The organism is Zafaria sp. Z1313, from assembly GCF_050563205.1.
Taxonomy (GTDB): Bacteria; Actinomycetota; Actinomycetes; order Actinomycetales; family Micrococcaceae; genus JAZDCJ01.
On the sequence record NZ_JBNWUK010000008.1, the window covers coordinates 55835 to 111152 of the forward strand.

The 55318-nt window shown below is 72.0% G+C and carries 51 protein-coding genes and 3 riboswitches (2 of these 54 cut by a window edge); of the genes, 34 read left to right on the plus strand and 17 right to left on the minus strand.

Features of this window, described 5'->3' with window-relative positions:
- From ACQ3I4_RS09730 to uidA, 7 genes are all read left to right on the plus strand, one after another.
- On the plus strand, window positions 1-153 hold the 3' portion of the coding sequence (locus ACQ3I4_RS09730; protein ID WP_329862327.1) for an ABC transporter permease. It extends 789 nt beyond the left edge of the window; 153 of the gene's 942 nt are visible here — the last part of the coding sequence; the start codon falls outside the window, past its left edge; it ends in the stop codon at window positions 151-153.
- Window positions 150-2078: a dipeptide/oligopeptide/nickel ABC transporter permease/ATP-binding protein gene (locus tag ACQ3I4_RS09735; RefSeq protein ID WP_329862325.1), complete on the plus strand. Its 1929-nt coding sequence runs from the start codon at window positions 150-152 to the stop codon at window positions 2076-2078. The genes ACQ3I4_RS09730 and ACQ3I4_RS09735 overlap by 4 nt, the downstream gene beginning before the upstream one ends.
- Window positions 2078-2938, plus strand: coding sequence for an ATP-binding cassette domain-containing protein (locus tag ACQ3I4_RS09740; protein ID WP_329862323.1), 861 nt, complete (start codon window positions 2078-2080; stop codon window positions 2936-2938). The genes ACQ3I4_RS09735 and ACQ3I4_RS09740 overlap by 1 nt, the downstream gene beginning before the upstream one ends.
- An 86-nt stretch (window positions 2939-3024) precedes the next feature.
- A complete protein-coding gene (locus tag ACQ3I4_RS09745) occupies window positions 3025-3912 on the plus strand; it encodes a sugar phosphate isomerase/epimerase family protein (protein WP_430633446.1) in 888 nt (295 codons plus the stop codon).
- Window positions 3913-3942: 30 nt separating this feature from the next.
- Window positions 3943-5139, plus strand: a complete 1197-nt coding sequence (locus ACQ3I4_RS09750; RefSeq protein ID WP_329862319.1) for a Gfo/Idh/MocA family protein — start codon at window positions 3943-3945, stop codon at window positions 5137-5139.
- Window positions 5140-5230: 91 nt separating this feature from the next.
- The gene (locus tag ACQ3I4_RS09755; RefSeq protein ID WP_329862317.1) at window positions 5231-6262 is read left to right on the plus strand and encodes a LacI family DNA-binding transcriptional regulator; all 1032 of its coding nucleotides are present in this window, start codon (window positions 5231-5233) and stop codon (window positions 6260-6262) included.
- A 109-nt stretch (window positions 6263-6371) separates the two neighbouring features.
- Window positions 6372-8153: a beta-glucuronidase gene (gene uidA, locus ACQ3I4_RS09760; protein WP_329862314.1), complete on the plus strand. Its 1782-nt coding sequence runs from the start codon at window positions 6372-6374 to the stop codon at window positions 8151-8153.
- Window positions 8154-8181: 28 nt separating this feature from the next.
- Here uidA and ACQ3I4_RS09765 read toward each other — a convergent pair whose 3' ends face one another.
- Complete coding sequence (locus tag ACQ3I4_RS09765; RefSeq protein ID WP_430633447.1) at window positions 8182-8934, minus strand: tyrosine-protein phosphatase; 753 nt, start codon at window positions 8932-8934, stop codon at window positions 8182-8184.
- A 38-nt stretch (window positions 8935-8972) separates the two neighbouring features.
- Window positions 8973-10013, minus strand: coding sequence for a magnesium and cobalt transport protein CorA (locus tag ACQ3I4_RS09770; RefSeq protein WP_329862310.1), 1041 nt, complete (start codon window positions 10011-10013; stop codon window positions 8973-8975).
- A 186-nt stretch (window positions 10014-10199) separates the two neighbouring features.
- Here ACQ3I4_RS09770 and ACQ3I4_RS09775 point away from each other — a divergent pair, with 186 nt between their 5' ends.
- Window positions 10200-10871 carry a TrmH family RNA methyltransferase gene (locus tag ACQ3I4_RS09775; RefSeq protein ID WP_329862329.1) on the plus strand — a complete coding sequence of 224 codons (672 nt, stop codon included), beginning with the start codon at window positions 10200-10202 and terminating at the stop codon, window positions 10869-10871.
- 121 nt (window positions 10872-10992) lie between these two features.
- Here ACQ3I4_RS09775 and ACQ3I4_RS09780 read toward each other — a convergent pair whose 3' ends face one another.
- On the minus strand, window positions 10993-12180 hold the full coding sequence (locus ACQ3I4_RS09780; RefSeq protein WP_329862308.1) for a TerC family protein: 1188 nt from the start codon (window positions 12178-12180) through the stop codon (window positions 10993-10995).
- A gap of 641 nt (window positions 12181-12821) precedes the next feature.
- Between ACQ3I4_RS09780 and ACQ3I4_RS09785 the strand changes: the two genes are divergently transcribed.
- The 9 genes from ACQ3I4_RS09785 to ACQ3I4_RS09825 all read left to right on the plus strand — a co-directional run bounded on the left by ACQ3I4_RS09785 (window position 12822) and on the right by ACQ3I4_RS09825 (window position 20687).
- The gene (locus ACQ3I4_RS09785; protein WP_430633448.1) at window positions 12822-14114 is read left to right on the plus strand and encodes a lipase family protein; all 1293 of its coding nucleotides are present in this window, start codon (window positions 12822-12824) and stop codon (window positions 14112-14114) included.
- A gap of 272 nt (window positions 14115-14386) precedes the next feature.
- Window positions 14387-15409: a class II fructose-bisphosphate aldolase gene (fbaA, locus tag ACQ3I4_RS09790; protein WP_329862301.1), complete on the plus strand. Its 1023-nt coding sequence runs from the start codon at window positions 14387-14389 to the stop codon at window positions 15407-15409.
- A gap of 5 nt (window positions 15410-15414) precedes the next feature.
- Window positions 15415-15840 carry a DUF3151 domain-containing protein gene (locus ACQ3I4_RS09795; protein ID WP_329862299.1) on the plus strand — a complete coding sequence of 142 codons (426 nt, stop codon included), beginning with the start codon at window positions 15415-15417 and terminating at the stop codon, window positions 15838-15840.
- A gap of 114 nt (window positions 15841-15954) precedes the next feature.
- The gene (locus ACQ3I4_RS09800; protein ID WP_329862297.1) at window positions 15955-16308 is read left to right on the plus strand and encodes a DUF6507 family protein; all 354 of its coding nucleotides are present in this window, start codon (window positions 15955-15957) and stop codon (window positions 16306-16308) included.
- The gene (locus tag ACQ3I4_RS09805) at window positions 16308-17693 is read left to right on the plus strand and encodes a hypothetical protein (RefSeq protein WP_329862295.1); all 1386 of its coding nucleotides are present in this window, start codon (window positions 16308-16310) and stop codon (window positions 17691-17693) included. The genes ACQ3I4_RS09800 and ACQ3I4_RS09805 overlap by 1 nt, the downstream gene beginning before the upstream one ends.
- Window positions 17694-17713: 20 nt before the next feature.
- Window positions 17714-18133, plus strand: coding sequence for a hypothetical protein (locus ACQ3I4_RS09810; protein WP_329862293.1), 420 nt, complete (start codon window positions 17714-17716; stop codon window positions 18131-18133).
- The gene (locus ACQ3I4_RS09815; RefSeq protein WP_329862291.1) at window positions 18130-19533 is read left to right on the plus strand and encodes a hypothetical protein; all 1404 of its coding nucleotides are present in this window, start codon (window positions 18130-18132) and stop codon (window positions 19531-19533) included. Before ACQ3I4_RS09810 ends, ACQ3I4_RS09815 begins: the two co-directional genes overlap by 4 nt.
- Before the next feature lie 61 nt (window positions 19534-19594).
- Window positions 19595-20221 (plus strand): thymidine kinase, encoded by a 627-nt coding sequence (locus ACQ3I4_RS09820; RefSeq protein WP_329862289.1) that lies wholly within the window; start codon window positions 19595-19597, stop codon window positions 20219-20221.
- Between the two features lie 37 nt (window positions 20222-20258).
- Window positions 20259-20687: an SRPBCC family protein gene (locus ACQ3I4_RS09825; protein ID WP_329862287.1), complete on the plus strand. Its 429-nt coding sequence runs from the start codon at window positions 20259-20261 to the stop codon at window positions 20685-20687.
- 105 nt (window positions 20688-20792) lie between these two features.
- Here ACQ3I4_RS09825 and ACQ3I4_RS09830 read toward each other — a convergent pair whose 3' ends face one another.
- Entirely contained in the window at window positions 20793-21386 is a 594-nt protein-coding gene (locus ACQ3I4_RS09830) for a TetR family transcriptional regulator (RefSeq protein ID WP_430633449.1), read from the minus strand.
- A 61-nt stretch (window positions 21387-21447) separates the two neighbouring features.
- Complete coding sequence (locus ACQ3I4_RS09835; RefSeq protein ID WP_430633450.1) at window positions 21448-22167, minus strand: SDR family NAD(P)-dependent oxidoreductase; 720 nt, start codon at window positions 22165-22167, stop codon at window positions 21448-21450.
- Between the two features lie 143 nt (window positions 22168-22310).
- On the opposite strand from ACQ3I4_RS09835, the gene bioB reads away from it, so the two are divergent.
- The 3 genes from bioB (at window position 22311) to ACQ3I4_RS09850 (ending at window position 25722) form a co-directional block, all read left to right on the plus strand.
- On the plus strand, window positions 22311-23480 hold the full coding sequence (bioB, locus tag ACQ3I4_RS09840) for a biotin synthase BioB (RefSeq protein ID WP_430633451.1): 1170 nt from the start codon (window positions 22311-22313) through the stop codon (window positions 23478-23480).
- 255 nt (window positions 23481-23735) lie between these two features.
- Window positions 23736-24296, plus strand: a complete 561-nt coding sequence (locus ACQ3I4_RS09845; protein WP_430633452.1) for a hypothetical protein — start codon at window positions 23736-23738, stop codon at window positions 24294-24296.
- Window positions 24297-24432: 136 nt separating this feature from the next.
- A complete protein-coding gene (locus ACQ3I4_RS09850; protein WP_430633453.1) occupies window positions 24433-25722 on the plus strand; it encodes an adenylosuccinate synthase in 1290 nt (429 codons plus the stop codon).
- An 11-nt stretch (window positions 25723-25733) separates the two neighbouring features.
- On the opposite strand, the gene ACQ3I4_RS09855 is transcribed toward ACQ3I4_RS09850, so the two are convergent.
- Window positions 25734-27287, minus strand: coding sequence for an FAD-dependent monooxygenase (locus tag ACQ3I4_RS09855; protein WP_329862274.1), 1554 nt, complete (start codon window positions 27285-27287; stop codon window positions 25734-25736).
- A 132-nt stretch (window positions 27288-27419) separates the two neighbouring features.
- On the opposite strand from ACQ3I4_RS09855, the gene ACQ3I4_RS09860 reads away from it, so the two are divergent.
- The 3 genes from ACQ3I4_RS09860 to ACQ3I4_RS09870 all read left to right on the plus strand — a co-directional run bounded on the left by ACQ3I4_RS09860 (window position 27420) and on the right by ACQ3I4_RS09870 (window position 30053).
- Window positions 27420-28205, plus strand: coding sequence for a carbon-nitrogen hydrolase family protein (locus tag ACQ3I4_RS09860; protein ID WP_430633454.1), 786 nt, complete (start codon window positions 27420-27422; stop codon window positions 28203-28205).
- A gap of 230 nt (window positions 28206-28435) precedes the next feature.
- Entirely contained in the window at window positions 28436-28987 is a 552-nt protein-coding gene (locus ACQ3I4_RS09865; RefSeq protein ID WP_430633455.1) for an RNA polymerase sigma factor, read from the plus strand.
- Window positions 28980-30053, plus strand: a complete 1074-nt coding sequence (locus tag ACQ3I4_RS09870) for a hypothetical protein (protein WP_430633456.1) — start codon at window positions 28980-28982, stop codon at window positions 30051-30053. The genes ACQ3I4_RS09865 and ACQ3I4_RS09870 overlap by 8 nt, the downstream gene beginning before the upstream one ends.
- 516 nt (window positions 30054-30569) lie before the next feature.
- On the opposite strand, the gene ACQ3I4_RS09875 is transcribed toward ACQ3I4_RS09870, so the two are convergent.
- Genes ACQ3I4_RS09875 through sfnG form a run of 3 tightly spaced genes read right to left on the minus strand, consistent with a single transcriptional unit; the run spans window position 30570 to window position 33730 of the window.
- Window positions 30570-31070 carry a CoA-binding protein gene (locus ACQ3I4_RS09875; RefSeq protein WP_430633457.1) on the minus strand — a complete coding sequence of 167 codons (501 nt, stop codon included), beginning with the start codon at window positions 31068-31070 and terminating at the stop codon, window positions 30570-30572.
- The gene (locus ACQ3I4_RS09880) at window positions 31067-32533 is read right to left on the minus strand and encodes an O-acetylhomoserine aminocarboxypropyltransferase/cysteine synthase family protein (protein WP_430633458.1); all 1467 of its coding nucleotides are present in this window, start codon (window positions 32531-32533) and stop codon (window positions 31067-31069) included. The genes ACQ3I4_RS09875 and ACQ3I4_RS09880 overlap by 4 nt, the downstream gene beginning before the upstream one ends.
- On the minus strand, window positions 32534-33730 hold the full coding sequence (sfnG, locus tag ACQ3I4_RS09885) for a dimethylsulfone monooxygenase SfnG (protein ID WP_329862263.1): 1197 nt from the start codon (window positions 33728-33730) through the stop codon (window positions 32534-32536).
- A gap of 108 nt (window positions 33731-33838) precedes the next feature.
- Window positions 33839-33933, minus strand: a riboswitch (SAM riboswitch).
- A 161-nt stretch (window positions 33934-34094) separates the two neighbouring features.
- On the opposite strand from sfnG, the gene ACQ3I4_RS09890 reads away from it, so the two are divergent.
- Window positions 34095-34646: a histidine phosphatase family protein gene (locus ACQ3I4_RS09890; RefSeq protein ID WP_430633459.1), complete on the plus strand. Its 552-nt coding sequence runs from the start codon at window positions 34095-34097 to the stop codon at window positions 34644-34646.
- Between the two features lie 31 nt (window positions 34647-34677).
- Here the strand turns inward: ACQ3I4_RS09890 and ACQ3I4_RS09895 are convergent, their stop codons facing one another.
- Window positions 34678-35667, minus strand: a complete 990-nt coding sequence (locus ACQ3I4_RS09895) for an ArsR/SmtB family transcription factor (protein ID WP_430633460.1) — start codon at window positions 35665-35667, stop codon at window positions 34678-34680.
- Window positions 35668-35759: 92 nt separating this feature from the next.
- On the opposite strand from ACQ3I4_RS09895, the gene ACQ3I4_RS09900 reads away from it, so the two are divergent.
- Window positions 35760-36050: a hypothetical protein gene (locus tag ACQ3I4_RS09900; protein WP_430633461.1), complete on the plus strand. Its 291-nt coding sequence runs from the start codon at window positions 35760-35762 to the stop codon at window positions 36048-36050.
- Window positions 36051-36066: 16 nt separating this feature from the next.
- Here the strand turns inward: ACQ3I4_RS09900 and ACQ3I4_RS09905 are convergent, their stop codons facing one another.
- The 5 genes from ACQ3I4_RS09905 to ACQ3I4_RS09925 all read right to left on the minus strand — a co-directional run bounded on the left by ACQ3I4_RS09905 (window position 36067) and on the right by ACQ3I4_RS09925 (window position 41792).
- Window positions 36067-36549: a lipopolysaccharide assembly protein LapA domain-containing protein gene (locus tag ACQ3I4_RS09905; protein WP_430633462.1), complete on the minus strand. Its 483-nt coding sequence runs from the start codon at window positions 36547-36549 to the stop codon at window positions 36067-36069.
- Window positions 36550-36614: 65 nt separating this feature from the next.
- Window positions 36615-38708: an acetate--CoA ligase gene (locus ACQ3I4_RS09910; protein WP_430633463.1), complete on the minus strand. Its 2094-nt coding sequence runs from the start codon at window positions 38706-38708 to the stop codon at window positions 36615-36617.
- A 156-nt stretch (window positions 38709-38864) separates the two neighbouring features.
- Window positions 38865-39731, minus strand: a complete 867-nt coding sequence (locus tag ACQ3I4_RS09915) for an ABC transporter permease (protein WP_430633464.1) — start codon at window positions 39729-39731, stop codon at window positions 38865-38867.
- Window positions 39731-40795: an aliphatic sulfonate ABC transporter substrate-binding protein gene (locus ACQ3I4_RS09920; protein ID WP_430633465.1), complete on the minus strand. Its 1065-nt coding sequence runs from the start codon at window positions 40793-40795 to the stop codon at window positions 39731-39733. The genes ACQ3I4_RS09915 and ACQ3I4_RS09920 overlap by 1 nt, the downstream gene beginning before the upstream one ends.
- Before the next feature lie 121 nt (window positions 40796-40916).
- Window positions 40917-41792, minus strand: coding sequence for an ABC transporter ATP-binding protein (locus tag ACQ3I4_RS09925; protein WP_329862256.1), 876 nt, complete (start codon window positions 41790-41792; stop codon window positions 40917-40919).
- A gap of 5 nt (window positions 41793-41797) precedes the next feature.
- A riboswitch (SAM riboswitch) is annotated at window positions 41798-41888 on the minus strand.
- Window positions 41889-42118: 230 nt separating this feature from the next.
- A riboswitch (SAM riboswitch) is annotated at window positions 42119-42215 on the plus strand.
- Between the two features lie 5 nt (window positions 42216-42220).
- Between ACQ3I4_RS09925 and ACQ3I4_RS09930 the strand changes: the two genes are divergently transcribed.
- The 8 genes from ACQ3I4_RS09930 (at window position 42221) to ACQ3I4_RS09965 (ending at window position 52117) form a co-directional block, all read left to right on the plus strand.
- Window positions 42221-43537, plus strand: a complete 1317-nt coding sequence (locus ACQ3I4_RS09930) for an acyl-CoA dehydrogenase family protein (RefSeq protein WP_329862255.1) — start codon at window positions 42221-42223, stop codon at window positions 43535-43537.
- Window positions 43538-43655: 118 nt separating this feature from the next.
- Window positions 43656-45077, plus strand: a complete 1422-nt coding sequence (locus ACQ3I4_RS09935; protein ID WP_329862254.1) for an LLM class flavin-dependent oxidoreductase — start codon at window positions 43656-43658, stop codon at window positions 45075-45077.
- Entirely contained in the window at window positions 45074-45898 is an 825-nt protein-coding gene (locus tag ACQ3I4_RS09940) for a methionine ABC transporter ATP-binding protein (RefSeq protein WP_430633466.1), read from the plus strand. Before ACQ3I4_RS09935 ends, ACQ3I4_RS09940 begins: the two co-directional genes overlap by 4 nt.
- Window positions 45891-46604, plus strand: coding sequence for a methionine ABC transporter permease (locus tag ACQ3I4_RS09945; protein ID WP_329862252.1), 714 nt, complete (start codon window positions 45891-45893; stop codon window positions 46602-46604). Before ACQ3I4_RS09940 ends, ACQ3I4_RS09945 begins: the two co-directional genes overlap by 8 nt.
- A gap of 58 nt (window positions 46605-46662) precedes the next feature.
- Window positions 46663-48078 (plus strand): NtaA/DmoA family FMN-dependent monooxygenase, encoded by a 1416-nt coding sequence (locus ACQ3I4_RS09950; protein ID WP_329862251.1) that lies wholly within the window; start codon window positions 46663-46665, stop codon window positions 48076-48078.
- 11 nt (window positions 48079-48089) lie between these two features.
- Window positions 48090-49496 carry an acyl-CoA dehydrogenase family protein gene (locus tag ACQ3I4_RS09955; protein WP_430633467.1) on the plus strand — a complete coding sequence of 469 codons (1407 nt, stop codon included), beginning with the start codon at window positions 48090-48092 and terminating at the stop codon, window positions 49494-49496.
- 79 nt (window positions 49497-49575) lie between these two features.
- Entirely contained in the window at window positions 49576-50442 is an 867-nt protein-coding gene (locus ACQ3I4_RS09960) for a MetQ/NlpA family ABC transporter substrate-binding protein (protein WP_329862249.1), read from the plus strand.
- A gap of 178 nt (window positions 50443-50620) precedes the next feature.
- A complete protein-coding gene (locus ACQ3I4_RS09965) occupies window positions 50621-52117 on the plus strand; it encodes a mannitol dehydrogenase family protein (protein ID WP_430633468.1) in 1497 nt (498 codons plus the stop codon).
- A 188-nt stretch (window positions 52118-52305) separates the two neighbouring features.
- Here the strand turns inward: ACQ3I4_RS09965 and xylB are convergent, their stop codons facing one another.
- Together xylB and ACQ3I4_RS09975 are read right to left on the minus strand one after the other, a co-directional pair.
- Complete coding sequence (xylB, locus tag ACQ3I4_RS09970) at window positions 52306-53730, minus strand: xylulokinase (protein ID WP_430633469.1); 1425 nt, start codon at window positions 53728-53730, stop codon at window positions 52306-52308.
- Window positions 53727-54779, minus strand: coding sequence for a sugar-binding transcriptional regulator (locus ACQ3I4_RS09975; protein ID WP_430633470.1), 1053 nt, complete (start codon window positions 54777-54779; stop codon window positions 53727-53729). The genes xylB and ACQ3I4_RS09975 overlap by 4 nt, the downstream gene beginning before the upstream one ends.
- A 154-nt stretch (window positions 54780-54933) precedes the next feature.
- On the opposite strand from ACQ3I4_RS09975, the gene ACQ3I4_RS09980 reads away from it, so the two are divergent.
- Window positions 54934-55318, plus strand: partial view of an ABC transporter substrate-binding protein gene (locus ACQ3I4_RS09980; RefSeq protein WP_329862245.1) — the beginning only. 980 nt of this gene lie beyond the right edge of the window; the window shows 385 of its 1365 coding nt (coding positions 1-385); it begins with the start codon at window positions 54934-54936; its stop codon lies off the right edge, out of view.

Genomic DNA, 55318 nt, shown 5'->3' on the forward strand with positions numbered 1-55318 from the left:
GGCGTCGGGCCGCTCGCGATCCTCTCCACCACCCAGGGCGACATCCCCGTGGTCATGGGCATCGTGGTCTACACGGTCATCATGGTCATCCTCGTCAACCTGGCCGTCGACCTCCTCAACGGCTGGCTCAACCCCAAGGTGCGTGTCTCATGACGCAGGTCCCCTCCATCCAGGCCGGCACCACGGCCGCCGCCGTCAAGCGGGCGGGAACGCTCAAGCGTCTCCTCACCAACCCGATGGCGATCGTGGCGCTGTTCCTCCTCGTCGTCGTCGGCGGGGCCTGCGCGCTGGCTCCGCTGCTCGCGACCCATGATCCCAACACCGGCAACCTCGCCGTCGTCCTCCAGGGACCGGGCGGCGAGCACCTGCTCGGCACGGACAGCGCCGGCCGCGACGTCTTCAGCCGCCTGCTCTTCGCGGGCCAGACGACGCTCGCCGCGGGCCTGCTCGCCGCGGCCGTCGCCATCGCGATCGGCACCCCCGCCGGCATCGCCGCGGGCTACTACGGCGGCCGCCTCGACTCCGCGGCCTCCTGGATCGCCAACATGCTGATGTCCCTGCCGGGCATCATCATCCTCCTCGCCGTCCGCGCGGCGACCGGCCCGAGCGTCTGGCTGTCCATGGTCGTGTTCGGCGTGCTGCTGGCACCGTCCTTCTTCCGCCTGACCCGCACCGCCGTGCAATCGGTGCGCAACGAGCTCTACGTCGACGCCGCCCGGGTCTCCGGCCTGAGCGACTGGCGCATCATGTCCCGCCACGTCTTCTCAGTGGTCCGGGCGCCGATCATCATCCAGACCGCCATGGTCGCCGGCATCGCGATCGCCATCCAGTCCGTCCTCGAGTTCCTCGGCCTCGGCGACCCGCTCGTGCCGACCTGGGGTGTCATGATGTCCGACGCCTTCCGCAACGTCTACCTGCAGCCGCTCCTGCTCGTCTGGCCCGGTCTCGCGATCGCCGCGATCACCGTGGGCCTGGCCCTGCTGGGCAACGCGCTCCGCGACGCACTCGAGGACGGCCAGAAGTCGCCGAAGGCCCCGAAGCGGCCGAAGGCGCCGCGCGCCGCGGCCTCGCCGCACCCACGGCAGGACGCCGCCGCCGTGGCGGCCGCCGCCGATCCGGGCGGGAAGGGCAGTGTGTTGTCCGTCAAGGGCCTGCGCGTCGGCTACCCGCAGGAGGGCGGCACGCTCAAGACCGTCGTCGAGGACGTCTCGCTGCACGTCGACAAGGGCGAGGTCCTCGGGATCGTCGGCGAGTCGGGGTCCGGCAAGTCGCAGACGGCCTTCTCGATCCTCGGCCTGCTGCCGGAGACGGCGCGGGTCACGGACGGGACCATCCTCTTCGAGGGCGAGCCCCTCCTGATCGCGGGCGACGACGCGCGCAACCGGGCGCGGATCGCCAAGCTGCGCGGCCGCGGGATCGGCTACATCCCCCAGGAGCCCATGAGCAACCTGGACCCGGCGTTCACCGTCGGCTACCAGCTCGTGCGGCCCATGGTGAAGGTCCTCGGCCTGTCCAAGGCGGAGGCGAGGAAGCGCGCCCTCGGCCTGCTCGCCACGGTCGGGATCGTCAATCCGCAGCGCACGTTCGACGCCTACCCGCACGAGATCTCCGGCGGCATGGCCCAGCGCGTGCTGATCGCCGGGGCCGTGTCCTGCGAGCCGCGGCTGCTCATCGCCGACGAGCCGACGACGGCGCTCGACGTCACAGTGCAGGCCGAGGTCCTGGACCTGCTGCGCGAGCTGCGCGAGCGCCTTGGTATGGGCCTGCTCATGGTCACGCACAACTTCGGCGTGGTCTCCGACCTCTGCGACCGCGTCGTGGTCATGCGCCAGGGCACCCTCGTCGAGGAGGGCGACGTCCGCTCGCTGCTGCGCAATCCCCAGCACGAGTACACGCAGCAGCTGCTGGCCTCCACCTTGGAGGGCAAGGAGCCGATGACCATGCTCACGGGCTCCTCGAGCCCCGTCCCGGCCTCGGAGCCGGAGGACGACGCCGGACCCGGCCCGGGTGCCGACGCCGACGGTCCGTTCGGGGGAACCCCGGGCGACGCCGACCGCGAGTTGAAGGGAACCCCGTGATGCAGACCCCCACCACCGATCCGGCCGTCGAGCCGCTCCTGGACGTGCGCGACCTCGTGGTCACGTACCCGATGAAGGGCTGGCGCGCCAAGGGATTCACCGTCCTCCACGGCGTCTCCGCCCAGCTTGGCCAGGGCCGCACCCTGGGCCTCGTCGGCGAGTCGGGTTCCGGCAAGTCGACCCTCGGCCGCGCGATCCTGGGCCTGGCTCCCGTCAGCGGGGGGTCGATCACCTTCGACGGCCGGGACATCTCCCACGCCACGCGCGCGGACCGGCGCAAGCTGAGCCGCGACCTGCAGGTCGTCTTCCAGGACCCGTACACCTCGCTGAACCCGGCGATGACGGTCGGCGACATCCTCGCGGAGCCGCTCTCCGTCCAGGGGCGCACGGCCAGCGCCGCGAAGGTCCGCATCGCCGAACTCCTGGACCACGTGGGCCTTCCCGGGGACTCCGTGGACCGGTTGCCGCGCGAGTTCTCCGGCGGACAGCGGCAGCGCGTCGCGATCGCCCGGGCGCTCGCCCTGGACCCGAAGCTCATCGTCTGCGACGAGCCCGTGTCCGCCCTGGACCTCTCCACGCAGGCCCGCGTCCTGGACCTGCTGCTGCGGATCCAGCAGGAGACCGGCGTGTCCTACCTCTTCGTCTCCCACGACCTCGACGTGGTGCGCCACATCAGCCACGAGGTCTCCGTCATGACGGGCGGGGAGATCGTGGAGCACGGGCCGGCGCGCCAGGTCACGGAGGACCCGCAGCACCCGTACACGCGCAAGCTGCTCATGGCCTCGCCCGTCACGGATCCCGACCAGCAGGCCGGGCGCCGCGAGGAGCGCCGCCGGCTCGCGCTCGAGGGGGCGGCCTGACCCGCCGGCACGGCCCCCGCACCCAGACCAGACCTCTACCGGCCGCCCACGACGGGCGCCAGGCCACCGACCGGAAGGACCACACCATGGCACGCATCGGCGTCCAGGCAATGATGCTCAAGAACAGCTTCACCGAGATCGGGGCGTATGAGACGCTCGCGAAGGTGGCCGAGATCGGCTACCGCGCCGTCGAGGTCTCCCAGATCCCGATGGACGCGAAGAACACGGCCGAGCTCGAACGGGCGCGCGACGTCCTCGGGGTCGAGGTCGCGGCGCTCTCCGTCAACGTGACGGCGACGGGCGGCGCTCCCGTGGACGCGCTCGACACCGACTTCGCGAAGATCGTCGACGACGCCCACCGGCTCGGGACCCGACACTTGCGGATCGGCATGCTGCCGCTGCCGGCGATGGCGTCGCTCGAGAAGACCCTGGAGTTCGCCCGCACCGCGGAGGGCTACGCCCAGCGCCTGCAGGCGGAGGGCCTGGGGCTGTACTACCACAACCACCACGTCGAGTTCGCGAAGGTCGAGGGGCGGCACCTCCTGGACCACATCCGGGAGGCCTCGCCCACGATGGGCCTGGAGATCGACGTCCACTGGGTCCAGCGCGGCGGGCTCGATCCCGTCCGCACGCTGCGCCGCTACGCCGGCCAGGCGCCCATGGTCCACCTCAAGGACTACCGGATCGGCGCCCTGCCCGAGAGCGCGTTCGGCCACCTCCAGAGCGGCGACTTCCCGGCCTTTATGCAGGACTTCCGCAACGTGGTCCAGTTCGCCGAGGTCGGCGAGGGCAACCTGGACTTCGCCGAGATCATCCCCGAGGCCGTCCTCGCGGGCGCCGAGTACCTCCTGGTCGAGCAGGACGAGCTCTACGGGCGCACCGTGTGGGAGGCGCTGCAGACCTCCTACGACAACCTGAACACCCTGGGCTTCGGAGACCTCTTCGCCGCCCCCGCCCAGACCGTCGGCAAGTAGCCGGCCCTCCCCGCCCAGAGAAGGAGCATCATGAGCAACAACACCACCAGCGGCACGGTCCGCCTCGGCATCATCGGCCTCGGCCAGCAGGGAGGCATGTACGCCAAGTTCATCACCGAGGGCAGCGTCCCCAACATGGTCATCGGCGCGATCTGCGACACGGATCCGGCGAAGAAGGAGCTCGCCGCCGAGCTGTACCCGGACGTCCCGTTCCACGACGACTACCTCGCGCTGCTGGACAGCGGCGACGTCGACGCCGTCGTCACGTGCGTCCCGCACTTCCTGCACCCCGAGATCGGCATCGAGGCCCTGCGCCGCGACGTGCACGCGCTCGTCGAGAAGCCGGCCGGCGTGTACTCGGCGCAGGTCCAGGAGCTCAACGACTTCGCGGCGTCGAAGCCGGAGCTGTCCTTCGGGATCATGTTCAACCAGCGCAACAACCCGCTGTACAAGAAGCTCAAGGAGATCGTCGACGGCGGCGAGATCGGGGCGATCCGGCGCAGCAACTGGATCATCACCAACTGGTGGCGCCCGCAGGGCTACTACGATTCGAGCGCGTGGCGCGCGACGTGGGGCGGCGAGGGCGGCGGCGTCCTGGTCAACCAGGCGCCGCACCAGCTGGACTTGTGGCAGTGGATCTGCGGCGTGCCGAAGTCCGTGTACTCCAAGGTCTCCTACGGATTCCGGCGCGACATCGCGGTGGAGGACGAGGTCACGGCGGTCGTCGACTACGGCGACGGCGTCACGGGCACGTTCGTCACCGCGACGCACGACATCGTGGGCACGGACCGCTTCGAGATCCTCGGCGATGCGGGCAAGATCGTCGTGGAGAACAGCAAGACGGCCACCGTCACCCGGCTCAAGAAGCCCGAGCGCGAGCTCAGCGACGGCATGGACATGGAGGACGTGGCCAGGCTCTTCCGCGGCCAGGTGGACCCGAGGGAGTTCTACGAGACCGAGGTCATCGAGTTCGAGTCCGTCTGGGGCGGGCAGCACGCGGGCGTGCTGGAGAACTTCGCCGCGAACATCCTGGACGGCACCCCGCTGCTGGCCCCGGGCTCGGACGGCATCAACGGCGTGCGCCTCGCCAACGCGATCCACCTCTCGAGCTGGCTGGGCCGCGAGGTCGAGCTCGACTCGGATCCGCAGGAGTTCCTCGCGGAACTGAACAAGCGCATCGCCGCAGAGGGCGCGTTCCCCGTCCGGGAGACCCCGGTCCGCGCCTAGCGTGGACGGAGGGTACGACGCCGGTGCCGCGCCCCCCGCGGGCGGGGCACCGGCGTCGTACCCTCCCAGGCCAGATCAGGAAGGAGGCGCCATGACGGAACAGCAGCGCAAGGCGCGGCGCAAGGGGTCGGCGGCGACGATCTACGACATCGCCGAGGCCGCCGGCGTGAACGCCTCCACGGTCTCGCGCGCCCTGGCCAAGCCGGGCCGGGTCAAGGCCGAGACCGCCGAACGCGTCCGCGAGGCCGCCCGGCGGCTGGACTACCGGCCCAACCCGATGGCCCGCGCCCTGCCCACGGGCCGGATGAACGCCGTCGGGCTGATCGTCTCCGACCTCGCCAACCCCGTCTTCTTTGACATCGTCGGGGGCGCCCAGGGAGCCGCGGCGCTCGCGGGGTCCACGCTCCTGCTCGCCTCTTCGCAGGAGGACCCGGAACAGGAGCTCGTGGCGGCGCAGCGGCTGGCGGCGAGCGCCGACGGGCTGGTCCTGGCCACGAGCCGCATGGACGACGACGACATCCACCGGCTCGCGGAGTCCACGCCCGTCGTCGTCGTCAACCGCGACGTCCCGGGGATCGCCTCGATCGTGGCGGACCCGCGGCCCGGCCTCGCCGCCTCGCTCGGGCACCTGCACGGGCTCGGCCACCGCCGCGTGGCCTATGTCGAGGGCCCGGGGCGTTCGTGGATCAACCACCGGCGCCGTGCCGTGCTCGAGGAGGCGGCCGCGGGGCTCGGGATCGCGCTCGTCGCGACGTGCTCGCGGGAGCCCACGCTCGCGGCCGGCCGCGCCGCCCTGCCCGACGTCCTCGCGACGGGGGCCACCGCCGTCGTCGCGTACAACGACCTGCTGGCGCTCGGCCTGCTGCAGCGCTGCCAGGAGGAGCGGGTGGCCGTTCCGGGCCGGCTCTCGATCGTCGGCGTGGACGACATCTTCGGTTCCGAGCTCAGCAGCCCGCGCCTGACCACGGTCCGCTCGCCCCTGCGCGCCGCGGGGGACGCCGCCGCCCGCTGGCTCCTGGACCGCATCGGGGGGGACGACGCCGGGGCCCCCCTCGCGCCGCCCGCGCACCTCGCCACGGAGCTCGTCGTGCGCGGCAGCACGGGGGCCGCGCCGCCGCCGTGAGGACGGAGCCGCCCGCGGCCTCCCCGGACCACGCGGCACCGCGCCAGCGTCGTCCGCCCGAGCTGTCACCACCACCATCGCAACCGACCCCGACCCCTCGGAGGATCCCATGCTCAAGCCCCAGGACGGCCCCACCCGCGACGTCCGCCTCCTCGACGGCCTCTACCGCTTCCGCGTGGACCACGAGGGAACCGGCTTCGACGAGCGCTGGTTCGACGCCGCGCTCGCCACCGACCTCGAGATGGCGGTCCCGGGAAGCTACAACGACGTCTTCCCGGACCCGGCCATCCGCAACCACGTCGGCTGGGTCTGGTACCAGCGCGAGGTCTCCGTCCCCGCGGGTTGGGACGGTTCGCGCGTGCTGATCCGGCTCGACGCCGCCACGCACGAGGGGCGCGTGTTCGTCGACGGGACCGAGGTCGCCGCGCACGCCGGCGGCTACACCCCCTTCGGAGCGGACATCACCGACCACGTGCGGCCGGGGGAGCGCTTCCGGCTGACCATCGCCGTGAACAACGAGCTCACCCAGGCCAGCATCCCGCCCGGCCGCGTGGAGACGGGCGCGGACGGCCGCCGCATCCAGCGCTACCTGCACGACTTCTACAACTACTCGGGCCTGCACCGCAGTGTGCGGCTCGTCTCCGTCCCCGCCACGCACGTGGCGGACCTGACGGTCGTCACGGGGCTCGACGGGGCCCGGGGCGAGATCGGCTACACGGTCCGGCTCGACGGCGCCGCGGGCGGCGAACAGGTGGGCGTGCGCGTCCTGGACGCCGACGGGACGCAGGTCGGCGCGGCCGAGGGCGCCGCGGGCACTGTGGTGGTGGACGACGTCGTCCCGTGGCGCCCCGGGGCCGGCTACCTCTACCGGCTGCTCGCCGAGGTCCGGAGGGACGGCGTGCTCGTGGACAGCTACGAGTTGCCCGTCGGCGTGCGCACGGTCGAGGTCCGGGGGACGGAGTTCCTCATCAACGGGGAGCCGTTCCACTTCACCGGGTTCGGGATGCACGAGGACCACGGGACGATCGGCAAGGGCCACAACGACGCGCTCATGGTGGCGGACTTCCGGCTCCTGGACTGGACGGGCGCCAACTCGTTCCGGACCGCCCACTACCCGTACTCGGAGGAGGTCATGGACTACGCCGACCGGCACGGGATCGTGGTCATCGACGAGACGGCGGCGGTGGGGCTGAACATGATGTTCGGCGGCGTCTTCGAGGGTGCCGCCCGGCCCACCTACGTCCCGGGCGAGGTCGACGCCGCGACGGCGGCCTCCCATCGGAACGCCATCCGCGAGCTCATCGCCCGGGACAAGAACCGCCCCTCGGTGGTCCTGTGGTCCATCGCGAACGAGCCCAACGCACAGGAGGAGGGCGCGCGCGGGTACTTCGAGCCGCTCGCCGCCCTGGCCCGCGAACTGGACCCCACCCGGCCGATCGGCTACGTCAACGTGATGTTCGACGGCCCTGACAAGACCCGGATCGAGGACCTGTTCGACGTCTGCATGCTCAACCGCTACTACGGCTGGTACACGCACACGGGCGACCTCCCCGGTGCCGAGGCCGCGCTCGAGGCCGAGCTGCGCACGTGGGCCGAGACGTTCGGGAAGCCGATCCTGCTCACCGAGTACGGGGCGGACACCATGCCGGGGCAGCACTCGCTCCACGCCGCGCCGTGGAGCGAGGAGTACCAGGCCGAGTTCCTGGACATGTACCACCGCGTTTTCGACCGGATCGACGCCGTCGTGGGGGAGCACGTGTGGAACTTCGCCGACTTCCAGACCTCGGTGGGCATCATGCGCGTCGATGGCAACAAGAAGGGCGTCTTCACGCGGGACCGCCGCCCGAAGGCCGCGGCCCACGCGTTGCGGCGCCGCTGGCGGCGCGCGTAGGCCCCGTCCGCCCCGCCCACCGCGTGGCTCAGCGGCGGAGCTCGTGCTGGAGGCGGGCCAGCGCGGGGCGGTCGAGGCCCGCGGAGAGCAGGTAGTCCTCCACGGTTCCGTGCCGGTCCAGGAAGCGCTCGAGGAACACCTCCATCGCCTCGGCCGGCGCCGTGAGGATCACGGGAGGCGCGTCGGCCGCGAACGCGGGCAGCTCCTCGCCGGGGTGCGTGCGCACGTAGAGCCCGTGCAGGGCGGAGAGGATCTGCGGCAGGGCGGCGGAGGTTCGGGCGTAGTCGCCGACGATGTCCTCCGGCTCATGGCCGGCGGCGAGGTGGACCACGGCGGAGACGACGCCGGTGCGGTCCTTCCCGGCCGCGCAGTGCAGGAGCGTGGTCCGTCCCGCCGCGATCGGCGCGAGCGAGCGGGCCACCATGTCCGGGCGCTCCTCGGCCCACCACAGGTAGAGCTCGCCGAGGTCGCGGGCCGTGTCGATGCTGCGGCGGCTGCTGGGCCGGCCCTCCGTGGGATCGAGCGGCGCGGAGAGCAGCTCGGGCAGCGGTTCGCCCTGGGCGCGGGCGTCGAGCAGCCACGGGACGAGCGCGCTCTCGGCGGGTGAGCGCAGGTCCACCACGGTCTCGATCCGGTGCTCGGCCAGGAAGCCGGCCACGCGGTGCGCGTCCCAGCCGAACGGGGCGCTCGAGCGGTAGACGAGCCCCTCGACGACCGGCCGCAGGTTCAGGACGCCCGGCGCGTCGGCGCCGTCCGCCGCACTCGCGGTCGCCCGTGCCACACCCTCCGGATCCCCGGCCGCTGCCCGCGCGCCGTCCGTCACAGCCACTTGTTCGCCTTGAACACCACGAACAGCCCCACGCTCAGCAACGCCATGAGGCCGAGCGCCCCGCCGTAGCCCCACGCCAGGTCGAGTTCCGGCATGTGGTGGAAGTTCATCCCGTAGATGCTGCCCACGAGCGACGGCGCGAAGAGGATGGCGGCCCAGGAGGAGATCTTCTTCATCTGCTCGTTCTGCGCGACCCCGGCCTCCGCGGCCTGCTGGGAGATGAGCGTCGAGCTGAGGGTGAGCGCGTTGGTCAGCAGCTCGCGGAAGGACTTGATGCGCTCCGTGAGCCGGATCGCGTGGTCGTGCACGTCGTTGAGCAGCCGGTCCAGCTCCACCCAGGCCGCGCGGTCGGCGCCCCGGGGCCTGGAGGGGGCCCCGGCGTCGTCCGCGATCCGGACCGCGTCGCGGCGCAGCTCGGAGAGGATCCGCTCGAGGGGCTCCGTCGCCCGCTGCAGCGCGATCACCTCGCGGGAGAGCTCGTAGATGCGCCGGGAGACGTGCGGGTCCCCGGAGAACAGCTGGTCCTCGATCTCGTCGATGTCGTTGGACAGGCCGGCGATGACGGGCTCGTACTCATCCACGACCTGGTCCACCACCGCGTACAGCACCGCCGGCGGGCCCATGGCGAGCAGCTCGGGCTCGGCCTCCATGCGCTGGCGCACGCGGGCCAGGTCCGGCGATTCCGCGTGGCGGACCGTGACCACGAAGTCGCCGCCCGTGTAGACGTGCAGCTCGCCGAACTCGACCTTCTCGACGTCGTCGCGGTAGCGGGCCGGCCGCAGCACCAGGAGCGTGTGGTCGCCGTAGTGGTCCAGCTTGGCGCGCTGGTGGCCGGTGAGCGTGTCCTCCACGGCGAGCTCGTGCAGCCCGAGATCGGCCGCGACCCGGTGCAGCTCCTCCGCGTCCGGACGGTAGAGGCCCAGCCAGGCCATGCCGCCGCGCACGCGCAACTGCTCCAGGGTGTTCTCGACGTCCGCGGGTCCGCCGGCCCGTTTGCCGTCGACGTAGATGGCGTTGTCCACCGTGGCCATGGGCCGCCTCCTTCTTCCGCCGGATCGTGAAGCCAGTCTGCCACTTCCGGAGCGTCCCCGCGGCGCGCCAGCCACTACCCTTGAACGGTGCACACCACCCCTGACCCCGGCGCCCCGCAGGATTCGACGCGGGAGCCCGGCCCCGGCGTCGTCCCCTCCCCGGAGGCCGTCCGGGAGGACCCGGCCATTGAACCGGACGACGCCGGAGCCCGCCTTCCACGGGACCCCTCCGACGGCGCGGCGCGGCCCGAGGTCGGCGTGGGGCCGTGGGAGGGCGAGTGGCCCGAGGGGGAGCACTGGGACCCCGAACTGCTGCGCGAGGGAGACCGGCGCAACGTCGCCGACCGCTACCGGTACTGGCGGCACGACGCGATCGTCGCGGAGCTGGACACGCGGCGGCACGACTTCCACATCGCGATCGAGAACTGGCAGCACGACCTGAACATCGGCACCGTGGTCCGCACGGCCAACGCGTTCCTGGCCCGCGAGGTCCACATCATCGGCCGCCGCCGCTGGAACCGGCGCGGGGCCATGGTCACCGACAAGTACCAGCACGTCCGCCACCACGCCACGGTCGGGGAGTTCGTGGAGTGGGCGCGCGGCGAGGGGCTCGCGGTGATCGGGGTCGACATCTTCCCCGACTCCGTGCCGCTCGAGACCTACGAGCTGCCGCGCCGCTGCGTCCTGGTGTTCGGGCAGGAGGGGCCGGGCCTGAGCGAGGAGGTCCACGAGGCCGCGGAGGCGACGTTGTCGATCGAGCAGTTCGGTTCCACGCGCTCGATCAACGCGGCCTCGGCGGCGGGGATCGCGATGCACGCCTGGATCCGCTGCCACGTGTTCGGCCAGCACCCGGCCTGAGCGCGCGAGACCCCGCGCGTACCCCGCGCGTACCCCACGCGGTGTCGGGGTAGGTGTCGGAAAGCGTGAGGTTTTCCAACACCTACCCCGACACCACGGGAGGGGTGTGCGCGCGGGCGGGCTAGTTGGCCGTGAGCTCCGCGTGCCGCTCGTGCGCCTCGGCGACCTTGGCCCGGATCTGCTCGATGTCCTTGACCTTGTCCCGGTGCTTCTTCTCCATGGTGTGGATGTGCCGTTCCTCCTCCACCAGCATCCGGTAGAGGCGTTCGCGCTCGTCCGCGTCGGTGGTGTAGCCGAGGTCGAGGTAGGCCTCGGCGTGGCGGCGGGCGTTGCTCACGGCGGTCTGCGCCTTGCCGGCCTTGGAGACGAGCGAGGCGACGACGGTGACCACGAGGATGCCGATGATGACGGTCAGGGACAGGGCCGTGGTGATCTCGACGACGTCGACGTGCTCGCCGCCGTTGATGAACCAGACGTTGTTCTCGTGCAGCGCGTGCAGGAACAGCTTGACGCCGATGAAGCCGAGGACCGCGGCCAGGCCGTAGGAGAGGTAGATGAGGCGGTCGAGCAGGCCGTCGAGGAGGAAGTACAGCTGGCGCAGGCCCATGAGGGAGAACGCGGTCGCGGTGAAGACGATGTAGACGTTCTGCGTCAGGCCGTAGATCGCGGGGATCGAGTCGAGGGCGAAGAGGATGTCGGTTCCGCCGATGGCCACCATGACCAGGAGCATCGGCGTCAGGGCGCGCTTGCCGTTCTGGATGGTGAAGAGCTTGTCGCCGTCGTAGTGGTCGGTGGTGTGCAGGAAGCGCTTGGCGAGGCGGATGATGAAGTTGTTCGCCTGGTCGTCCTCGTGGCCCCCGGGCTTGAGCAGGTTGCCGGCGGTCACGAGCAGGATGATGCCGAAGATGTAGAAGACCCAGCTCCAGGTGTTGATGAGCGCGGCTCCGGCGAAGATGAACAGGGTGCGCATGATGAGCGCGAACACGATGCCGAACAGCAGGACCTTCTGCTGGTCCTCGCGCGGGACCTTGAAGCTCGCGATGATCACGAGGAACACGAAGAGGTTGTCGACGGAGAGGGCCTTCTCCGTGATGTATCCGGCGAAGTATTCTCCGCCCATCGCGGCCCCGCCGAACACCAGCACCGCGATGCCGAAGAGGATCGCGAGCCCGACGTAGATGGAGGACCAGACGGCCGCTTCCTTGAGGGTGGGGATGTGGGCCTTGCGGATGTGGAAGAAGTAGTCGAAGGCCAGCAGGGCGGCGATCACGATGATCGTGATGGTCCAGATGAAGGGTGGGACGGTCACGGGGATCCTTTCGGGGACGATCGTTCCCGCGAGTCTTTCCGCCGGTAGACGTCCGGCCGCTGCATCCGGCGGGGCGATGGTGCCCTGCGTGTTGACGGGTGCAGCGCTGGGGATACTCCCTCACGTTCCCCCCCAGCATAGCGGCAGCGGTGCGGTGACGCGCAAGCCGGGGTACGACGCCGGACGCAGGGCCGGGTGCCGGACGCCGGCCCGGGTGCCGGGCCGGGTCGGCGATGGTTTGCCCGGCGAAACATCCTTTACGGATCCCGTCACGCCGCATAGTGTGTGATGCGGCTCACATGTTACCCAACGGTAGGTTTCGGTCGTGGGCCGGCGGCAACGAGGCCGCACCGTCGAACAGAGGAGCACAGATGACCCGTCCCGGAAACCACCACCTGCCCTCCCATGCAGCACCTACCCGGGCAGTCCCTCCCCGCGCTGTCCCTTCCGGCACTGTCGCTTCCGACGCCGACCTCGTCGGCTCCACTGCACGGCAGTCGGCCGACGGCTCCGTCCGTGGGGCGGGTGCCCTGCGCCGCCTGGCCGCGGGTTGCGGCGCCTCCGCGCTCGCGGCAGTCCTCGCCCTCGGGGCCGCCGCGCCGGTTCACGCGGCACCCGCTCCGCACGCGTCGATGCCCACGATGGCACACGCTGCCCTGCCCGTGTCGACGCCCGCGACGCCCGCGGCGGCCGCCTCGACTGCCGCGGAAGACGCCGCGGAAGACGCCGTGACGGACGCCGGTGCCGCGACGGACGCCGACCTGCAGCGCGAGGAGGCCCTCGGGGAGCTCGCCGAGTCCGTCGACGCCCACTTCTACCTCCCGCCGTCCACGCTGCCGGCCCAGAACGGGGCTGTGATCCGCTCCGAGCCCGCGCAGTTCTACCTGGACCCGGTCAAGCTCATCAAGCCGAAGGCCTCCGCGACGCGCATCATGTACTCCTCCACCGACGCCCACGGCGGCCGGATGGCCGTCACCGGCACGGTCCTGGTGCCCACGAAGGCGTGGACGGGCAAGGGGCAGCGTCCACTGATCGGCTACGCCGTGGGGACGCAGGGCGCGGCGGACCGCTGCGCGCCGTCGCGGCAGATGGCGATCGGCCAGGAATACGAGGGGCCGATGGTCGCCGCGCTCCTGGAGGCCGGCTACGCGCTGGCCCTCACGGACTACCAGGGCCTCGGCACGCCGGGCGCGCACAGCTACATGGTGCGGGCGGCCCAGGGCCACGCCGTCCTGGACTCGGTCCGCGCGGCGCAGCGGCTCGGCCTCGCGGGCGTGGGCGCCGCGAACCCCGTGGGCCTCGTCGGGTACTCGCAGGGCGGCGGGGCCTCGGCCGCCGCGGCGGAACTCGCGCCGTCCTACGCCCCGGAGCTTGACCTCAAGGGCGCCTTCGCCGGTGCGGTTCCCGGCGACCTGCAGCAAGTGGCCGCGAAGATCGACTCGACCCTCTACACGGGCTTCCTGCTCTTCGCGATGAACGCCCTGGACTCGCAGTACCCGGTGGACCTCGATGCCGCGCTGAACGCGAAGGGCCGGGAGCGCGTGGCGGAGGCGGCGGAGAACTGCGTCGTCGACGGACTGCTCCAGCACGGCTTCGTCAAGACGTCCACGCTCACCGCGGACGGCAGCACCTTCACGCAGCTGGCGAACAGGGAACCCTACGCCTCGGTGCTGCGCGAGCAGCGGATCGGCGACGGGCGCGCGCCCAGGGTCCCCGTGATGCTCTCCCACAGCCTGCTCGACGACGTGATCCCGTACCAGGCCGGCCGCGGCGTGGCGGAGCGCTGGTGCGCGCAGGACAGCAACGTCTCCTGGATCACCAACGCCGCGCCGACGCACCTCGGCGGGTACGTGGCCGCGGTGCCCAGTGCGATCGCGTTCCTCAAGGCGCGTTTCAACGGCAACACGCAGCTCTCCAGCTGCTGGCGCCTCTAGCGGATCCCGGACGACGGCGGTGCCGCACCGGCGCCGCCGTCGTCCGGGATCCGCCCCGCAGCCCCGACGGCCTCGCCCTCGGTTGGCTTGCAGATCGTGCAGGTTCTTGGGCCCTGGGGCTGAACGATCTGCAAGGCAGACTCGAGGGCGTTCTCCTGATGCGGGCCCTGCCCGCACGGGTGTGACGCGGGACGCACCACGTGCGCGCCGACTCGCTAGGATGAGGGATAGCCAATGAGGTCTACTCCCACCCCACCTATCCAGGAGTCAGCATGCCCCTCGCAACCCCGGACAAGTACAACGCCATGATCGACGCCGCGAAGGCCGGCGGCTACGCCTTCCCCGCGGTCAACGTGACCTCCTCGCAGACCCTCAACGCGGCCATCCGCGGCTTCGCCGAGGCCGGCTCGGACGGCATCATCCAGGTCTCCACCGGCGGCGCCGCCTACTGGTCCGGCGCGTCCGTGAAGAACATGGTCACCGGCTCCCTCGCGTTCGCGGCGTTCGCCCGCGAGGTCGCCAAGTCCTACGACGTCAACATCGCCCTGCACACCGACCACTGCCCGGCGGACAAGCTGGACGAGTTCGTGCTGCCCCTCCTGACCGCCTCCGAGGCCGAGGTCGCCGCGGGCCGCGATCCGTTCTTCAACTCCCACATGTGGGACGGCTCCGCCGAGACCCTCGAGGAAAACCTGCGCATCGCGGCCGAGCTGCTGCCGCGCACCGCGGCCGCGCGCCAGATCCTCGAGGTGGAGATCGGCACGGTCGGCGGCGAGGAGGACGGCGTCGAGAACGCCATCAACGACAAGCTCTACACGACGGTCGAGGACGCCCTGGCCACGATCGAGGCCCTCGGAGCCGGCGAGAACGGCCGCTACATCACGGCCCTGACCTTCGGCAACGTGCACGGCGTCTACAAGCCGGGCAACGTCAAGCTGCGCCCGGAGATCCTCAAGGACATCCAGGAGCAGGTCGGAGCGAAGATCGGCAAGGCCAACCCGTTCGACCTGGTGTTCCACGGCGGCTCCGGCTCCTCGGAGCAGGAGATCGCGGACGCCGTCTCCTACGGCGTCATCAAGATGAACATCGACACCGACACCCAGTACGCCTTCACCCGCCCGGTGGCCGGCCACATGCTCGCCAACTACGACGGCGTGCTGAAGGTCGACGGCGAGGTCGGCAACAAGAAGACCTACGATCCGCGCGTGTGGGGCGCCAAGGCCGAGGAGTCCATGGCCGCCCGCATCGTCGAGGCCGCCCAGCAGCTCGGCTCTGCCGGCAAGTCCATCAAGTAGGCGCCGTGAGCGACGAACTCGGACGCAACCTGCTCGGCATCCCGGAGACGCTGCTCCCCGCGGACGAGGCCGTGGACGCGCGCTTCGCGGCGGGCGACGAGGCCGTGGACGTCGCGGCCGCGCACCCGACGTCCTCGCTGGCGTGGGCCGTCCTCGCGGACGAGGCCTTCGGCGAGGGGCGCACGGTCGAGTCGTACGCCTATGCCCGCGTGGGCTATCACCGCGGACTGGACGCCCTGCGCAAGGCCGGCTGGCGCGGCCAGGGCCCCGTGCCGTGGCGGCACGAGCCCAACCGCGGCTTCCTGCGCGCGCTCTACGCGCTGGGCCGCGCGGCGGCGGCGATCGGCGAGGCGGAGGAGGTCGAGAGGATCGGCCGCTTCCTGGACGATTCGGATCCGCAGGCGCGGGCCGCGATCGAGGCCGGCTCGTAGGGATGGTGGCGCGGGGCCGCGATGGGGAGAAGTCCCCATCGCGGCCCTTGCGGCGTCTGGGCTAGGCTGTTCTGGTCGACCACTAGATGGATTTATGCCACAGGAGGAACCCGCATGCCGCTGGACGGATGGGACATCCAGGTCGCCGCCGCGCGTGGCGTCGTGACCTTGGCCAAGGCGGACGTCGACCGGCTCGAGGCCCAGGAGACCGCGCTGACGACGTCGTTCGAGGAGGCGGCCACCGCGTGCGACCACCTGGACATCGGCGACGCCCTCGACTCGGTGCTCTCCGGCTTCGCCGGTCCGCTGCTGCAGTCGGCACGCAACGCGGGCTACTCGATCTGCGGCAACACGGGCCTGGCCATCGACGCCTACGTCGCCGGAGACGACGACATGGCCGCTGATGCCGAGACCGCCATCCATTCGGTGCCTGCCGTCGAGGGCGGCGACCGGACGGAGGCCTACTGATGGCGGTGCACACCTCGGGCCTCCCGGAGACGCTGCCCTCGACCGCCGGGATCGACACGGCCGCCCGCGCCGTGCGCAAGGTCGGCACGGACGCGTCGGGGATCTACGACGACGTCAAGACGGAGTGGGACAAGCTGGGGCAGTACTTCTCCTCGCCCCACACGGACAAGGTCACGTCCGCGGTGCCGACGGTGATGCGCCCCTACGTCGACGCATCGGAGACGCTCACCGACGAGGTCGCCAAGGCCCTGGAGGCGTTTTCCGACGACATCTCCGGCCTCAAGACCCGATACGACAACGTCAAGGAGCAGGCGGCGGGCCACAACGCGATCGCCTACGACGACCGACCCGACGACTACTGGGACACCAACCGCTCCATCCAGCGCGAGATCGATGCGGTCGCAGGGCTCTACGACGCGGCCGTGGAGAAGTGCGCCAACGCCATCCGGGGACTGAATCCCGCCCTGGGGGACTACTCCGGCGTGGGGGACCTGACGGGTGCGGTCACGGACGGTGCCGACATCCTGGAGGGTGTCGGTCTGACCGCGGCGCACTTCAAGTACAAGAACGGCAAGCTGTGGTTCGAGTTCAATACCTCGGCCAATCCGTTCGCGCAGACCACCCCGGTGCGGCACCGCATCTCGGCGGGGACGTTGAACCGCCTCGGCGTGCCCAGCTCCTACATCGAGCGGCTCCAGGCGAGCCAGGGAGCCGACCCGCAACGGGTCTCGTCGAACTCCACCACGCGGATGCTGCGGGGCATCGATGCCCAGTCGCCGCTGGGGCTGCTCCTGGCCCGCTATCCGCACTTGAAGAACACCCGGTTCAACATCAGGGGCCAGGACGTGAGCCTGCGCGTCCAGTTGACGCGTGGAAACGGGACACCGCCGGGCTCAGCCGGCCAGGCCAACGGCAGGGTGCGCCTGCCGGGGTGGATCGACTCGGCCAACCGCTTCGCCAACGGCCCCGCCGGCAAGTTCCTCACCGCCGCGGACTACGGCGCCACGGCCCTCGGCGCGTATTCCGAGGGCTACAACGAGAGCCTCCTGCGCAATCCCGACCTCAGCCAGGCCGAGCATGCCCGGGTCGCGGCGACGGACGCCGCCGTGGTCACCGGGAGCAAGGCCGTCGGCGAGGTCGTCGGCACCGCGGTGGGCCGGGGCGTCGGCGCCGCGGTCGGCCAGGCCCTCATCCCGATTCCCGGCGTGGGGGCGGCGGTCGGCGGATTCCTCGGGGGACTCGCGGGCGGGTGGATCGGCGGTGAGATCGGCGAGGCCGTCGGCGGGGCCATCAACGACCTGCGCCACGGCGACGTAGGCTCGTTGGGCGAGGCCGCCGTGGACGCGGGCAAGAAGGTCCTGTCCTCGCTCAATCCGTTCGACTAGTCCCGGAGGACGCTCCCTCGATGAACGACTACCTCGTGATGTTCCTTCTGCTGGGCCTGCCTGGGCTGACCGCCCTGGCGATCGGAGTCTGGGCCTGGTCCGGCAGGTGGCGGACGTGGGCGCCCCGGCCCGTGGCCGCGTTCTTCTTCACGCGGCGCAACTACCTGCCGCTGCAGGCAGGAGCCGCCGGGATCCTCATCCTCGGGGCGGCGGTCCCGCTGACCGCCACGCTCGAGCGCTGGGACAATGCGGACCTGCTGTGGACGGCCTATGCCTTCACGGCAGCCCCGCTCGCCATCGCCTCCCGGTGGTGGTGGCCCGCGGCGGTCACGCCGCGGTGGCACAAGGAGTGGGTCCGGCGTGGCGGCACGGCCGACACGCGGTTGTGGGGTCCCCAGGAGACGGTGCCGCAGGGCGCGGCGAGGCAGGGATGGAAATGAGTGGAGCTAAGCAGGTCGTGCCGGCGCAGGGGGCGCGGGGGATCCTGGCCTTCGACGTGCCGGAGCCGTGGAGGGCGGAAGCCGTCCGCCCGGAGGTGGAGCTCTTTGCGGCGATGCCGCCCGTGGAGAACGAGTTCACCCCGAACGTCGTCGTCACCGTCAACCCGTTCGACGGTTCCCTGGCCGATTTCAGCCGGAGGGCGATGACGGGGATCGAGGCGCAGCTCCGCGAAGGCCGGATCGTGCACACGGGCCGCTGGGCCTACACGTTCGCGGATCCGGACGAGGAAGGCGGCCTTCCCCTGGACGCGCTCGGCGTTCCGGTCACGGCGCACGAGGGGCGTGTCATCGAATACACGCATCGGGCACCGAATGGACGGACGGTCTCCGGCGCCGACTACCTGGTGCTGCTGAAGGGCTGGGCCGTCCAGATCAGCACCACGTCATCGATCCAGGCCCGTTTCATCTTCGACGAGCCGTTCGAGGCGATGGCCCGTTCGGTGCGCGTCCTGCGGTCCCCGCAGGCGGACGACGCAGTCGCGAGCCAGGCCGGACCGACTGCCGCCGCGGGCCGGGTCGACGAGCAGGCGAGCGCGGATCAAGGCACGGAACTGGAGGAGCTTTTCGGACACCTCGCGGCGGGCGCCGACCTCGGGACCGGGGTGTGGATGAGCGGCGCGGCGATCGCCCGGACGGGCGAGTTGAAGGACGGCGTCGTGGGCCGGCTGGGGGGAGCCGACCCGGTGCTGGACGAGCTCCGGGACCTCGGTGTGCTGGACGGCGGCCGGCTTGGCGGCATGGGTTCCTTCATGGCCCAGGCCCTGACCGAGGCACCCGTCCGACTGCGCCTCACGGGCCGCTTCCTGGACGGGGAGACGAGCCTGCAGGCGTTCGTCCACGGCGGGAACGTCCTCCTCGCCGCGGAGCAGGGCTACGGACCGCGCGTCCTGAACCAGCCGTGGCACCCCGACGACCCGGCCCGCTTCAACGTGCAGGTCCTTCCCATCACGGAGCTGACGTCGGCCATGGCGCGGTGGGCCGGCGTGGGTCCCGCCTGGAACCTGCACGTGGCCCCTTTCGTCATCGAGGCGGCCCTCGTGGACCAGCGGCTCGGCGGCGAGGCGGCGGTGCCGCACGGGGCGGGGGCACTGCTCCGCGAGGCGTGGGGCCAGCCGTGGTTCACGTGGGTCCTGGAGGCCGAGGGGCCCTCCGGAGGAATCGACCCCGTGACCTATGTCAACGCGGGACCCCGGGGGCACTTCAGGATCGGCACGGTCGAGGATCCCTCCGGTGGGGCGGACCGTGTGGGTCTCTGGGCCACGGAGAGCTCTTTCATCTTCCGGCAGTTCGAGGACGCCCTGCAGGCTGTGGTCCATGGGCGTCCCGTCGTCCTCGGCTGACGCTTCCGGCCGGGTGGTCGGCATAGAATCGATAGCCGCCCCCGTCGAAAGGACCCCTTCCTTGGCCAAGCTCTACTTCCGCTACGGCGCCATGAACTCCGGCAAGTCGACGGGCCTGCTGCAGGCCGCGTTCAACTACGAGGAGCGCGGGCAGCGCGTACTGTTGGCGAAGCCGGCCACGGACACCAAGGGCGACGCGGAGATCGTCTCCCGGCTGGGCATGACCCGCCAGGTCGACTTCCTCATTCCGCCGGGCGCCTCGGTCCGGGAGCTCTTTGCCGCCCGGGCCGCGGGCGACGACCCGGAGGCGCTGCTCGAGCACGTCGACGCCGCGCCGGTGGCCTGCCTCCTGGTGGACGAGGCCCAGTTCCTGGAGCCGGAGCAGGTGGACGAGCTGTTCCGGATCGCCGTACTCGACGGCGTCCCGGTGCTCGCGTACGGCATCCGCGGGGACTTCCTCACGCGCGCGTTCCCCGGGTCGCGGCGCCTGCTCGAGATCGCGCACACCCTCGAAGAGCTCAAGACCATCTGCCGCTGCGGCCGCAAGGCGGTGTTCAACACGCGGCGTGTCGGGGAGGAGATCGTGTTCGACGGCGAGCAGGTCGCGATCGACGGGCAGGACGTCTGGTACGAGTCGTTGTGCGGTTCCTGCTACCTCGAGGCCTCGGGCGGCCGGCTCGGCGCCTGACCTTCACACGGGGGCCGCGTGTGGGGATGATTCAGTCATGGGAACCACGACGGCGTACAGACAGGACGTGCTGGTCCGCGTCCCGCCCGCGAGGGCCTGGGACCTGCTGACCGACTGGGCCGCGGCCCCCGCGTGGCTGCCGGGCGTCACCGAGATGCACGCCGAGGGCCCGCTGGGTCCGGGAACGCGGATCGACCTGCACACGGAGGGCCACGAGCGGACGTTCACGGTCGCCGATGTCGAACCCGGGAGCCTGCTCGTGGTCACCGGCGGGGAGGGGGACGTCCGGACGCAGTACCGCTACGGGATCGCGCGCGAGGGCGCGGACACGCGCCTCACGCTGGAGATCGACGTCGAGGTCAGCGACTCCCTCGCGGCCCTGGCCGGGGACATCCGCGCGGCGGTGGCGGGGTCCGACGGCCGGCAGCTGGCGGCGTTCAAGCGCTTCGCCGAACGGGCGCCGTAGGCCCGGCCCTGCCGGCGGCCGGCGACCCCCGCGCCGCCTGGCCGCCGTGCCACGCCGTCTGCCCCATGCGGGCCCGTTCGCGAAGGGGCCGAACCGGGGCCGCGGCTACCGCGAGGGCGCGAGCATCCCGTCGAGCGCCGCGTCGAGCCCCCAGCGGAAGGCGTCCTCGCCGAGCTCCGGCCCGCCGATCGCGTCGACGGCGTCGAGCGTGGCCCGGTCCTGGTGGGCGGCGACGGAGCCGAGGATGTGGTTCAGCAGCAGGTGCTGGGCCCAGCCCGAGTGCCGGGGCGGGACGCCGGCGGCCTCGAGGAGCTCGCGCAGCCGTGTGAGCGGCTCCAGGGCGGCGGGCTGGAGGGTCTGCGCGAGCTGGACGACCTCGGCGCTGTCCGGGACGGGCACCAGGGCGGCGCGGATCCGGAGGGCGAGGTGGACGACGGCGGCGCGCTCCGGCGTCGTACCCCCTTCCTCCCGCGGTGCGGGACGTCCGGCGGCCGGCCCCGCGCCGGAGGCGGGAATGCCGCCGAGGAGGCGGGCGGCGACGTCGACGAGGAGTTCCTGCTTGTTCTTCACGTGCCAGTAGAGGGCGCCGACCTGGACGTCGAGTTCGCGGGCGAGCCGGCGCATCGAGAGGTCGGCGAGGCCGAAGTCGCGGAGGATGGCGACGGCCGTGTCCACCACCTGTTCCCGTGTCAGCGCCATGCGCTCCAGTCTATGGGGCGGGGCGGCGGGCGTGGGCGGCCGAGCCGGTGCCGCCCCGGCCCTACAGCCCGCCGGCGACCTTGAGGACGCTCCCGGTGGCGTAGCGCGCGTCGTCGGAGAGCAGCCAGGCCACGGCGCCCGCGATCTCCTCCGGCATTCCGGCGCGCCCCATCGGGATGGCCGGGGCGACCTTCGCGGGGCGCTCCGGGTCCTGGTGGAAGTCCGTCCAGACGGTGCCGGGGGCCACGGCGTTGACCCGGACCCCGTCGGCGGCGACCTCCTTGGCCAGGCCCACCGTGAAGGCCTCGACCCCGGCCTTCGCGGCGGCGTAGTGCACGTAGGTCCCGGGCCCGCCGAGGGCGGCGGCGACGGAGGAGATGTTCACGATCGAGCCGCCTGTGGAGCGCAGGGCCGGGAGGGCGCGCCGGGTGCAGGCGATGACGCCGAACAGGTTGACGTCGAGGTCGCGGCGGATGGCCTCGATTCCGTTGTCTTCCAGGCGTCCGACGGCGGTCGCGGCGCCCGCGTTGTTCACGAGCCCGGTGAGCGGGCCGAGCGTGGCGATGCGCGCGAAGAGGGCGTCGATGGACGCCGGGTCGGCGGTGTCGGCCTGGAGGGCGGTGGCCCGGCGGCCGTCGCGGTGCGCCTGGCGGGCCACCGACTCGGCGGCGTCTCGGTCCTTGAGGTAGGTGATGACCAGGTCGTGGCCCTCGGACGCGAGCCGCAGGCTGATGGCCGCCCCGATGCCGCGGCCGCCGCCGGTGACGAGGGTGAGTGGCATGGCGCTGGCTCCTTTCGCTGGGCCCGACTCTACCTTCCGTGCGGGGCCGTCTCGCCGGGGCCGTGGCCGCCCGGGATCGGCCGCCGCTGACGGTGGTGTAGCGTGGGCCGTTAGGAATTGAACACTGTTCAGGAGGGGTGGGCATGACGGAGACACGAGAACTTCGGCACGCGGGAGATGCGGCGGGACGAGCGGGTGGAAGCGCGGACGGAAGCGCGGGTGGACGTGCAAAGTCGGGCGGAGCGCCGGAGCCGGAGTCGGCCACGGCGGATGCGCCGGCGCTGGCCCGGCGGATCCTCGACGGGCACCGTCTCACGGAGGAGGAGGCGCTCGCCGTCCTCGCCACGCCGGACTCCGCCACGTTCGCGCTGGTCGCGGCCGCCGGCACGCTGCGCCGCCGGCACTTCGGCAACACGGTGAAGGTCAACTACCTGGTCAACCTGAAGTCCGGGCTGTGTCCGGAGGACTGCACGTACTGCTCGCAGCGGCTCGGCTCGGCGGCGCAGATCCTGAAGTACACGTGGCTGAAGCCGGAGGAGGCGGCGGAGCAGGCGGAGCTCGGGATCCGCGGCGGGGCGTCGCGGGTCTGCCTCGTCGCAAGCGGGAAGGGCCCCACGGACCGGGACGTCGAGCGGGTCGCGGGCATGGTGGGCCGGCTCAAGGACGAGCATCCGGGGGTGGAGGTCTGCGCGTGCCTCGGCATCCTCAAGCCGGGCCAGGCCGGCGTCCTGCGGGAGGCCGGCGTCGACGCGTACAACCACAACCTGAACACGGCCGAGTCCAAGTACCAGGACATCTGCACCACGCACGAGTACGCGGACCGGGTGGCCACCGTGGAGCGGGCCAAGGACGCCGGGCTGTCGCCGTGCTCGGGCCTGATCGTGGGGATGGGCGAGGACGATGCGCAGCTCGTGGAGGCGGTCTTCGCGCTGCGGGAGCTGGAGAGCGATTCGATCCCGGTGAACTTCCTGATGCCGTTCGAGGGCACGCCGCTTGAGGGGACATGGGAGCTGACGCCGTTGCGGTGCCTGCGCATCCTGGCGCTCGTGCGGCTGGCCTGCCCGGACCAGGAGCTGCGGATCGCGGGCGGCCGGGAGATGCACTTGCGGTCCCTGCAGGCCGCGGCGCTGGAGGTCGCCAACTCGATCTTCCTGGGCGACTACCTGACCAGCGAGGGGCAGGACGCGGAGGCGGATCTGGCGATGATCGCGGATGCGGGCTTCGAGGTGCTGGGGTACGACGCCGGGGCCGCGCCCTCCAGCCCGGCCCTGCGCCGGCGCGGGGCGGGGACGGACCGGGCGCCGAACGCGTAGGCGTCGCGCCTAGGCTGGTTTCAGAGGTTGTGTGTCAGCCCGTGCGGATGAGACACCGGGCCCGGTCGTGCCGGAGCGGTGAGGGGCGTGGGCGTGAATGCGCTAGTACGATCACCACCGAGGCGGCACATTCGAACGAAGACTGCCCCGGTCGCCCGCAGGTCGATCGCCGCCGGTCAATCCAGCGAGGAACTGCGACCCGGATGAGGAAAGCTCCTTGCCTCCGGGACTCGGGCCCGAAAACGGAGAACCACCATGAACGAGCTTGAATGGAATCGAAGCCTCCCGGACATGCTGGAGCGAGCTGCGCAGATTGCCGCATCGGTGCCGGACAAGGTCACGGCCCGTGCTCACCTCTACCGCACTGTTGTTGTCATTGACGTCGAAGGGCCCAGACTGGGCGCGTTCGCGCTCGTGCTGGCAGAAGAAGCGCCCGAGATCGTCTATGACGACCAGTACGTCAGGTTCCAGACGGTGCCGGAGGGAGTGGATGAGCTACTCGTTTTCGCCCAGGAATCCATCGAGAAGATCGTGGAGTTCCTCCTCAGCGAGAGATCTCCTGTCGAACGCACGAGCCGCATCCTCCGAAGAACCTACGTTTCCATCCCGCTTGACGATGGGACCAGCTGGAGGCTGAAGCACCATCGCAGAAGAATGAGGCCGCCCGCCGCGTTTCCCGAAGGTGGCGCCACGACTTTCTGGCGGCGAATGGCGGGCGCCAGAATCTACTCGCCATCGGATGGCACGCGGACCGGAGCCGGGCGCCCGCCTCCAGACTGTGGACAAAAGTCGCGCCGGTGGGCGGGCCTCCGGTAAACTCGGTGCGTAAGAGCCCCTGCCAACTCTTACGCGTCCGCGAACCGGGTGCCGGGAGGTCAGGGGCGTTCTTGTGTCCGGCACCGCCGGAACCCGGCCCCGGCCGGCCGCTGACCCATGCAAGGGGGAGGATCCCATGCCAGCAATCGTGATCGTCGGAGCCCAGTGGGGCGACGAGGGCAAAGGTAAGGCCACCGACCTGCTCGGCGGCCGCGTCGACTATGTCGTGAAGCCCAACGGCGGCAACAACGCCGGCCACACCGTCGTCGTCGGCGGCGAGAAGTACGAGCTCAAGCTCCTTCCCGCCGGCATCCTCTCGCCCAACGCCATCCCGATCATCGGCAACGGCTGCGTCGTGAACCTGGAGGCGCTCTTCCAGGAGATCGACGGCCTCGAGGCCCGCGGCGCCGACACCTCCAGGCTCCGCGTCTCCGCGAACGCCCACCTCGTGGCCCCGTACCACCAGACCATGGACAAGGTCACCGAGCGCTTCCTCGGCAAGCGAGCCATCGGCACCACCGGCCGCGGCATCGGCCCCGCCTACATGGACAAGATCGGCCGCCTGGGCCTCCGCGTCCAGGACGTCTTCGACGAGTCCATCCTGCGCCAGAAGGTGGAGGGCGCGCTCCGGCAGAAGAACGAGCTGCTCGTGAAGGTCTACAACCGGCGCTCGGTGGAGACCGAGGAGATCGTCCAGTACTTCCTCTCCTTCGCCGAACGGCTCCGCCCGCTCGTCATCGACGCCACGCTCGAGCTGAACAAGGCCCTCGACGAGGGCAAGGTCGTGCTCATGGAGGGCGGCCAGGCCACGTTCCTCGACGTCGACCACGGAACCTACCCGTTCGTGACGTCCTCCAACCCGACCGCCGGCGGCGCGTCCGTCGGCTCGGGCGTCGGCCCCACCCGCATCACCCGTTCCGTGGGCATCATCAAGGCCTACACCACGCGCGTCGGCGCCGGCCCGTTCCCCACCGAGCTGTTCGACGAGATGGGCGACTACCTGCAGAAGAAGGGCGGTGAGTTCGGCGTGAACACCGGCCGCCCGCGCCGCTGCGGCTGGTACGACGCCGTGCTGGCGCGCCACGCGTCCCGCATCAACGGCTTCACGGACTACTTCGTGACCAAGCTCGACGTCCTCACCGGCATCGAGCGGATCCCCGTCTGCGTGGCCTACGACGTCGACGGCGTCCGCCACGACGAGATGCCCATGACGCAGACCGAGTTCCACCACGCCAAGCCGATCTTCGAGTACTTCGACGGCTGGACCGAGGACATCACGGGCGCCAGGACGCTCGAGGACCTGCCGGCGAACGCCCGGGACTACGTGCTGGCGCTCGAGTCGATGAGCGGCACGCGCTTCTCCGCGATCGGCGTCGGCCCGGACCGCGACCAGACGATCGTCCGCTACGACCTGATCGGCGAGTAGCACCGGCCCGCTCAGCCCCGCTTCGTGGCCGCCCTCTCGAGGGCGGCCACGAACAGGTCCGGGCGCACCACCACCGCGGTCCCGTCCGGCAGCCCGGCCCGCGGCGCGGCCGGGAACTCCCGCAGCGGGAGGCCGTGCCGCTCGGCGAGCCTCCGTCCGGGGACGACGCCGGACCCCCCGTACGCGTGCACCTGCCACTCGAGCGCGTCCAGGGACGCGTGGTTGTCCGGCTCCGCCCCGTCCAGCGGCACCCACGGCAAGCGGCGGCCGAGGACCCTCCCGCGGCGCCCGGCGCGGGCCGGCCCCCGCAGCGACTCCGCGCGGCGCCGCTCCGCCTCCGTCATCCAGTAGTGGATCCGCAGCTGGGACACGTAGCCGAACAGCCGCCCGCCGGCGGGGGAGCGCGGCACCACGCGGGCGACCACGGGCATCAGGACCGGCGCGATCCGGGTCCTGAAGAACACCGCCGCGGGGTGCGGCGACGTGACGACGCCGAAGACGCGGTCCGTCGTCGACACGAGCCGCAGCGCCACGGGCCTCCGCTCCGCCTGGTACCGGTCGAGGGAGGCCTCCGGCATCCTTCCCGCGAGTACGTCGGCGAGCTTGCAGGCCAGGTTGTGCGCGTCCTGCAGCCCCGTGTTCATGCCCTGCGCCCCGACGGGCGAGTGGATGTGCGCCGCGTCCCCGGCCAGGAACACCCGCCCGTCCCGGAAGACGTCCGCCACGCGGTGGTGCACCCGGTACGTCGAGAACCACTCGGAGCTCCCGTAGTGGATCCCGAAGCCCCGTGCCAGCGAGGAGCGCGCCCGGCCCTCGGCCACCCGGGGCGGGGCCCCGGCGTCGTCCTCCGCCACCGCGGGCAGCAGCCCGAGCAGCCGCACCCGGCGCCCTCCGGCCCCGTCCGGGCCCATCGGGAAGGCGAGCATGAACTCGTCCCGCGTCACGCGCACGGAGATCCCGTCCCGCAGCCCGGTGACGGCGTTCGCGTCGATCACGTAGAAGAGGTGGCGGTTGGTCCCGCCCGGGAAGCCGATCCCCAGCTGCCGCCGCACGGGGGAGGCCGCGCCGTCGCACGCGATGACGTACCGGGCCCCCACCCGCACCGGGCCGTCCGGTCCCGCCAGGTGGACGCGCGCCCCGCCGTCGTCCTGCTCGAGCCGCTCGAAGCCGTGCCGCCACAGCACGGGCCTCCCGCGCCGCTCCAGGCGCGCCGCGAGGATCTCCTCGTTGGCGCTCTGCTCCAGGATGTGGATGCCCGGGAACGCCGTCGCGGCGGCGCCCATCCGCCCCAGCGGCACGGCGCCCAGGGAGCGCGGTCCGACGCCGGGAAGCAGTTGGGCGGCGAGGGTGCGGCGCGCGAGCACCTCCTCGGCGAGGCCCAGCTGCCGGTACAGCTCCACGCTCCGGGCCTGCAGGCCCAGGGCCCGGGACTCGCGCGTCGGACCGGCCTTGGAATCCACGACGACGGCGTCCACCCCGAGCTTCTCCAGCACGTTGGCGGCCATCAGGCCCGTGGGCCCGGCCCCGACGACGCAGACATCGACGTCCAGCACGGTGAGGTCCATGGCCTCAGGCTAGACCCGCCGCCCGGGAGCGGCCAGAGCCCGCGGTGACCGGACCGTGACCTGCCCGGACCCCGCGCCCGGCGGTGGATGGGTACTCTGGGAACCACTCACCACGAGCGGAAGGCCACGGTTATGTTGATCAGTGTTGGACAGTTCTCGCCCGCAGGAACCCTGGAGGAGAACCTCGACGTGGTGCGCCGCCTCACGGCGCGGGCCAAGGGCGCCGGAGCGCAGCTCGTGCTCTTCCCCGAGGAGACCATGTTCACCGTGCGCAAAGTCGAGGGCGACCTCGCCGCCGCGGTGGACCGGGACTGGTCCCGGTTCGTCCAGCAGCTCTCCCTCATCGCCGCCGAGAACTCCATCGCGATCGTCGCCGGCGGCTACGAGTCCAGCGGCGAGGAACGCCCCTACAACACGCTCGTGGTCATCCAGGCGGACGGCGCGATCGCCGGAACGTACCGCAAGGTGCACCTCTACGACGCGTTCTCCTACCAGGAGTCCAAGCGCATCAAGGCCGGGGACCCGTCCGGGCTGCAGCTGTTCGAGATCGGCGGCCTCAAGTTCGGCGTCATGACCTGCTACGACATCCGCTTCCCCGAGCTGGCGCGCCGCCTCGCCGTCGAGGGCGCGGACGTGCTGCTCGTGGCCGCCGCCTGGTTCAAGGGCGACCACAAGGTGGAGCACTGGGAGACCATCCTCAAGGCGCGCGCCGTCGAGAACACCGTGTGGATCGCGGCCGCCGGAACGAGCTCGAAGAACACCATCGGCCACTCCGCGATCCTGGATCCCCTGGGCATCCCCGTGGACTTCCTCGACGACGAGACCGAGGGGCTCGTGACCGTCGACGTCACCCGCCGCCGGATCGATGAGGTCCGAGAGTTCCTGCCCGTCCTGGCCAACCGGAAGCTCGGGGTCTAGGGGCCCGTCCGGGCCCGCGGGGGTGCCGGCGCGCTGCCTCGGAAAAAAATCCGGGACCCGCGTAACCTCCGGGGATCCCGGGACGATGACAGTCATGGAGAAGCCGGGTCGAGGGTTCCCCCCCAACGAGCCTCGACCCGGCTTCCACATGTCTCGGGCCCCGTGGTGCGGATCACGGAGCGGCCGCCCTAGAATGGGGGCGTCCCGTTCCCCACGTCCCAGGGAGATCCTTGGCCGCCGTACTGACGGATGAGGTGCTCGAGAAGGCCCGGCAGGGTTCTGCCGAGGCCTTGTCCGTGCTGTACGAGGGACTGGCGGGCCAGGTGGCGGGGTATCTGAGGGCCAAGGGCGTCGAGGACGCCGAGGGCACCACCCAGGACGTGTTCCTCACCGTGCTCACGCAGCTGGACACCGTCGTCGGCGGGATCGGCGGGCTGAGGAAGTTCACGTTCTCCGTCGCGCACGCGAGGATGGTCGACGCGACCCGCGCCCGGGCCAGGAGGCCGTACGAGGACGAATACCAGGCGGAGAGCGATCCCCGCGCGGCGGCGCCCGCCTCCGAAGAACTCCTGGACCGGCTCGACTCCGGCCCGCTCGGCGACGTCGTGGACGCGCTGCCGGAGGCGCAGCGCGACTGCGTCCTGCTCCGCATCGTGGCGGGGCTCAGCATCGAGGAGACCGCCGAGGTCCTCGGCCGCACGCCGGGGGCCGTGAAGCAACTGCAGCGGCGGGGGCTGCTGGCCATGAAGAAGACGTTGGAGGAGGTGGGGCACCGTGGTTGAGCCCGGAGGACCGGATCCGCAGGACGACGCCGTCGAGGCGCTCCTGCGCGAGTCCGGCGTTCCCACCGACCCCCGCCTCGCCGCGGCCCTCGAGGACCTGGCCGTCCGTGGTCGTTCCGCGGCGCCGGAGCCGCGTGGCGCCCTGGCCCGGCTCCTCGCCCAGGGACCGGCAGCCGGCACCCCCGGCGGAGGCGGCCTGATCGACGGCGGCTCCGTACCGGACGCCGGCGGCGACGGCGTCCTGCCCTTCCGCCGCAAGGGAGGGCCGACGGCCGCTGGCGCCCTCGCGGCCCTGGTCCTCGTGGCCGGGGGCGTGGGCGTCGCCGCCGCGACCACGGCCGATCGTCCCGCTCCCGTCGCCGCCGTCGTGGTCCCCGACGGCGGGCAGCCGGCCGTCCAGCGGGCCGGCATCGATTCCGCCGCGCCCGTGCTTCCCGCCGAGCTGCCGGCGGTTCCGGGCGGAAGCGGCAGCTCCGGCCCATTGGCCGGGTCAATGGGGGCGCTCGAGCGCACCGCGGTCGTCGACGGGGCCGGAGACGACGACGGAAACGGAGCGGAACCGCGGGGAGCTGGACCGAAGGCCGCTGCGGACCGCACGTCCACCGCGTCCCGCGGCGCCGCGGAGGCCAGACCCGTCCGCGCGGCGGCCTCGTCGCAGGCGGCGCCGGTGCGGTCGAGTGCGTCGCCGAAGGCCCCGGCCCAGCAGAAGGCCCAGCCCAAGACGCTCCAGCAGCAGCGTGCCGCCCAGAAGAGCGCGGAGAAGCAACGAGCCCAGCAGCTGAAGGCCGCGCAGCAGCGGGCCGCCCAGGAGAAGGCCGCACAGAAGCGCCTGGCCCAGCAGCGGGCGGCCGAGGCGGCCCAGAAGCAGCAGGCCCAGCGCAAACAGCCGGCTGGCGGGAAGATGCAGGGGATCGTCAACCCCGTGAAGAAGGCCGGGGGCGTGCAGGGCTTCACCGTGCGGCCGTCGATCGGTCAGCACGGCCAGCCCGGGGCGCCCGGACTGAAGAAGCCGGGGCTGCCGGGCCACGGCAAGGACCAGAGCGAGAAGCGCGGCTCGGGACGCTGAGCCCGGCGCCGCATTCGTCCTTCAGGGTCCGGACCTTGGGCCCGAAACAACCCTGGCCGCTTCCGGGCAGGCCGCCGCCCGGGCTGCCCCGCCCAACGATGCGGTTCGGGGCCCCAACCCACGCACGCTGGGCGCCCACTTCACGTCGTCTCGACGAGGTAGTCAGTTTGCAACGACTTCATGGGGTAGACCCCGTGGTCTGGGCGCGCACGTACTGTCTCGCCGACTACACGTGAATTGGGCGGGGTGGGGGCGGCCGGGAGCGTCGACGGCCCACTTCACGTCGTCTCGACGAGACTGTCAGTTAGCGACGACTTCATGGGGTAGACCCCGTGGTTTGGGCGCGTATGTACTGTCTCGCCGACTTGACGTGAATTGGGCGGGGTGGGGGCGGCCGGGAGCGTGGGCCGGGGCTGTTGACCGTGCGTTGTGGGTGGCCGGGCTGGGCGAGTCAGCGCCGAACCGTGGGCGCCGACGCGTGGGGCCCCGGCGGTGTGCCTGGGCCCCACGGCGTTCTCAGGCGAGGACCTGCCGCTTCGAGCTGATGACGCCGGTGTTGAAGCCGGCGAGGTGCAGCCCGCCGTGGAAGCGCGCGTGCTCGATCTTCACGCAGCGGTCCATGACGACGTTCAGGCCGGCGGCCTCGGCGTCCGCGGCGACCTGTTCGTGCCAGGAGCCCAGCTGCAGCCACAGGGTCTTCGCGCCCGCGGCCTTCGCCTCCTCCAGGACGCCCGGCAGGTCGTCGTGCTTGCGGAACACCTCCACCAGGTCGGGTGCCTCCGGCAGATCGGCCAGGGACTTGTAGACCGGCTGCCCCAGGATCTCATCCACCACCGGGTTCACGAAGTAGACCGTGTAGCTGGTGGAGGAGAGCAGGTACGTCGCCACGAAGTAGGAGGCGCGGGAGGGCTTGTTGGACGCCCCCACGATCGCGATCGAGCGCGTGTTGTGCAGGATCTCCAGGCGTTCCGGCGCGCTCGGCCCCGACCAGGTGCGTTCCGCGGTCGATGCGCTCACCGCTCCGCCTCCTTCCCCGCGTCGGCTGCGGATCCGGGCGCGGCTCCCGCGCCGGAAGCGACCCCCGCCGGGACGGCACCCGGGCGGGCCGAGGGGATGACGCAGGCCTCGGCGTCGTACTCCGGGGCCGCGAAGGCCGAGGCGTCGAAGCCCTCCGGCTCCCCGCCGGCCTCCGGCTCCCGCTGCGAGGCGTCGAGCGCCTGGTCCAGGTCCCAGAGGATGTCCTCGACGTCCTCGAGCCCCACGGACAGGCGGATCAGGTCGCCCGGGACGCCCGCGGCCACGAGCTGCTCGGCCGCGAGCTGCTGGTGCGTGGTCGACGCCGGGTGCAGCACCAGGGTGCGCGCGTCGCCGATGTTGGCCAGGTGGCTCGCGAGCTGCAGCGCCTCGATGAAGCGCGCCCCGGCCTCGCGGCCCCCGGCCACGCCGAAGCTGAACACCGAGCCGACGCCGAGCGGCAGCAGCTCCTGCGCGCGGGCGTGCTGCGGGTGGGACTCGAGTCCGGCGAAGTTCACATAGGACACGCGCGGATCGGCCTCGAGCCACTCGGCCACGCGGCGCGCGTTCGCCAGGTGCGCGTCCATGCGCTGCGGCAGCGTCTCCACACCCTGCAGGAGCTGGAACGCGGACTGGGCCGGCAGCGACGGGCCGATGTCCCGCAGCTGCTCCGAGCGCAGCTTGGTCAGGAAGCCGTACTCACCGAAGTTGCCCCACCAGGACACGTTGCCGTAGCTCGGCACCGGTTCCGTCATGGTCGGGAACTTCCCGTTGCCCCAGTCGAAGCGGCCGGACTCGACGACGACGCCGCCGAGCGTGGTGCCGTGCCCGCCGAGGAACTTGGTGGCGGAGTGGATGACGATGTCCGCCCCGTGCTCGATGGGGCGCAGGATGTACGGCGGGGTGAGGGTCGAGTCGACGATGAGCGGGATGCCCGCTGCGCGCGCGACCTCCGCGAGGCCCGCCAGGTCCGCGATGTCGCCCGAGGGGTTCGCGACGACCTCGGTGTAGAGGGCCTTGGTGTTCTCCCGGATCGCGGCCGCGAAGTCCGCGGCGTCGTTGCTGTCCACGAACGTGGTGTCCACCCCGAAGCGGCGCAGCGTGACGTCGAGCTGGGTGATGGTGCCGCCGTAGAGCTTCGAGGAGGCCACGATGTGGTCCCCGGCCTGCGTCAGCGCGGCGAAGGTGATGAACTCCGCGGCCATCCCGGAGGACGTCGCCACGGCGCCGATGCCGCCCTCGAGGGACGCGATGCGCTCCTCGAACGCCGCCACAGTGGGGTTGCCGATGCGGGAGTAGATGTTGCCGTACTTCTGCAGGGCGAACAGGTTCGCGGCGTCGTCGGTGTCCTTGAACACGAACGACGTCGACTGGTAGATGGGCACCGCGCGGGCGCCGTGCTCGGCGTCGGGCGTGCCGCCGGCGTGCAGGGCGCGGGTGCGGAATCCGAACTGGTGGTCCGACATCTAGGCGGTGGCTCCTTCGAGGTGGGTTTCCGGCAGCAGCTCCGTGTTGAGCTCGGTGCCGTGGGCTCGGGCGAGGTCCGCCTCGAGCTCGCGGACGATCGGGAGGACCTCGCGGCCGAACGCGCCGAGCTCCTCCTGGAAGTGCAGGTAGCCGGTCAGGAGCAGGTTCACGCCGATCTTCTTGAACGCGATGATCCGCTCGGCGATCTGCTCCGGGGTGCCGATGAGCTGGGTGCGGAAGCCGTCGTTGTACTGGACCAGGTCCTCGAACGTGGAGTCCTCCCACATGCCCTTGCCGTCCTTCGTGGACTGCCCGGCCTCCTTCACGGCGGCGGCGAAGCCCTCGACGGCGGGGCGGTGCGCCTTGTCGATGATCTCGCGCAGCGTGTCCCTGGCTTCCGCCTCGGTGTCGCGGGAGATGACGAAGCCGTTGATGCCGAAGCGCGGCTTCGCGGCCGCGGTGCGCCCCCCGGACTCCGCGGCCTTGAGCACGCCGGCGATGTTGTCCTGGAAGCCCTCGAGCGAGCGGCCGTTGGAGAAGTACCAGTCGGCGGCGTGGCCCGCGGCGGCCTGCGCGGCGGTCGAGTTGCCGCCGAAGAAGATCTCCGGGTGGGCCCGGCCCGGCAGGTCCAGCGGCGCCGGGTTCAGGGTGAAGTCCTTGATGTTGTAGTACTGCCCGGAGTGGCTGAAGCCCTGCTGGGTCCACAGGCCACGCAGCACGTTGATGAACTCCTCGGTCCGCACGTAGCGCTCGTCGTGGTCCAGCCACTCGAGGCCGAAGTTCACGAACTCGTCCTTGAGCCAGCCGGAGACGACGTTCACGGCCGAGCGGCCGCCGGAGAGGTGGTCCGCGGTGATGATGAACTTGGCCAGCACGCCCGGGTGCCACATGCCCGGGTGGACGGCCGAGATTACCTTGAGCCGCTCGGTGGCGCCGAGCAGGGCCAGCGAGAAGCTCGTGGCCTCGTGCTGCTTGTCCGCGCCGTAGCTGGCGGCGTAGCGGGTCTGGGTCAGTGCGTACTCGAAGCCGGAGTCCTCCGCGATGCGTGCCAGCTTCTTGTTGTATTCGAACTCCCAGTTGGTGCGCTGCTCGATGGTCGAGACCACGAGCCCACCCGAGACGTTGGGCACCCAGTAGGCGAACTTGAGCGGTGTTTCCAGGTCAGCGACCCGGCTGACGGCGGTGTTCTCGGTCATGTGGGGGACTCCTTCGATCCTTGGTCGGATGGCGTGCGGCGTAGGCGGTTCCCGGGCAACGGCGCATCCTCCGGCGGCGGGCCGTGCGGGGGAAGAAGGCTGGCGCGTTCTCCATCGCTTCTGGCAGGAGCACCGTTCCGGCGGATTCCGGAGGGTTGCTGCGGCGTCATCGATCCAGATCTCTCGGCCGCTCGGGATGGTTGTCCTTCAGTGTGTCAGCGAGCCGCCGATCCATCAAAGAATGTTGAGCCGGATTGCGTCGTGCCGGGCGCGGGCCGAAGATCCTGCGACGGCGCGGCGGCCGGGTGCGTCACGGGACGACGGCGGGGCGCGGGCCGGGAGGTCCGCTGGCTACGCTGGGGGCATGGCACAACGCATCGTCCTGGTCCGGCACGGGCAGACCCCGTGGAACTTCGAGGGGCGCCTGCAGGGCCAGGTGGACATCCCGCTCAACGCGGCCGGCCGCGCGCAGGCGCGCCAGGCGGGGCGGCAGCTGGCGGAGGAGTACGACGCCGGATCCTGGGACGCGGTCGTCGCCTCGCCTCTGGGGCGGGCGGCGGAGACCGCCGCGATCATCGCCGCCGAGCTGGGCCTCGAGCCCGGCGAGCCCGAACCGGGCCTCGTGGAGCGCGGCTACGGCGAGGGCGAGGGCGTCGTCGTCACCGGGATGCCGCGCCCCGAGCTGGACGCGCTGCTCTCCACCGCGGAGCCGGAGGCCGAGGTGGTCGAGCGGGGCGTGCGCGCCTTGACCGGCTTGGCCGCCGCCCACCCGGGGCGCGGCCTCGTGGTGGTGGCGCACGGGACGCTCATCCGCCTCGTCGTCGGGCACTTGCAGGGCGCTCCGCACGCCCGGCTCGAGAACGGCCAGGTCGTGGAGCTCGACCCGGCGTTGCTGCCGGAGCTTGACGCGGTCTGAGGACGCGCGGGGGATCGAGGGTCCCGTCGGGCTACGCCCCGGCGAGGAGCGCCTCGCCGACACCGGCCCTGCGGTAGAACACCTCGCGGCCGGAACGCAGGGGGACGGCCAGCCCGCCCTCGGACATGACCTTGAGGTGGCCGTTGACGGTGCCCGGGGCGAGGTCCAGGGCGCATGCGAGCTGCTTCGTCGTCATCGGGACATCCAGCTGGGCCAGGATCTGCGCCCGTGTGGATCCCAGCAGCTTCGCCAGAGGATCGCCCGGGGCCGCGCCGCTGGACTCCCAGAGCCGGCCCACTCCGCGGGGCGCGTAGGTCAACGTCGGCACGAACGGCGCCGTGTTGAGCACCAGGGTCTCCGGCCAGACGAACGCGTTGGGCACCAGGATCAGGCCGGCCCCGGGTTCAGGCGGATCGATCCCGTCGCAGCCCCGGATAACCTCGAGCCCGCTGGGCGTGCGGACGACGGACGGATGCAGCGTCTTGAACACGTCGCCGATGCCGCCGCGGGCCATCTGGGCCAGCCTCCAGTCGATGTCCTCGAGCAGCAGCGAGCGCAGCCGGGGCCACCAGCGCCGGACAGCCAGCTCCCAATACCACTGGAGTGCTCCGACGGCACGATCGACTGCGGTGTCGACGTCCTCGGCGAGTTCCTCGAGGACGCCACGGGCCCCGGTGTCTTCCTGCCGCCGGAGCAGGGCCGTCAGGTCCCGTTCCCACACGGAGGCCGGGACGGCGGCGACGGCCGTGAGCCCGTCGTGGAAGGTGTCCTGGCGTTCCGGCGTCGGGGTGAGCGAATCGGCCATGAAGCCTGAACGGGGAACGAGTGCGGCGAGGACGCGCAGGTGCCCTTGTGAGGCCGGGTCGTCCGCCGCCGCGAGCGCGCGCCGCGTGCACTCGATCCAGGGGCGGTGGATGGCGGTTCCCTGCTGGAGGGCGCGCAAGCTGGTCACCGTCTCCCACAGGGGAGAGGCCTCGAACCGGATCCGCGTCAGGTCCTCGCTCGTGAGCTTGATGTGCATGGATTCAGCGTATTCCCGGCCGGAACGCCTGACGAGGATTCGGCCAGGACCGAATCGTGGAGCGGGCCGGGCGTCCGGCGGACGCTGGGTCCATGACCACCTTCAGCAGCTCCCGTTGTTCCCCTGTCCCCGTCCATCACGGTGCGGCCGTCGGTCCGGCGACGCCCAGCGGCGGGTCCTCCGCGGTCCCGCGTCCCGAGGGCGGGGCGCGCCGCCCGGCACACGCCGTGGACCGCTTCGGCGCGGTCGCCCGCCTCGTTGCGGCCGTGGTCCGGTTCTACCGGGTCAACGCCGTCCGGGCTGCCGCCATAGAATCCGAGCACCTGCGCCTGCGCGAGGACGGCCTCCGCCGGTTCACCGAGGCCTCCGGCGGGCGGCTCTGAGTCCGCGATCGGCGGATCAGCGCTGCTTGAGGGCCTTCCGGCGCTTGCGCCGCTGGGCGCGGAGCGCGATCAGGCGGGCCGCGCCGGCCATCGCCACGACGATGCCGCCGGCGACGGACGCCGCGACCACCGTCAGGCCCATGCTGACCGTGCCCTCCCAGGCGAAGAAACGCAGCGGCGCCGTCGTCTGGTTCTGCGCGACGAAGATGATGAGCAGCACCAGCAGGACGAGCGCGATGATCGTCGTGGCCCAGATCATGCCCGTGCGCGTCGTCGTCTTGGCGTCGAAGTCGTCGTCCTCGCCGGAGCCGTGCGGATCACGCTCGGCGGGCGGAATGACCTGCGTCGTCTCGGCGTCGTCCACGGGGCGGGTGGCTTCGAGGGCCCCGCTGCCGTCGGCGCCCGGAGTGCCGAGCGTGTCGAAGGGCGCGCCGTCGACCGCGTCGGGGTGCTTGTCCGGGTGGAGCGCGTCGTCGGATCCGGGGTGGGGATTGCTCACGGTGAACCTCGCTTCTGAAGTGTCGTCCGTTCCGAACCTACACCAGCGGGCACCCGCTCCTGCCGCTACCGCCCGGAGCGGCAGATCGCGTCGATCTCCGGAATGCACGGCTCGTTCTGCAGGCTCGTCGTGTCGCCGAGGTCCGTGCCCTCGAACAGCTGCGTGAGCAGCCGGCGCATGATCTTCCCCGAACGGGTCTTCGGCACGTCGGGCACGAACACGATGTCCCGCGGCTTGGCGATCGGCCCGATCTGCTCCGCCACGTGCGCCCGCAGTTCGCGGACGACGGCGGCGCGCGCCTCCTCGCGCCCGTCTCCCGCACCGCCCGGGGCGGGCCGCTCCCCGGAGCCGGGCTCCGGCGTCGTACCCCCTCCCGGGATGAGCGACTTGTCCCGCGGGACCACGAACGCCGTGGCCGCGTGCCCCGTCGTCGGATCCGCCGTCGGGCAGACGCCCGCCTCGACGACGGCCGGGTGGGAGACCAGCGCCGACTCGATCTCGATCGTCGACAGCAGGTGCCCCGAGACGTTCAGCGCGTCGTCGGTGCGGCCCAGGATCCAGGTGTCGCCATCGTCGTCGAACCGCGCGCCGTCCCCGGCCAGGAACCAGCCCTGCTCCGCGTATTGTTCCCAGTAGGAGGTGTAGTAGCGCTCGGGATTGCCCCACACGGTCCGGGCCATGGCCGGCCCGGTGCGCGTGAGCACGATGTTCCCCTGCCGGCCGGGCGCGGTGCGGGTGCCGGATTCGTCCACGATGTCCGTCGCGACGCCGGGCAGCGCGCGCGTGGCGGAACCCGGCTTGAACGCGGCGTCCGTGGGCCGGGGGGAGAGCACCGTGGCGCCGGACTCAGACTGCCACCACGTGTCCACCATGGGGATCCCCGCGTCCGGATCCCCGGCGGCCAGCGCATCGCGGCCCACCTGCGTGCGCAGCCAGCGCCACGCCTCCGGGTTCACCGCCTCGCCCACCGTCCCGGCCAGGCGGATCGAGGACAGGTCGTGGTGGGCCGGGATGCCGTCCGGGAACCAGCCCATGAGCGAGCGCACCAGGGTCGGCGCTGTGTAGTAGCTCGTCACCCCGTAGCGCTCGATGATCTCGAAGTGCCGGCCCGGGTGCGGCGCGTTCGGCACGCCCTCGTAGATCACCTGCGTGACCCCGTTGGACAGCGGACCGTAGAGCTCGTAGGTGTGCGCCGTGACCCAGGCCAGGTCCGCCGTGCACCAGTGGACGTCCTCCGCCCGGCGCTCCGGGTCCGGATGGGAGAACAGGAACTCGTGGCTCCACGACGCCTGGACGAGGTAGCCGCCCGTGGTGTGCACGAGGCCCTTCGGCTTCCCCGTGGTGCCGGAGGTGTACATGATGAACAGCGGGGTCTCGGCGTCGAAGGCCTCCGCGGCGTGGGTGCGGGGCTGGGCGTCGACGACGTCGTGCCACCACAGGTCCCGGCCCTCGGTCCAGTCGATCTCCAGGCCCGTGCGGTTCACGACCAGGACGTGCTCGATGTTGTTCTCGCCCGCGACGGCGGCGTCCGCGTTGGCCTTGACCGGCACGGCGGCGCCCCGGCGGTACTGCCCGTCCGTGGTGACGAGGAGCTTGGCGCCCGTGTCCTCGACGCGGAAGCGCAGCGCCTCGGCCGAGAAACCGCCGAAGACGAGCGAGTGGACGGCCCCGATCCGGGCGCACGCGAGCGTGATCACGACGGTCTCGACGAGCACGGGCAGGTAGATCACCACGCGGTCGCCCTTCGCGATGCCGAGCGACGTCAGGGCGTTCGCGGCCTGGGCGACGAGTTCCGCCAGCTCGCGGTACGTCACGGTGCGGCGGTCGCCGGGTTCGCCCTCGAAGTGCAGGGCGACCTTGTCCCCGCGGCCGGCCGCGACGTGCCGGTCGGCGCAGTTCACGGCCGCGTTGAGCTTGCCGCCGTCGAACCAGCGCAGCTCCGGGCCGCGGCGCTTCGCGGCGTCCGTGCCCGTGGAGGAGTGGACCGTGTGCCAGGGCTCGGCCCACTCGAGCCGGTGGGCGGCCTGTTCCCAGAAGGCGAGGCGTTGGGCCTCGGTCCACGCGTGTTCGGCCGCCTCCGCGTCCGTCCGGGCGGGCGGGATGGCGGGCAGGGCCGGGGCAGGGGCGGCGGCTGTGGCGGTGGTCGCGGACGAGGTCATGATCATCTCCATCGGTTCTGGCGGTGGCGTAGGCGCGGGTTCGGGTGCCGCGGTGGGAAAGGTTCCCGGTTCTCGCGGGCCGGCCCCGGCGTGTCGCGCCGACACGCCGGGATTTAGCCGGCCCGGGCCGCTGGACGTGGGAAGTTTCCGAGGGCGTCAGGCCCAGCGGGCGACGGCCTTGCGCTCCGCGATGCCCAGCAGCGCGTCGGTGGCCTTGCCGATCACGGCGAGCAGGATGATGGCCAGCAGGAGCCGGTCGGTGCGCCCGTTGTTCTGCGAGTCCGTGAGCAGGAAGCCCAGCCCCATGGAGGAGGCGATGAGCTCCGCCGCCACGAGGAACAGCCAGGCCTGCGCCAGGGCCAGCCGCAGGCCGGAGAAGATCGCGGGCACCACGGCCGGTAGCTGCACGGTGGTCAGCAGGCGAAGCCCCTTGAGGCCGAACGCGCGGGCGGCCTCGACGAGGTTCTTGTCCACGTGCCGCAGGGCCAGGTAGATCGTGGTGAAGATCGGGAAGAACGCGCCGATCGCGATGAGCGTGACCTTCGAGTCCTCGCCGATCTTCAGCCACAGGATCAACAGAGGCACCCAGGCCAGGGACGGCACGGCGCGGAACGCCCCGATCGTGGGTCCCAGGAGCGCGTCGGCCCGCCGCGAGAGCCCGACGAGCGAGCCGACGGCCAGGCCCAGCGCGGCGCCGATGCCGAAGCCCAGCAGGACGCGCTGCACGGAGATGCCGATGTGCGTCCACAGCTCGCCGCGCTCGGCCAGGTCCACGCCGGCCGAGAGCACGGACAACGGGGCCGGCAGGCGGTTCTCGCTCACCCAGCCGAGCGTGCTCGACGCCTGCCACAGCGCCAGCAGGAGCAGCGGGACGACGGCGCCGAGCAGCACGCGCCGCCCGCGCCGCTTCCCGCCGGCCGTGCCACGCCGCGGGCCGGAACTCCCGGTGCCGGCGGATCCCCCGGCCGTGCCGCGGGCGATCGCCTCCTCGGCGACGGCGCTCGTGTTGGGGCCGAACGCCATCACGCCTCCTTGATGGTGGAGGCGTCGGCCTTCCCGGCGAAGGACGCCTCGACGATGCTCGCGATGGCCTCGTCGACGTCGGCCTGGGTCTTGACGTCGCCCGTGTCCACGAGGGTCGGGGCGATCGCCGTGAGGACGGTGACCTGGGCCTCGCCGGGTACGGGGTCGACGTCGAGGTTGGAGCGCTCGAGGATGACCTTGTCCGCGACGGCCTGGTCCAGCCCGGCGACGCCGGCGAGGATGGAGGCCGTCTCCTCCGGGTTCTCGGCGGCCCATCCGCGGGCCTTCTCGTAGGCGTCGACGACGGCCTGCGCGAGCTCGGGGGAGGCCTCCAGGAACTCCTCGGTGGCGTTGAGGAATCCGTAGGTGTTGAAGTCGAGGTTGCGGTAGAGCAGCGTCGCGCCGGCCTCCTCGGCCCCCGCCATGATCGGGTCGAGCCCGGCCCACGCGTCCACGGAGCCGTTCTCGAGGGCGGCGCGTCCGTCGGCGTGCTGCAGGTTCTGCACCGTGACGTCGTTGATGGACAGCCCGGCCTCCTCGAGCGCCTGGACGAGGAAGAAGTAGGGGTCGGTGCCCTTGGTGGCGGCGATCTGCTTGCCCTTGAGCTCCTCCACGGAGGTGATGGGCGATCCGGAGGGGACGACGAGCGCGGCCCATTCCGGCTGCGAGTAGAGGCTGACGACCTTGATCGGCGAACCGTTGGCGCGGGCCAGGAGGGCGGCGGAGCCTGCGGTCGAGCCGACGTCGACCGCGCCGGCGCGCAGCGCCTCGTTGGCCTTGTTCGAGCCGGCGGACTGGATCCAGTTCACGGTGACGCCGCGGTCGGCGAGCGTGGCTTCCAGCCAGCCCTTCTCCTTGATGACCAGGCTCAGCGGGTTGTAGGTGGCGAAGTCGATGTTCAGGGTGGTGGCGCCGGATCCCGCGGCGTCGCCGGCGGCCGTGGCGGCCCCGGCCTGCCCGGATCCCTCGCCGGCGCAGGCGGCGAGCAGGACGGCGGCGGCGCCGGCGGTGCCGAGGCCCAGGAGGCGGCGGCGGGACAGGTGGGCGGAAGCGGTGCGGGTCATGGAACGGTCCTTTGCTGTGGTGGTGATGGCGGGCGGCGTCCAGGGAACGACGCCGGGGCCCGGCTTCCCGGGGCCGCCCGGCTCGGGCGCGGCGCGGGGCCGGAAGTCGTGCGGGTGTGGTTCAGCGGCGGTGCGGGTCGACGCCGAGCGTCTCCAGGAGGGAGGAGCGCAGCGCGGCGAGCTCGGCCGAGGCGCGGTCCCGCGGGCGCTCGCCGGGGACCTCGAGGACCTGGGCGATTCCCGCTCCCTGGCCGCTCCCGGTGGGGCCGAGCACCAGGATCCGGTCGGCCAGCTGGAGGGCCTCGTCGACGTCGTGGGTGACGAGCAGGACGGTGGCCGGGTGGGCGCGGTGGATGTCCAGGAGCAGGTCCTGCATCTTGAGCCGGGTCAGGGCGTCGAGGGCGCCGAACGGCTCGTCGAGGAGCAGGACGCCGGGGCGGCGGGCGAGCGCGCGGGCCAGCGAGGTGCGCTGCGCCATGCCCCCGGAGATCTCGCGCGGACGGTGGCCGGCGTAGGGTCCGAGCTCGACGAGCTCGAGCAGTTCGTCGACGCGCTGGGCGGCCTCCGCCTTCGACGTGCCGCGCGGCAGCCCGAGCTCGACGTTGGCGCGGACCGACTGCCACGGCAGGAGCCGGGGTTCCTGGAAGGCGACGGCGGTGCGCTCGTCGAGGCCGTTGACCGGCTCCGTGCCGATCGCCACGCGCCCGGAGGTGGGAGCGTCGAGCCCGGCGACGGCGCGCAGCAGGGTCGACTTGCCGCAGCCGGAGGGGCCGAGGATCGCCAGGACCTCGCCCGCGGCGACCTCGAAGTCGATGCCGGCCAGGACCGTGCGCGCGGAGTCGCCGGAGCCGAACGAGCGGGTGAGGGCCTCGAAGGCGACGGGCAGCGCGGCCCCGGCGGCGGTCCGAGGCGTCCCGGGGCGTCCGGTCGGGCCCGGGGACTCCGGCGCCACAAGGCGTGCGGGCCCGGCGGTCGTGGGGGCGGGTGCAGCGGTCATGATCATCTCCATCGGTCCTGGCGGTAGCACCGGTCCCGGTCGGGGTGGTTGCTGCGGCGTCGTCGAGCCAGATCTCTCGGCCGCTCTGGATGGTTGCCCTTCCAGTGAACGTCACATGACGGCGGCGCGGCAAAGAATGGCGTCTTCGTTGCGAATTGTTTCGCGGGGTCCGTCCGAGGAGGTCGGTCGGTGAAGAATCCGCGTTGTTTGGCGGTTTCCCCGCCCTGATGTTCGATCCGTTCGCCGTGCTCGGCGCCCCGGGCGGGCCGGTCCGGAGGCCGTCGCGTTCGCGTCCGGGCCGCGATCGTGTCCAGAATGGACGCAACAAACCATCCAGAGCGGCCGAGAGATCTGGCTCCGTGACGCCGCAGCAACCCCTTCCCGGGAACGGGAGGAAGGTGCTACCGCCAGGACCGATGGAGATCGCCATGACTTCTTTGCCCGGGACCACCGACGCCTTCGACACCGTCCACGTCGCCGAGGGCCTGCCCGTCGACGAATCCGCGCCGCAACCGCGCCACCTGCTCAAGCTCACGCCGGGCGTCCCCGTGGGGGAGGCCTACGAGGAGCTCGCGGCGCAGTTCCGCCCCGTGTTCGCGGAGATCGCCGCGGGAGCCGCCCAGCGGGACGCCCAGCGCATCCTGCCATTCGAGCAGGTGGGCTGGCTCAACCGGGCCCGCTTCGGCGCCTTGCGCGTCCCGCGGGAGCACGGCGGCCACGGGGCCTCGCTGACGGACACGTTCCGCCTGCTGATCGAGCTCGCGGAGGCCGACTCCCAGGTCGCGCACCTGCTGCGCGCGCACATCGGCTTCACCGAGCTCGTCCTGAAGCATCCCGACGAGGCCGTGAGGGAGCGCTGGTTCGCGCGCTTCACGGCCGGCCAGCTCGTCGGCAACGCCTACACCGAGCGCGGCGGCAACCCCCTCGGCGGGCACAACACCGTCTTCGCCGAGGCCGGCGAGGGGCGGCTGCGGATCAGCGGGAAGAAGTACTACTGCACCGGAACGATCTTCGCCGACTGGGTCGCCGTCGCCGCCTCGCATCCGTCCGCGGAGGGGCGGCACGTCGGGATCGTCTCGACCCAGCACTCGGGCGTGAAGATCTTCGACGACTGGGACGGCTTCGGCCAGCAGCTCACGGGCACCGGCTCGACCCACTTCGAGGACGTCCCCGTCGACACCCTGCTCGGCCCCGAGGACCTGGCCGCCCACCCCGAGTCCGCCGTGTTCCAGCTGGTCCTGCTCGCCGTCCAGGCCGGCATCTGCCGCGCCGCGCTCGCCGACGCCCGCTCGGCCGTGCAGGCCCGCACGCGCGCGTTCAGCACGGGGACGGGCGTGCCGCCGCGGCGGGAGCCGCAGGTCCTGCAGGTGATCGGGGAGATCTCGGCGAACGCTTTCGCCGTGGACTCCGTCGTCGTCGCCGCCGTCCAGGAGGTCGAGGCCGTCCTCGCCGATCCGGGGCTGCGCCCCGAGGAGCGCTTCGCGGTCTGCGAGCTCGTCGCGGATCGGGCCCAGACCGTGGTCCAGCCGATCGTCCTGTCCTCGGCGTCCAAGCTCTTCGACGGGCTCGGCGCGTCCTCGACGGCCGCCGGCTGCAACCTGGACCGGCACTGGCGCAACGCCCGGACCATCGCCACCCACAATCCCGCCATCTACAAGGCCCGCATCGTCGGGGACTACGAGGTCAACGGCACCGCGCCGGCGTGGTTCGAGTCCGTCGGCGACGTCCCGGTCCGCTACGCGTAGGACGCCGCATGCCACCGTCAGCGCCGCCCGCGGCCCTCCGCGCCGCCCCGTCGGCGCCCCCGTCCGCAGAACCCGTCCCGTCCGGCACCGCCGGGACGGACCCGTCCAGGAGGACCCCATGAGCATTCCGCAACGCCGACACGTCCGCTTCAACGCCTTCGACATGAACTGCGTGGGCCACCAGTCCCCGGGCCTGTGGCGCCACCCGCAGGACCGCTCGGCCGAGTACAACACCCTGCGCTACTGGGCAGACCTCGCCAAGACCCTGGAGAAGGGCCTCTTCGACGGTGTGTTCATCGCGGACGTCCTGGGCACCTACGACGTCTACGGGGCCTCGGACGAGGCGGCGCTGCGGCAGGGCACGCAGGTCCCCGTCAACGACCCGTTCCTGCTGGTCTCCGCGATGGCCCTCGTCACCGAGCACCTCGGCTTCGGCGTCACCGCGGGCACCGCCTACGAGCACCCGTACCCGTTCTCCCGCCGGCTCGCGACACTGGACCACCTCACGGGCGGCCGCGTGGGATGGAACGTCGTCACCGGCTACCTGCCCTCGGCCGCGCGCAACATGGGCCAGGAGGACCAGCTCGAGCACGATGCCCGCTACGACCACGCGGACGAGTACCTCGAGGTCGTCTACAAGCTGCTCGAGGGCTCGTGGGAGGACGACGCCGTGGTCCGCGACCGCGCGGCGGGCGTCTTCACGGATCCCTCCAAGGTCCATCCGATCCGGCACGAGGGCCGCTTCTTCAAGGTCCCGGGCATCGCGATCACCGAGCCGAGCCCGCAGCGCGTCCCCGTCGTCTACCAGGCCGGGGCCTCCCCGCGGGGCATCGGGTTCGCGGCCGGAAACGCCGAGGCCGTCTTCGTGGGGGCGCCCACCAAGGAGCTGCTGCGCGCCTCCGTGGCCCGCATCCGCGACGCCGTCGAGGCCGCGGGCAGGGACCGCCACGACGTGCGGATCTACACGATGCTCACCGTCATCACCGCCGCCACGGACGCCGAGGCCCGGGCCAAGCACGACGAGTACCAGTCCTACGCCTCCGACGAGGGGGCCCTCGTCCTGCTCTCCGGCTGGCTCGGGATCGATTTGTCCCGCTACGAGCTGGATTCCCCGATCGGGGACGTGGAGTCGAACGCGATCCAGTCCGCCGTCGCGAACTTCCAGCAGGCGCGCAAGGACGACGGCAGCGCGTGGACGGTCCGCGACCTCGCGGCGTTCGCCGGGATCGGCGGCATGGGTCCGCGGATCGTCGGCTCCGGGGCCTCGGTGGCCGAGGAGCTGATCTCCTGGGTCGACGAGACCGACGTCGACGGCTTCAACCTCGCCTACGCGATCACGCCCGGCAGCTTCGAGGACGTCGTCGAGTTCGTGGTGCCCGAGCTGCAGGCCCGCGGCGCCTACCCCACCGAATACGCCCCCGGCACGTTGCGCAACAAGCTCTTCGGTGCCGGCGACCGCCTCAAGGACACCCACCGGGGAGCCAGGTACCGCCTCGCGCCCGCCGCGGCGTCCCCCGATCAGTCAAGGAGCACCCGATGATCAGCCTCCACGACGTCTCCACGGTCTTCACGACCGGCGACGCCGACTTCACCGCCGTCGACCGCGTCTCCCTCGAGATCCCCCGAGGATCCATCCAGGGGATCATCGGCTTCTCCGGCGCCGGCAAGTCCACGCTGCTGCGCAACATCAACCTGCTCGAACGGCCCACCTCCGGTCGGGTCGTCGTCGACGGGACGGAACTGACCGCGCTGGGGGACGAGGAGCTGCGCCGCGCACGGCACCAGATCGGCATGATCTTCCAGCACTTCAACCTGCTGAACAACCGCACCGCCCTGCAGAACGTGGAGCTGGGCCTGAAGTTCGCCGGAGTGGGCAAGAAGGAGCGCACGCGCCGCGCCCAGGAGGCCCTCGCGATCGTGGACATCGCCGACAAGGCGGGCTCCTACCCGGCCCGGCTCTCCGGCGGCCAGAAGCAGCGCGTCGCGATCGCCCGCGCCCTGGCCACCGAGCCGAAGGTGCTGCTCTGCGACGAGCCGACCTCCGCCGTCGACCCCCGCACCACCGCCTCCGTGCTGCAGTACCTCTCCGACATCAACGCGCAGCTCGGCATCACCACCGTGATCGTCACCCACGAGATGAACGTCATCAAGGCCATCGCGGACAACGTCGCGGTGATGGAGGACGGGCGGCTCGTGGAGCGCTTCGACCTGGCCGAGCTGGAGCGGCCCGGCTTCGAGCCGGCCACCGCGATCGGCCGCTACCTGATCTCCGACGACATCCAGCTGGACCGCGCCCCGCGCGGGAATGCTGCGCAGCGCGCCGCCGGACCGAACGCCACCGAGGAGCTCTCCCATGCCTAGCCCCGTCCTCGCCGCCGCGACGGCCAACACCACCGGGATCGACCTCTCCCGCATCGTCGAGCTCCTGCCCGAGATCGGCGTCGCGATGGGCCAGACGTTCGCCATGCTGCTCGTCTCGATCCCCCTCGCCGTCCTCTTCGGCACCCCGCTGGGGATCTGGCTCTACTCGATGTCCCCCCACGGGCTCAAGCCCCGGCCGCGCCTGCACCGGATCGTCGACGGGCTCGTGAACACCATGCGCTCCTTCCCGTTCCTCATCCTGCTCATCGCGATCATCCCGGTCACCCGCTTCATCGTCGGCACCACGATCGGCACGGCGGCGGTGATCGTCCCCCTGACGATCAACGCGATCCCGTACTTCGCCCGTTTCGTGGAGCAGAACCTCACCCACCTGGGCACGGGCGTCGTCGAGGCCGCGCGGGCGATGGGCGCCACGCGCGGGCAGATCGTCCGCGACGTCCTGCTCGTGGAGGCCAAGCCCGCGCTCATCGGCTCCGTCACCATCATGACGGTCAGCTTCATCAGCTACTCGGCGATGGCCGGGCTCGTCGGCGGAGGAGGGATCGGCGACTTCGCGATCCGCTACGGCTACTACCGCTACGAGACAGGCGTGATGTTCCTGGCGATCATCCTCATGATCGCCCTCGTCCAGCTCGTGCAGATCGCCGGGACCCGGCTGGGCCGCCGGCTCGACAAGCGCCTCTAGCCCCGCACCGGCACGCCGCCCGGCACGCCCGCGCCCCCCGCCCCCACCCAGGAGAGACATGACCGCACCGTCCCGCCGCCCCCGGCTGCTGCTCAGCGCCTTCCTCATGAACACCCCCAGCCACATCCTCGGTGGACAGTGGCGCCACCCCGAGGCGCAGCAGCACCGCTACAACGAGCTGTCGCTGTGGAAGGACCTGGCCCGGGAGCTCGAGGCCGCGCGGTTCGACGCGCTCTTCTTCGCCGACGTCGTCGGACTCTACGGCGACCATGAAGGCGGGTGGGCCTCCCACGTCCGCCGCGGGCTGCAGGTCCCCTCCAACGATCCGCTGGTCCTCGCGTCCGCGCTCGCCGGTGCGACGGAGCACATCGGCTTGGCGGTGACGAGCTCGGTCATCCAGTCCGATCCGTTCCAGCTCGCCCGCCAGCTGAGCACCCTGGACCATCTCAGCGGTGGGCGCGTGGCCTGGAACATCGTCACGAGCGTCCTGGAGAACGCGCACCGGAACTTCGGGGCCGACGGCCTGACGGCCCACGAGGACCGCTACGACTGGGCGGAGGAATACGTCGACGCCGCCTACAAGCTCTGGGAGGGCTCCTGGTCCGACGACGCGTTCCGCGCGGACAAGGCCGCCGGGGTCTTCGCCGACCCGTCCGGCGTCAGCAAGGTCTACCACCGCGGGGCGCGCTACGCCGTGGACGGCCCGCACCTGGCCTCGCCGAGCCCGCAGCGCACACCGTTCCTGTTCCAGGCCGGCAGCTCGCCCCGCGGGTCCCGCTTCGCCGCGGCGAACGCGGAGGCCACCTTCCTCTTCGCGCCCAACCCGGAGCACGTCGAGAAGAAGACGACGGCGGTGCGCCGCCTCGCGGTCGAGTCCGGCCGGGCGCCGGAGGACGTGAAGGTCTTCGCGGGCCTGTCTTTCGTGGTCGGCAGCACCGAAGCCGAGGTGGAGCGGGTCCGTGCCGAGTACAACGAGCACCTGGATCTCGACGCAATCGTCGCGCACATCGGCGGCGGACTGGGGATCGACCTCGGCGGGATCCCCCTGGACACCCCGCTCGGGGACGTCGAGACGGAGGGCGGACGCGGCGTCCTGGAGGCCGCGCGCGCCTCGGTGCCGGGCGGCAACCCGACCATCGCCGACCTGGCCCGCTACCGCGCCGAGTCGATGCAGATCGCCGGCACCCCCGAGAGGATCGTCGACGAGCTCGAGCGCTGGCAGGACGCCGGCGTGGACGGGATCAACATCATCAACCAGATCCTTCCGGGCTCCTACACGCGCTTCATCGAGGGCGTCCTGCCGGAGCTGCGCCGCCGCGGACTGGCCCAGGCGGAGTATGCGCCCGGCACGCTCCGCGAGAAGGTCTTCGGCCGCGGCGCCCGGCTCGAGGAGAACCATCCGGCCGCCCGCTACCGCGGAGCCTTCACCGCCCATTCGGCCGCCGCCGAGCAGGCCGAACCCGCCACCGCCTGAAAGGACGTGTCATGACGACCCACGCCACCACCGGGGCCTCTGCCACGGGATCCTCCGCCGCGAACTCCCCGCAGGGTGTCGGCGCCCCGACCGCCGTCCCGGCGCGGAACCCCGCGCCGGCCGGCTACGCCGCGCTCCACGTGGAGTTCGCCCCGCTCTTTTCCCGGATCGCCGAGGGCGCCAGGCAGCGGGACCTGGACCGCGAGCTGCCCTTCGAGCCCGTCCGCCTGCTGGACGCCGCGGGCTTCGGCGCGCTCCTCGTGCCGGAAGGTCACGGAGGCCGGGGCGCGTCGATCGAGACGTTCGCGCGCCTGCTGATCGACCTCGCGGCGGCCGATTCCAACGTCGCCCACCTCTACCGTTCCCACTTCGGCTTCATCGAGTCCCTGCGCTGGCAGGAGCCCGGGGTCCGCCGCCGCTGGTATGCCCGCGCCGTCGCCGGCGAGACGGTCGGCAACGCGTCGACCGAGCGCGGGGGCAACGCGCTCGGCACGCTCAACACCACGTTGAGCCGCGCGGACGGCGCGTGGCGGCTGGACGGCACCAAGTACTACTCGACCGGGACGATCTTCTCCGACTACACGCGCGTCTCCGCCCAGGTCGCCGGGAGCGCGGGCCGCCGCTTCGCCGTCGTCCCGGTCGCCGCAGAGGGCGTCCGGATCGAGGACGACTGGGACGGCTTCGGGCAGCGCCTGACCGGGACCGGGACGGCCGTCTTCAGCTCGGTCGCGGTGGATCCGGCCGACGTCCTGGACCGCGTGGTCGGGACCGCCGAGGCCGTGCACGAGGCCGCGTTCTTCCAGCTCGTGCTCCTCGCCGTCCTGGCCGGGATCGCCCGCGCGGCCCGCGACGACGCCGCGGCGGTCGTTGCCTCGCGCGCCCGCACGTTCAACACGGGCTCGGGGCTGCCGTTCCGCGAGGATCCGCTGATCCAGGAGGTCGTCGGCGGGATCGCCGCCAAGGCGTTCACGGCCGAGGCCACGGTCGTCGCCGCGGCGCGCGCGCTCGACGAGGCGGTCGCCTCCGTCGACGCCGCCGTCGCCCGCGCTGCGTCCGGCGATGGAGCCGGGTCCGACGCCGGGGCCCCGCCGGCCGCCCCCGGTGCGCCCTGGCTGCCCGCGGCGACGCGCGAGGGGCACCTCGCCGAGCTCGCCGTCGAACAGGCCCAGGTATCGGTCCCCGAGCTCGCGCTCGCCGCGGCCCAGCAGCTCTTCGCAGCCACCGGGGCCTCCGCGACGAGCACGTCCAAGGGCCTGGACCGCCACTGGCGCAACGCCCAGACCGTCGCGACCCACAACCCCGCGGCCTTCCGGGCCCGCGCGGTCGGCGACTACTTCGTCAACGGCACCCTGCCGCAGGGCCTGAACGCCATCGGCGACGCCACGTCGGGATCCGCCGCGGCACCCGGCCGGAGCTAGGCCGGAAGCCGGGCCCCGGCGTCGTACCCCCTTTCAACAGCACCCCGAACCACCCGCAACGCACCACAGGAGAACCACCATGAACCGCCGCACCTTCCTCAACGGGGCCCTGGGCCTCGGCACGATCGCCGGCCTCGGCGCCCTCACGGGCTGCGGCCTGACCGGCGCCGGCGCCGCCGACGAGAAGACCATCAAGCTCATCGTCACCGAGTCCGCGCCCTACCAGGAGCCCACGAAGATCGCCCAGAAGATCCTCGAGGAGCAGGGCTGGACGGTCCAGGCCACGTACGTCACGGACATCGTGCAGCCGAACATCGCCGTGGCCAACGGCGAGTTCGACGCCAACTACTTCCAGCACGGCGCCTACCTGCAGCAGTTCAACAAGGACAACAACCTGGACCTCGAGCCGGCGTTCTACGAGTACGGCTCGCCGGGCGGCATCTACTCGGCCCGCCACGGTTCGCTCGAGGAGCTGCCGGAGGGCGCCAAGATCGCGCTGCCCGTCGATCCCGCCAACAACGGGCGCGCCCTGGCGCTGCTGGACAAGGCCGGGCTGCTCAAGGTCACCGCGGACAAGAGCGTCATCCACCTCTCGCAGAAGGACATCCTGGAGAACCCGCGGAAGTTCAGCTTCGTCGAGGTGGACCAGCAGTCGCTGTCCAAGACGCTGCCGGACGTGGACGCCGGGTTCCTCTTCGTGCGGCTCGGCGCCGAGCTCGGGCTGACGCCGGACGATGCGCTCGCGTTCGAGGAGGACGCCGACGCGCTGCCGTACATCTGCCTCGTGGCGGCCAAGCCGGGCTTCGTGGAGACGGAGAAGGGCAAGGCGCTCAAGGACGCGTACCAGTCGGAGGAGGTCCGCGCCTGGTTCGAGGAGTACCTGGGCGGCGTCCTGCCGACCCCGTGGGACCGGGACCCGGTGGCCGATCTGGCCGAGTGGGCCTGACCCTTCTCCGGACGACGCCGGACGCCCCCGCGGGGGCGGCGGGGCGCCGCCTCTTCCCACGGGAGGGGCGGCGCCCCGCCGTCGTACTGCCCGGAAATTCTTCTGCTCATATGAGCCACGTCACGCGCTCAAATGATATGCTCGGGCAAAGCCACGACGCGCGAAGGGCGGAACCCCCATGATCCAGCTGAATGCCGAGACCCTGACGGCCCTGCCACAGGACGTCGCCGTCCCCGCCTACGGGCTCGCCGAACGCCGCGTCGGAATCGTCCACTTCGGGGTCGGGGGGTTCCACCGCGCGCACCAGGCGCTCTACGTCGACCGGCTCATGAACGCCGGGCGGGCGCTCGACTGGGCGATTTGCGGCGTGGGCCTCATGCCGCACGACGCGGCCATGCGGGACGCCCTCGCCGCCCAGGACAACCTCTTCACGCTGATCGAGAAGGCGCCGGACGGCACGCACGCGGCCCGCGTCGTCGGCGCGATCGCCCGCTACCTCTACGCCCCCGACGACCCGGAGGCCGTCCTGGCCCAGCTCGCCGACCCCGCCGTGCGGATCGTCTCCCTCACCGTCACCGAGGGCGGCTACAACTACAACCCGGCCACGGGGGAGTTCAACGCCCACGCCCCGGCGGTCGCCGCGGACCTCGCCGAGGGCGCCGTGCCGTCCACGACGTTCGGCTACATCACCGAGGCGCTGCGCCGGCGCCGCGAGGCCGGGACCGCGCCGTTCACGGTCATGAGCTGCGACAACATCCAGGGCAACGGGCACTTGGCGCAGAAGGTCTTCACGGCGTTCGCCCGGCTCAAGGACGCCGCGCTGGGGGAGTGGATCGCCCGCGAGGTCGCGTTCCCCAACTCGATGGTGGACCGGATCACGCCCGTCACCACCGACGCGGACCGGGAGGCGCTCGCCGAGGAGCACGGGATCGGTGACCGCTGGCCCGTGGTCTCGGAGGACTACCTGCAATGGGTGCTCGAGGACCGCTTCCCGGCCGGCCGGCCGGAGTGGGACGCGGCCGGCGTGCAGCTCGTCGACGACGTCGAGCCTTACGAGCTCATGAAGCTGCGCCTGCTCAACGCGAGCCACCAGGCCATGGCCTACTCGGGCTACCTCGCCGGGCACCGCTACGCCCACGAGGTCATCGAGGACCCGCTCCTGAGGGAGTTCCTGGCCGCCTACATGTCGCGCGAGGGCGCGCCGACGCTGCGCCCCGTGCCGGGGATCGACCTGGCCGCCTACCAGGCCAAGCTCCTGGAGCGCTTCGGGAACCGGCAGGTGCGGGACACGCTCGCGCGGTTGTGCGCCGAGTCCTCGGACCGGATCCCGACCTGGCTCGTGCCGGTGATCCGGCAGAACCTGTCCGACGGCGGGTCCGTGGCCCTCAGCGCCGCCGTGGTGGCCACCTGGGCGCGCTACGCCGAGGGCGTGGACGAGGCCGGAGCGCCGATCCAGGTCGTGGACCGGCTGCGGGACCGCGTCATGGCCGCGGCCGCGGAGCAGGACCGGGATCCCCTCGCGTTCGTGCGGGACCCGGAGTTGTTCGGCGACCTCGCGGACCACGAGGGCTTCACACGGCACTACCTCGCCGCGCTGGCCGTGCTCAGGGAGTCCGGCGTGCGCGAGCTGATCGAGCGGCTGCGCGCCAGCGGATGGGCCGGGATCGCGGGCTGACGCGCGGCGGGGTAACCGGAGGCCCGCCGATCCCGCGCACGCTTCACGTGTGCGTGCTCCGGGTGCAGCCAATCCAGCGCACCTTTCGCCGCTCCTGCGCGGCTTTCGATCCGCCCAAAGCTTCTGACCAGGGCCTTCGCGTTTGCTTGAAGGTAAAAGTGCGCGGGGTCCTGGGGGGTCGGTGTGGTTTAGGAGCCGTAGAGCCTCCGGCGTTCCTGTGCGTAGTTCCGCCTGACGGCCGCGCCCCAGGACTCCGAGGCGGTTCCTGCCTCCCGTGCGGACGGCTCGTAGCTGGCCGCCATCCGCCGCTCCCACGCCGGGAGCTCCCCGGACGCCGCCCAGGCCGCCTGCCGGGCGGCGCCCAGGGCCACGTATTCGCCGGCCACCGGGACATCGACCGGCGCCCCGAAGAGCTCCGGCGCGGCCGCGCCGAGCGAGCGCGACTTCGATCCGCCGCCGATCAGCAGATACCGCTCCGCCGGCCCGGACACCGCCGACAGCGCGTCGGCCGCGTCGGCGAGCGAATTCAGGACCGCCAGGACGGAGGCCCGGGCCATGTTCTCGCGGCTGAAGGAGGAACGGCTGACGCCCACGAGCGACCCCGTGGCGTCCGGGAGGTTGGGCGTGCGTTCCCCGTCGAAATACGGCAGCATCAGCAGGCCGCCGGCGTCGGACGCCCCGGACGAGGCCAGCGCGTCGAACTCCGGCAGCCCCACGCCCAGCAGCCCGGCCGTCGAGGTCATGACGCGGGCCGCGTTGATGACCGCGATCAGGGGCAGATAGCCGCCCTCGGCGTCGGCGAAGCCCGCGACCGCGCCGCTCGCATCCGGCGTCGGAATCTGCGTCACGGGGCGGAACACGGTGCCCGAGGTGCCGATCGAGACCGCGACCTCGCCCGGGCGCATCCCCAGGCCGAGCGCGGCCGCCGCGTTGTCGCCCGCCCCGGCCGAGACCGGGGCGGGACCGGCACCCCACTCCGGCAGCAGGCGCCCGCCCACTCCGTCCGGTGCCAGGACCTCGGGAAGTTCCGGGACGCGCCCGAAGTACTCGCGCAGCACGTCCTCGAGGTAGCCCGTGCGCGGGCTGTAGTAGGCGGTGCCGCTCGCATCGGAGCGGTCCGTGAAGTACTCGCCGGTCAGGGCGTGGTTCAGGTAGTCGTGCGGCAGCACGACGCGCACCGTACGGGCGGCGTCCTCCGGGCGGTGCTCCGCGAGCCAGGCGAGCTTGGTCAGGGTGTAGGAGGCCACCGGCACGCTGCCGACCGCCTCGGCCCAGAACCGGCCCCCGCGCTCGGCGACCATCCGGCGCGCGGCCTCGGCGCTCAGGGTGTCGTTCCACAGCAGCGCGTCGTGGACCGGCTCGCCGTGGGCGTCGAGGGCCACCATGCCGTGCTGCTGGGCGGCGAGCCCGACGCCGACGATCCGCTCCGTGCTGCCCGGTGCCGCCTCCGCCCAGGCCTTCCGCAGGGCCGTGACCCAGACCCGCGGATCGATCCTGCTCCCGTCCGGGTGGGCCGTGCTTGCCGAGCGCAGGACCTCGCCCGTCGCCGGATCGACGACCAGGACCTTGCACGACTGCGTCGAGGAGTCGATGCCGACGACGGCGTCCCTCATCGCTTCGACTCCCCTGCCGCGGCGGACGGGCCGCCGGTGTCGACGGCCGCCCCCTGCCCGGGGCCGCCCGGGGCCTCCGGGCCCTCGATGCCGAGGCGGGCCGCGAGCGCGCCGGCCAGCTCCGCGTCGACGACGAGGTGGCGGACGATGCCCGCCTTGACCGCGGCCAGCACGCCGGGCAGGCCCGTCGCGCCCGTGGCCACGGCGATCACGGCCGGCGTCTTGCGCAGCTGGGCGATGCTCACCGCCATGACGCGGGAGTCGACGCCGCCGTCGACCGGCTCCCCGTCCTCCGTGAGCAGGCGGCCCGAGCACTCGGCCACGGCGCCGGCCTCCGCCGCCGTCCGCCGCTCGTCCTCGGTCAGCCGCGCCCAGACCGTCGAGTGGCCCGCGGCCCACGTGCCGAGGGCGACGACGGCGAGGTCCAGGTGGTCCGCCCGGCGCAGCGCCTCGGAGACCTCCGGCTGGCGCCGCAGGCTCTCGGCCGTCTGGGCCGATTCGACGATCAGCGGGGCGGGAAGCGGCCACGTGCGGCCACCCGCGACCGCGCCGAGGCGGTGCAGCAGCTGCCCGGACCCGCCGTCGTTGCCGACCGTGAGGTCGCCGGCCAGCTGGACCATGTCGCATCCCGGCAGGCCCGGCAGGTGGGACGCCATGAGGTTCAGCGTCCGGGACCAGGAGACGCCGATGGTGTTGCCGCTGCGGGCCAGGTCGGCGAGGAGCCCGGCCGCCGCGCGGGCCACCATGTCCCGGGCCTCCTCGCCGGCTCCGGGAACGCGGGCGACCTCGATCGAGGCCACGCCGAGGGCGGCCGCGAAGGCGTCGAGGTCCCCTGGGTGGGGGACGGGCCGCTTGATGGTGATCGTGACGACGCCCTCCCTGCGGGCCTCGTCGAGGTAGCGGGCCACCTGGAAGCGGGAGATGCCGTGGGCCTTGGCGATCTCGACCTTGGATTCGTTCTCCAGGTAGTAGGACGTCGCGATGTCCGCGAGGAGCTGGTGGTGGTCCGGCGGCGTGCCGCCGGCGTCGGAGGGCCGGGTTGAGGACATGGTGGGGACCCCGTTTCGGAATGGATCACACTCGTTTGAGTCTGAAGTCTTGCTCATTTGATCCTATATGACTACAGTCACATATCAAATGAGCGTCGAGTTCGAATCATATGAGCAGCAACCTCGGCGATCCACCACCACAAGGAGCGTTCCAATGGAGCCACGTGATCTGCGGGTCAATCGCCGCCAACTACTCGGCCTGGGACTGGGGGCGGCCGCGACCGCGACGCTCGCGGCCTGCGGCGCCAACGCCGGCAGCGGTTCGCAGAGCCTCGTCGTCGCGATCGTCTCCAACCCCCAGATGCAGGACGCGATCTCGCTGATGGACGACTTCCGGGCCAAGCACCCCGGCATCAACGTCCGCTTCGTCTCCCTCCCGGAGAACGAGGCCCGCGCGAAGATCACGGCCTCCGTCGCCACGGGTGGCGGCGAGTTCGACGTCGTCATGATCTCCAACTACGAGACCCCGATGTGGGCGGACAACGGCTGGATCACCAACCTCACCCCGTTCATGGACGCCACGGACGGCTACGACGCCC

What these genes read in the sequence shown, in the direction of transcription:
- ACQ3I4_RS09735 (WP_329862325.1), top strand. Translation starts at nt 150, where the DNA reads ATGACGCAGGTCCCCTCCATCCAGGCCGGCACCACGGCCGCCGCCGTC.
- ACQ3I4_RS09740 (WP_329862323.1), top strand. Translation starts at nt 2,078, where the DNA reads ATGCAGACCCCCACCACCGATCCGGCCGTCGAGCCGCTCCTGGACGTG.
- ACQ3I4_RS09745 (WP_430633446.1), top strand. Translation starts at nt 3,025, where the DNA reads ATGGCACGCATCGGCGTCCAGGCAATGATGCTCAAGAACAGCTTCACC.
- ACQ3I4_RS09750 (WP_329862319.1), top strand. Translation starts at nt 3,943, where the DNA reads ATGAGCAACAACACCACCAGCGGCACGGTCCGCCTCGGCATCATCGGC.
- ACQ3I4_RS09755 (WP_329862317.1), top strand. Translation starts at nt 5,231, where the DNA reads ATGACGGAACAGCAGCGCAAGGCGCGGCGCAAGGGGTCGGCGGCGACG.
- uidA (WP_329862314.1), top strand. Translation starts at nt 6,372, where the DNA reads ATGCTCAAGCCCCAGGACGGCCCCACCCGCGACGTCCGCCTCCTCGAC.
- ACQ3I4_RS09770 (WP_329862310.1), bottom strand. Translation starts at nt 10,013, where the DNA reads ATGGCCACGGTGGACAACGCCATCTACGTCGACGGCAAACGGGCCGGC.
- ACQ3I4_RS09785 (WP_430633448.1), top strand. Translation starts at nt 12,822, where the DNA reads ATGGCACACGCTGCCCTGCCCGTGTCGACGCCCGCGACGCCCGCGGCG.
- fbaA (WP_329862301.1), top strand. Translation starts at nt 14,387, where the DNA reads ATGCCCCTCGCAACCCCGGACAAGTACAACGCCATGATCGACGCCGCG.
- ACQ3I4_RS09800 (WP_329862297.1), top strand. Translation starts at nt 15,955, where the DNA reads ATGCCGCTGGACGGATGGGACATCCAGGTCGCCGCCGCGCGTGGCGTC.
- ACQ3I4_RS09805 (WP_329862295.1), top strand. Translation starts at nt 16,308, where the DNA reads ATGGCGGTGCACACCTCGGGCCTCCCGGAGACGCTGCCCTCGACCGCC.
- ACQ3I4_RS09810 (WP_329862293.1), top strand. Translation starts at nt 17,714, where the DNA reads ATGAACGACTACCTCGTGATGTTCCTTCTGCTGGGCCTGCCTGGGCTG.
- ACQ3I4_RS09815 (WP_329862291.1), top strand. Translation starts at nt 18,130, where the DNA reads ATGAGTGGAGCTAAGCAGGTCGTGCCGGCGCAGGGGGCGCGGGGGATC.
- ACQ3I4_RS09825 (WP_329862287.1), top strand. Translation starts at nt 20,259, where the DNA reads ATGGGAACCACGACGGCGTACAGACAGGACGTGCTGGTCCGCGTCCCG.
- ACQ3I4_RS09830 (WP_430633449.1), bottom strand. Translation starts at nt 21,386, where the DNA reads ATGGCGCTGACACGGGAACAGGTGGTGGACACGGCCGTCGCCATCCTC.
- ACQ3I4_RS09835 (WP_430633450.1), bottom strand. Translation starts at nt 22,167, where the DNA reads ATGCCACTCACCCTCGTCACCGGCGGCGGCCGCGGCATCGGGGCGGCC.
- bioB (WP_430633451.1), top strand. Translation starts at nt 22,311, where the DNA reads ATGACGGAGACACGAGAACTTCGGCACGCGGGAGATGCGGCGGGACGA.
- ACQ3I4_RS09845 (WP_430633452.1), top strand. Translation starts at nt 23,736, where the DNA reads ATGAACGAGCTTGAATGGAATCGAAGCCTCCCGGACATGCTGGAGCGA.
- ACQ3I4_RS09850 (WP_430633453.1), top strand. Translation starts at nt 24,433, where the DNA reads ATGCCAGCAATCGTGATCGTCGGAGCCCAGTGGGGCGACGAGGGCAAA.
- ACQ3I4_RS09855 (WP_329862274.1), bottom strand. Translation starts at nt 27,287, where the DNA reads ATGGACCTCACCGTGCTGGACGTCGATGTCTGCGTCGTCGGGGCCGGG.
- ACQ3I4_RS09860 (WP_430633454.1), top strand. Translation starts at nt 27,420, where the DNA reads ATGTTGATCAGTGTTGGACAGTTCTCGCCCGCAGGAACCCTGGAGGAG.
- ACQ3I4_RS09880 (WP_430633458.1), bottom strand. Translation starts at nt 32,533, where the DNA reads ATGTCGGACCACCAGTTCGGATTCCGCACCCGCGCCCTGCACGCCGGC.
- sfnG (WP_329862263.1), bottom strand. Translation starts at nt 33,730, where the DNA reads ATGACCGAGAACACCGCCGTCAGCCGGGTCGCTGACCTGGAAACACCG.
- ACQ3I4_RS09890 (WP_430633459.1), top strand. Translation starts at nt 34,095, where the DNA reads ATGGCACAACGCATCGTCCTGGTCCGGCACGGGCAGACCCCGTGGAAC.
- ACQ3I4_RS09895 (WP_430633460.1), bottom strand. Translation starts at nt 35,667, where the DNA reads ATGCACATCAAGCTCACGAGCGAGGACCTGACGCGGATCCGGTTCGAG.
- ACQ3I4_RS09900 (WP_430633461.1), top strand. Translation starts at nt 35,760, where the DNA reads ATGACCACCTTCAGCAGCTCCCGTTGTTCCCCTGTCCCCGTCCATCAC.
- ACQ3I4_RS09910 (WP_430633463.1), bottom strand. Translation starts at nt 38,708, where the DNA reads ATGACCTCGTCCGCGACCACCGCCACAGCCGCCGCCCCTGCCCCGGCC.
- ACQ3I4_RS09915 (WP_430633464.1), bottom strand. Translation starts at nt 39,731, where the DNA reads ATGGCGTTCGGCCCCAACACGAGCGCCGTCGCCGAGGAGGCGATCGCC.
- ACQ3I4_RS09920 (WP_430633465.1), bottom strand. Translation starts at nt 40,795, where the DNA reads ATGACCCGCACCGCTTCCGCCCACCTGTCCCGCCGCCGCCTCCTGGGC.
- ACQ3I4_RS09925 (WP_329862256.1), bottom strand. Translation starts at nt 41,792, where the DNA reads ATGACCGCTGCACCCGCCCCCACGACCGCCGGGCCCGCACGCCTTGTG.
- ACQ3I4_RS09930 (WP_329862255.1), top strand. Translation starts at nt 42,221, where the DNA reads ATGACTTCTTTGCCCGGGACCACCGACGCCTTCGACACCGTCCACGTC.
- ACQ3I4_RS09935 (WP_329862254.1), top strand. Translation starts at nt 43,656, where the DNA reads ATGAGCATTCCGCAACGCCGACACGTCCGCTTCAACGCCTTCGACATG.
- ACQ3I4_RS09940 (WP_430633466.1), top strand. Translation starts at nt 45,074, where the DNA reads ATGATCAGCCTCCACGACGTCTCCACGGTCTTCACGACCGGCGACGCC.
- ACQ3I4_RS09945 (WP_329862252.1), top strand. Translation starts at nt 45,891, where the DNA reads ATGCCTAGCCCCGTCCTCGCCGCCGCGACGGCCAACACCACCGGGATC.
- ACQ3I4_RS09950 (WP_329862251.1), top strand. Translation starts at nt 46,663, where the DNA reads ATGACCGCACCGTCCCGCCGCCCCCGGCTGCTGCTCAGCGCCTTCCTC.
- ACQ3I4_RS09955 (WP_430633467.1), top strand. Translation starts at nt 48,090, where the DNA reads ATGACGACCCACGCCACCACCGGGGCCTCTGCCACGGGATCCTCCGCC.
- ACQ3I4_RS09960 (WP_329862249.1), top strand. Translation starts at nt 49,576, where the DNA reads ATGAACCGCCGCACCTTCCTCAACGGGGCCCTGGGCCTCGGCACGATC.
- ACQ3I4_RS09965 (WP_430633468.1), top strand. Translation starts at nt 50,621, where the DNA reads ATGATCCAGCTGAATGCCGAGACCCTGACGGCCCTGCCACAGGACGTC.
- xylB (WP_430633469.1), bottom strand. Translation starts at nt 53,730, where the DNA reads ATGAGGGACGCCGTCGTCGGCATCGACTCCTCGACGCAGTCGTGCAAG.
- ACQ3I4_RS09975 (WP_430633470.1), bottom strand. Translation starts at nt 54,779, where the DNA reads ATGTCCTCAACCCGGCCCTCCGACGCCGGCGGCACGCCGCCGGACCAC.